The sequence below is a fragment of the Aeromonas sp. Prich7-2 genome, from assembly GCF_017939255.1.
Classification (GTDB): Bacteria; Pseudomonadota; Gammaproteobacteria; order Enterobacterales; family Aeromonadaceae; genus Aeromonas; species Aeromonas caviae.
Map to the genome: position 1 here is coordinate 1 of NZ_JAGKRI010000064.1, position 45,230 is coordinate 45,230.

Consider the following 45,230-nt stretch of genomic DNA (forward strand, 5'->3'; position numbering starts at 1 on the left):
TTTTCGCCAGCATCCAGAATGCGCTTTGTCTCTGCCAGCCCGTGATTCCAGACATAACGAGCACAACCGCCCAACTGGCGCAGGCGTTGCGCTTGTTGGGCGGTCGGTTCGAGTCGGAACTTGTAGGCTTTCAGAATTTGCATTTAGCGCTCAGTGTGTAGCATTATCGCCATATCTATTAAGCCCGATTGAGTGACAGAATGCAATTCACTAAAATTAATAAATCACGCCATGCGACCTACGTTTTGCACGTACATTTGGTGTTTATCACCAAGTATCGAAAGCCGATACTGGGGGATCTGCATCACGCTTCATTCGGTCAGTGTGCGGCAGAGGTTTGCAGAGATTTTGGTGCGGAACTGAAAGAGTGTGACGGAGAGGCTGATCATGTTCACATGCTGATAGAGTACGGCCCAACAGTGCAGCTATCGGTGCTGGTGAACTCGTTAAAGGCGGTCACATCAAGGCGACTGCGTAATGAATTTCTGGACTTGAGGGGTGCTTACAGCAAACCCGTACTCTGGTCACGCTCTTACTTTGTGGGCTCTTGCGGCGGTGCGCCGTTAGAGGTGATCAAGCAATACATTCAAAACCAGCGGGGCTGACGCCCCGGCGAAATTCCCCTCCCACCTACGTCGGAGGGAGTCCCCTTTCGCATTTAAGATGGGGTTGAAGGGGCGATCGATCACCCCGTGTTCAACGTTGAGATCGAGCGGCGAGACGTAGACCCGCTCCCAGGGCAGCGCCATGGCATCGCGAAAGTAGTAACGCTCCCCCTTGTTCTGCAACTGGTCGTCCGTCACACGCCACAGATGCTGGCCCTGGCGATCGATGCGCACCCGCTCCATGCCATCCGGGGCAAGCCAACGCACCTGGGCATAGTCGGGATTGCGGTTCAGCAGGATGGTGAACTGGACGGCCAGGGTGTCACGGTCATTGCGAGCCGCCGCTTCGAGCAGGATGGGTTCTTCCGACATGCTGCGCACATGGCGCAGCGGCACCGCCAGCTCGCCGTCAAGGCGGCCGCTGGCAAGCGCCAGGAAGGTGCTCTCATCACTGCGAACGCGATAGAGCTCGCGCTCGATCAGTGCATTGCCCAGCAGATAGCTACCTGCCAGGACAAGCAGCAGAATAGGTGAAAACAGCAGGATATTGCTGTAAAAACAAAGAGGCCACCCGATTGGGTGGCCTCTTCACAGGAAAGTTCGTTGTCGATTAGACGCGAACGAAATCCAGGTGAACCAGCTTGTAGCGAACCGGGTGACGCTGGATAGCCTTCACGTTCACTTTGACTTCTTCACCGTTGATGACCAGGGTCAGCTCGGAGGAGTAGAACTCCGGCTTCTCTTGGGCCAGGATCAGCTTCTTGTGGTCCAGGGTAACGGACACGGCTTCTTTGCCTGCACCGTAAACGATGGCAGGAACCAGGTCAGCATGACGCAGGCGGCGGCTCGCACCTTTCCCCAGGTCAGAACGGACTTCAGCTTGGAATACGAAAGACATAGTGATTATCTCTTTTAAGATGAATGTATGGTGTTGACTGCGACCGGTCAGCACCTCGCAAAACGAGCGCGAATACTAGCACGGGCCCGGAGGGGATACAAGGAAAGAACCCGCGTCACTCCTCTTTGGCCAAGAGGCACTCCACCACGCCTCTCGCCATCCCCTAGCGCCCCTGCTCCAGACGGGCAAACTGCTGCTGTCGCTGGGCCGGGCTCAGGGAATCGAATTGCGCCAGAGTCTGCGCTTTCGGGCAATAGAGGCGCTGCCCGGCCTGTACCTGGATCCCTTTGGCCATCCTGTCACGATTTTCCTGCACCAGCGCCAGCAGATAACTGTAAGTATCCGAGCCGCCGGCCTCCTTTGACTGAAGCTGGCTTGCAATGCGCCACAGGGTTTCTCCCGGCGCCACCTGATGACAAACCCGCGATGCCTCCCCTGCCGCCGTGGCGGAAAGAATCAGGGTCGCCTGCTCAGGGGCAGAATCTGCGGTGGCCATGGGCTGTGCATCTCCCTGTCTTGCCAAGGCCTGTGTGGGGACCAGCCCCCCAAGCCGTGCGAGCAAGGGCTCCCCCAGAGGCATCCGCATCTTCCTCTCCCGGGGCAGGGAGAACTCGGCGACAAAGGCGACAGCGCCCGGGACTTCGAACGAGGGGGCCGAGGAGGCGGCTTGCAGTACTGATTGGTGGGGAGCCATTCCATAGGCCATCTCATCGATGCGCTTCAGCCTGGCCAGGTAAGCCTTGGAGAGCTGGGCCTCCCCTTCGAACAGATCGAAGGGGGGCACCAGCCGGGCAGGAAAGAGGATCTGCCAGCGGCCATTCTTCTTTCTCTGTTCAAGTGGGGGAAACTGATTGCCCCGCCAGGCCGCAAAAATGGGCGGCACGGGGCGCTGCACCGGATAGAACTCCGGGTTGAGCTGCACCCAGGTTTGTTCCGCAATGGGTTGATACCCGCTGATGTTGACCAGTGCCACCCCCAACCAGATCCCCAGCATATGACGGCCTCCCTTCCCTTTGGCGTCTCGTTGCTTTCACACTATGGCTCAGAAAACAGATAGATAGCAGCTTAGCACTGGGCAATGGCGCTCTGCACCCGTTTATCCGAGATAGGGTATGGCGTCCCCAGTTGCTGGGCGAAGAAGGAAACTCGCAGCTCCTCGATCATCCAGCGGATATTGGCCACCTCGGCCGGGATCAGCTGGGATTTGGGGATCTTGGCGAGCAGTGCCTTGTACTCCGACTCCACGCTGTGCACCTTGAGCATGTAGACCCGATCCCGGTTGGGATCGATGGCGAGCTTCTCGAGCCGCCGCTCGATGGCCCGCAGGTAGCGCAGCAAGTCAGGCAGCCGCTGCCAGCCGGTCTCGGTGACAAAGCCCTTGTGAATGAGGTTACCCAACTGCTGCTGGATGTCCGACATGGCAAAGGCGGTGTCGAGCTGCATCTTGCCCTTGAGCCGTTTCTTGATCTCATGGGAGAGGGTCAGCACGGCTTCCACCTGTTTGGCCACCTCCACCACCGCATCGTTGAGCTCGGCGCGGACATACTCCTTGAGCGCCTCGAAACCGGCCTCGTCCCAAGCCATGCCGCCGTGCTGCTCAATCAGCTTGTCGCAGCCGCAGGCGATGCAGTCGTCAATCAGCTCGGCCACCTTGCCAAACGGGTTGAAATAGAGCCCGAGCTTGGCCTTGTTGGGCAACTTCTCCTGCAGATACTTGATGGGAGATGGCACGTTGAGCAGCACCAGCCGGCGTTGGCCTGCCCACATCAGCTGCTGCTGCACCACAGGGCTCTCCACCAGCTGGATGGCGACCGAATCTTTCTCGTCTACCAACGCCGGATAGGCCTTCACCTCGAACCCACCGCGCTTCTGACTGTACTCTTGCGGCAGTTCGCCAAAGCTCCACAGGGTGAGGCCAGACTGCTCGATATCATCGTCCGCCACTTGTGACAGAGTCTCCTGCACCTTGCCGCGCAGCGACTCTTTCAATGCCTCCAGATCCTTGCCTTCCGCCACCTTCTTGTGCTTGTCGTCCACCACACGGAAGGTGAGTTTCAGGTGATCGGGCACCGCAGCCCAATCCCAGGATTCACGGGGCACGGTCACGCCGGTCATGCGGCGCAGCTGACGCTCCATCTCGTCCAACAGCGGCCCCTGCTCGGGGTTGATACTGGCGAGCAACGCATCGGCATAATTGGGGGCCGGCACGAAGTTCTTGCGCATCGGCTTGGGCATCGACTTGATGAGGGCCACCAACAACTCGTGACGCAGCCCGGGGATCAGCCACTCGAACCCCTTCACCTCCACCTGATTCAGGAGCGGCAGCGGGATATGCAGGGTCACGCCATCCGCCGCCTCCCCCGGCTCGAACTGATAGGTCAGCTTGAGCTTGAGGCGCCCCTGCTGCCAGAAGTTGGGGTAGTCGAGATCGCTGATGTGGGCCGCATCCCCCTTCATCAACATCTCTTTCTCGAAGTTGAGCAGCTCGGGATCCTGCTTTTGCGCCTCCTTCCACCACTTGTCGAAGTGGCGGGCGGAAATCACATCTTCCGGCAAACGGGCATCGTAGAAGCGGAACAAGTCCTCATCATCCACCAGAATATCGCGCCGACGGGATTTGTGCTCCAGCGCCTCTACCTCGGCCAGGAGCTTGCGGTTATCGCTGAAGAAACGGTGGCGGGTCTCGAAATCCCCCTCCACCAGGGCGCGGCGGATAAACAGCTCGCGGCACAGCGCCGGATCGATGCGGCTGAAGTTGATGGTGCGCTCGTTGACCAGAGTCAGACCATAGAGGGTCACCTTCTCCTTGGCCATCACGGCACCGTTTTTCTTCGACCAGTGAGGGTCGCTGTGGTGCAGCTTGATGAGGTGACCTGCCAGCGGCTCCACCCACTCCGGTTCAATCTTGGCGTTGATGCGGGCGTAGAGGCGCGAGGTCTCCACCAGCTCGGCGGCCATCACCCACTTGGGCGGCTTTTTGAACAGACCGGAGGCCGGGAAGAGGTGGAAGCGGCCGTTGCGGGCCCCGAGAAACTCGGGCTTTTCCAGATCCTTGTTGCCGATATGGCTCAAAAGACCGGTAAGCAGCGCGCAGTGCACCGTCTTGAAGTCTGCCGGTTCTTGGTTGGCCTTGAAGCCCAGCTCCTTGACCGTCTGACGCAGCTGGAAGTGAATGTCCTGCCACTCGCGTACCCGCAGATAGGAGAGAAACTCCTTCTGGCACATGCGGCGAAACGGGTTGCTGCCAAGAGCATCCTGCTGCTCTTTAAGATAGTTCCAGAGGTTAACAAAAGCGAGGAAGTCGGAATCCTTGTCTTCAAAACGTCTGTGCTGCTCGTCGGCGGCCTGCTTTTTCTCCATGGGCCGCTCGCGGGGATCCTGAATGCTGAGGGCGGCGGAGATCACCATCACCTCGCTCAGGCAACCGGTCTGCGCCGCACTGATCACCATCTTCGCCAGACGCGGATCAAGGGGGATACGCGAGAGCTGGCGACCGGTCTCGGTCAGCTGCAGCTTGGCTTCGCGATCGCCCGTGGCGGGCAGCTCGCGCACCGCCTCCAGCTCTTTCAAGAGGGTCAGACCGTCCTTGATATGGCGCGACTCCGGCGGCTCGACGAACGGGAAAGCCTCCATATTACCAAGGCCGAGCGCCAGCATCTGCAGGATGACGGAGGCCAGGTTGGTGCGCAGGATCTCGGGGTCGGTAAAGGCCGGACGGCTATTGAAATCCTCCTCTGAGTAGAGGCGGATACAGATACCATCCGCCACCCGACCGCAACGCCCTTTACGCTGGTTGGCGCTGGCCTGGGAGACCGGCTCGATGGGCAGGCGCTGCACCTTGGTGCGCCAGGAGTAGCGACTGATGCGGGCCGTACCCGGATCGATGACGTAACGAATGCCCGGCACCGTCAGCGAGGTCTCCGCCACGTTGGTGGCCAGTACGATGCGCCGTCCGGCGTGTGGCTGGAACACCTTGTTCTGCTCGGCGTTGGAGAGGCGGGCGTAGAGCGGCAGCACCTCGGTATCGCGCAGGTTGAGCTTGCGCAGGGCATCGGCGGTATCGCGGATCTCCCGCTCGCCGTTCATGAAGATGAGGATGTCCCCGAGCCCCTCGCGGGCCAGCTCTTCCACCGCATCAAAGATCCCCTGCAGCTCGTCGCGCTCCTCCAGCCCTTCGCTCTTGTCATTGCTTTTTTTATCAACAAACAGTGGGCGGTAACGCACCTCCACCGGATAGGTGCGACCGGAGACCTCGATCACCGGCGCCTTGTTGAAATGACGAGAGAAACGCTGGGGGTCAATGGTGGCCGAGGTGATGATCACCTTGAGATCGGGGCGCTTTGGCAGCAGCTGTTTGAGATAGCCCAGGATGAAGTCGATGTTGAGGCTGCGCTCGTGGGCCTCATCGATGATGATGGTGTCGTACTGGGTCAGCATCCGGTCGTTCTGGATCTCGGCCAGCAGGATACCGTCGGTCATCAGCTTGATGTGGGTCTGCTCACTCACCTGATCGGTAAAGCGCACCTTGTAACCCACGTAGTGGCCAAGCTCGGACTCCATCTCCTCGGCAATACGGGCCGCGACGGTACGGGCCGCCAGACGGCGCGGCTGGGTGTGGCCGATGAAGCCCTTGACCCCACGCCCGAGCGCCAGACAGATCTTGGGGATCTGGGTGGTTTTGCCCGAACCGGTTTCGCCGGCGATGATCACCACTTGATGCTCTTCAATGGCTTTGGCGATCTCCCCTTGCTTCTGGCTGACTGGCAGATTGTCCGGATAGGTGACCTTAGGCACGCCCGCCAGACGGGACTGATAGCGCGTCTGTGCCACATCCAGGTCAGCGGCGATGGTTTCGAGCACGGCAGCCTGCTTGGCTTCCGGCAGCTTCTTGACCCCGTGCAGTCGACTGGAGAGACGGCGGGCGTCGAGATTCATGCAGGCGGTAAGACGGCGGCGCAGCGCCTCGATAGAGAGAGACAAGGTACGAATTCCTTAAAAGAGTGCCCATCAAGGGCCATATCGATAGCTGGGGGAGATCCTAAAGAGCGAGGCTGGGCGGTGCAAGCCTTAAAGCGCCGCGCCAGCACATCAAGCCGGAGGCGTCATGACCGTCACGGATGAAAAGAGCAGGCCGGAGCCTGCTCTTTGAAAACAACCAGACAACACCATTCAGACTCTGGCCTGATGCACGAAACAGGTGCCAAGCTGGGCGTGGATGGCCTGCATCACATTGTGGCGGTTGATGACCCCGAGCAGGCGCCCCTCCTCCACCACAGGATAGATCTTGGGCTTTTGACCCATCATCATCTCCGCCAGATCCAGGATGCTGGTGTCGGGGCCGACTGCCAGCACCTCCTTGCGCATCACATCCCTGACCTGGGCCACCTGTTCACAGTGGTAGGCCTCTTTCAACATGACGGCAATGCAATCCTGCTCGGAGACCCAGCCAATCAGATGTCCCTGGCTGTCCACTACGGGGCCGCCCAACTGATGACTGTTGAGAAATTTTTCCACCGCCGCCTGTACCATCATCTCTGCGCTGAAGATGATGGGCTTGGTCTGCATGTAGTCCTTTGCCTTGAGTGATTCCATGACGCTTTCCCCCAACGAGCCTCCCGAGGGGAGGCAAGAGCCGGGCACTATGTCCAGCTCACTCCAAGCATAGTCCGCGTGGATCAGGAGATGGATTGCAGCAAGAGCAAGAGCTCGTTCTGGCTGTGGCAGCCGGTCTTCTTGAACACCCCTTTCAGGGTGGAGCGCACGGTTTCCACCTTGACACCGCGCAGCTCCGCGATGTCGTTGCTGCTGTAACCCTTGCTCATCAGCACCAGCAGCTCCTTCTCGCCAATGGTGAGGGGATAGAGGCTGGCCAGCGCTTCGATGTCAGGATTGAAGGCGTGCTCGGGGTCACGCAGCACCACTTCCACATAGCGTTCAAAGCGGCTGAGTCCGCTCATCAGGGTGCATTGGACCAGCAGCGGGCGCAGGTTAGGCTGACGGGGAATGGACATATAGGCGCTGGCGCCGGGCAGCAAATAGGCAAAGCCATTGAGGATCTCCTTGAGCTGACGTTGCTGCTCCTTATTCTGCAAAGAGAAAATGCCATTGATGGCCCGCAATTCCACATTTTCATCGGCGATACGGTTGAAGGCCACATTGGAATAATGAATATGCCCCTTGTCGTCTATGATGGCGCTGGGCTTATTATGGTTTTTCACCAGCTGTTGCAACTGATAGTTCTGGGTTTCCAGGGCCAGCAAGTTCCAATAATGGTGGCTCCAGGCCGCCAGTCCGGAATAGATTTCCGAGAGCGAGGTGAGGTCGCGACTGCTGAAATCATCTTGCGCTGCACCACGGTAACTGCACAGGCTGCTCAGCCCACGCCCTTTGACCTGGCAGACGCCGCCGGCGGCGAATTGGGCGCCGAAACTTGCCAGCAGGCCCACCGAGCTTGAAATGCTGTTGGCGCTGACGATCCCCTTGCACCCTTTATCCAGATAATGGTTGAACCACACATCCTGGCGATGATGTTGCAGGTAAAACTGCTGCTGGGCCTCGGTCAGACCGCTGGAAAAAAGCTTTATTCCGTCGCTCTTGTCATCATCCCGCAATAAAAACAGGGATGAACTGCAGGAAACGTCGGCACGAAATTGGTCCACGACAAGCTTAATGTCAGAATCATTAATACCGCACTCGTATAACTGGCTGATATAGGGCGATATCCTTTCTTTCTCTAATGCCTTCACACCCGAACTCCTAAGGAAAGTGCGAACAAGTATCCCACGAACAAAAAATGAAAATTTTAGTCATTTAATATCAATGGGTTACCAGTAAATGCTCTCGTGCCATATGACTTATTCGCACCTTCCCTAATTCTTATTTTTATTGAAGAGGCATCTTACTCTGCAATGGGATAGTCGAAAAGTAGTCAAATGAACAAAGGGTTTATGATTTATTCATAAATAGTCATGAATATAGGCTCATGAATATGACCAGAAAGGGTAAATAGCCGCTCATGTTTTTCCTGGCGCTGGTCGCTTACCTTCCTGTTTTGCCTCTTGATGCCTCACCACCCACTCGCCATCCCGGCCCCTCTTTCCCCCCGAGATCACGCTTTTCAGTCTTGGGGTCATCTGCATCCACACCGATTCACATGTTGCATTTTAGTGACTTTGGTGTTTCCATTTTGAGCGCCGAACGATATTGTATATACAAATCATCCCCTCAACGGAATTGAACCATGCGGATCACAAGGAGAGAAAATGGAACCTGAACACACGCTCACTGCACCGGCAGGATCAGGGGCCGGCATCAAGCTGCTGCTGGCCAGCCTGCTTGGCATCGCCATCTTTTTCGTGCCCTTCGAGCTTGGCGGGCGCAGCACCATAGTGGTGGATCACCTGGCCGGCTTTCTGATTGCCCAGCGCCCCCTTGCCCTGACCCTCATTCTCTTGCTCATCGCCTATGGCGCCATCACCCCCTTGCTGGATGGCCGCTGGCGCGCCCGTCCCATCGACAGGGTATTGAGCCTGTTCAAGCTGCTCGGGCTGGCCCTGGCCATTTTGTATGTCACAGACTGGGGCCCTGCCTGGTTGATGACCCCGGATCGCCTCCCCTTCCTGTTCGATAAACTGGCCATGTCTGTGGGTCTCATCGTGCCTATCGGCGCCATGGCCCTGACCTTCCTGCTCGGTTTCGGCCTGCTGGAATTCATCGGGGTGCTGATGCAACCCGTGATGCGCCCCCTGTGGCGCACGCCGGGTCACTCCGCCATCGATGCGGTCGCCTCTTTCGTCGGCAGCTACTCGGTGGGCCTGCTCATCACCAACCGGGTCTTCCTCGCGGGCAAGTACACGGTGCGAGAAGCCGTCATCATCGCCACCGGCTTCTCCACCGTCTCGGCCGCCTTCATGATCATCGTGGCCAAGACCCTCAACCTGATGGGACACTGGAACTTCTACTTCTGGTCCACCCTGGTGATCACTTTCGTCATCACCGCCATCCTGGCGCGTGTTCCTCCCATCAGTCGCCTGGCTCACCAGGGCGAGACCGACGAGCCGCTACCGGCTGGCATGAGCCGCTGGCAGGCGGCCCTCACCTCCGGGCTCACCCAGTCCCACCAGGCAGATCCCCTGCTGCGGCAATTGAAGGACAACCTCAGGGACGGTCTTCACATGGCCGCTGCCGTGGTGCCCACCATACTGTCCGTCGGTCTGCTGGGCCTGCTGCTGGCAAAGCACACCCCCCTGTTCGATCTGCTGGGCTGGCTGCTCTGGCCACTGACCTGGCTGCTGGATCTCGGCGAGCCGCTCGCCACCGCCAAGGCCCTCTCTGCCGGTCTGGCCGAGATGTTCCTGCCCGCCATCCTGCTCAAGGATGCCGACCTGCTGGTGCGCTATGTCGCGGCCGTGGTTTCGGTCAGCTCGGTGCTCTTCTTCTCTGCCTCCATCCCCTGCATCCTGGCCACCCGGATCCCGGTGAGCGTGGGACAGCTGGTGGTGATCTGGCTGCTGCGCACCCTGCTTGGCATCCTGCTGGCCGCCTTGTGCGGTAGACTGGCGCTGGCCCTCGGCTGGCTCGGTTGACCAGGGCTCATAAAAAAACAAAGCGCCATCAGGCGCTTTGTTTTTATCAGGATTGTCTCAGGGGGCGATGACGGCGAACCGGCCGCTGTTGAAATCATCTATCGCCTGATGGATCTCTGCCTCGCTGTTCATGACAAAGGGGCCATAACCCACGATGGGTTCATCGATGGGCTCGCCACTCAGCAGCAACAAGCTGGCCTCGCCCTCCGCCTCCAGCATGAACTCCTCCCCGTTGGGATCGAGCAGCACCAGTTGTGCTTCGCCCGCGCGCTCCTGACCGTTGATAATGAGAGAGCCCTTGAGCACCACCAAGGCGCTGTTCCATCCCGCTACCGCCGGCAGCACCACGCTGGCCCCGCCCTTGAGCCGCAGATCCCAGATGTTCATGGGCGAGAAGGTTCGGGCTGGCCCCTCTACCTCGCCTTGTTGCAACCCGGCATCGTTCCCGGCGATGATGCGCACCCGCACATCGCCCTCCTTGAGGCTCAGTTGCGGGATGCTGTCGCTGGTGATGCCCTGATAACCGGGCGTCGACATCTTGTGTTTGGCGGGCAGGTTGACCCACAGCTGCACCATGTCGAGGGTGCCACCACGACGGGTGAACCCCTGGGAGTGGAACTCGTCGTGCATGATGCCGGCGGCGGCCGTCATCCACTGCACGTCTCCCGGACCGATGATCCCCCCCTGGCCGGTCGAGTCGCGATGGGCGACCTCCCCTTCATAGACGATGGTGACCGTCTCAAAACCACGGTGCGGGTGTTCCCCCACGCCCCTGGCATGATCGGCGGGCTCGAAATGTGCCGGGCCAGCCCTGTCCAGCATCAGGAAAGGGCTCAAGGCGCGGCCATGGGTCTGATACGAGAACAGCGAGCGAACCGGGAATCCGTCGCCGACCCAGTGTTGTCGAGGGGCGCTGTAAATACCGATGACTCTTTTCATGATGCTCTCCTGGGTGATCGTCACGGGATGTGCCGTTGCTCGCATTGTGAGTCTGGAACGCTGCGTCCGGTAGACGTAAAATTGGCCATCAGCGTCCTATTTTGTGAACGATAAACCCATGCAACAGGATCTCAACGACCTCTATTTCTATGTCCAGGTGGTGGATCACGGGGGCTTTGCCCAGGCCGGCAGGGCCCTCGGCATGCCAAAATCGCGGCTCAGCCGCCGCATCGTCATGCTGGAGGAGCGACTCGGAGTGCGCCTTATCCAGCGTTCCACCCGCAGCTTCACCGTCACCGAACTCGGGCAGGCTTATTACACCCGTTGCCGGGCCATGCTGGTGGAAGCCGATGCGGCGCAGGATCTCATCGCCGCGACCCAGAGCGAGCCTTGCGGTCTGGTTCGCATCGCCTGCCCCATCGATCTGCTGCACGCCCACGTAGGGAGGATGCTGGTCTCCTTCGCCCTGGCCCATCCCAGCGTCAAGGTGCAACTCGTCGGGGTCAACCGGGCGGTGGATTTGGTCGCGGAGGGGTTGGACATGGCGCTCAGGGTGCGACCACTGCCCCTGGAGGACAGCGATCTCGCCATGCGGGTGCTGGGTTATGCGACCCAGTGTCTGGTGGCAAGTCCGGCCCTTGTCGCGTCACTCGGCATGCCCCGGGCCCCCGCAGATCTGCTGTCATGGCCGAGCCTCGGTCACGGCGCCAGCCTGGAAGGCCATCACTGGACCCTGCTGGGCCCCGATGGTGCCCGAGTCAAACAGCACCACAGCCCCCGCTTTGCCACCACCGACATGCAGACATTGCGTCAGGGGGCGATCGACGGGCTCGGGGTCGTGCAACTGCCCACCATGATGATGAATGAGCCCCTGGCCGATGGCCGGCTGGTGCGTCTGCTCCCCGACTGGGCACCGCGCCAGGAGGTGATCCACGCGGTCTTCCCCTCACGCCGCGGTCTGCTGCCTGCCATCCGCGCCCTCATCGATCATCTGGTCGAGGGCTTCTCCCCCCTGGGGCAGGCAAGTACGCAGCTCCCGCCATGATCTGTGCATGGCCGTTCCCGGGGGTGCCAACATGCAAAAGGCCAGAGCTTGGCTCTGGCCTTTTCATTTTTCCCCTTCTCAGAGGAGGAGAAACGCATACGGGCAGGATCCTCAGAAGGGCATTTTGAAGCCCGGGGGCAATTGCATGCCGCCGGTCAGCTCGCCCATCTTGGCCTTGTTCTGCTCTTCCACGCGGCGCACGGCGTCATTGACGGCGGCGGCGACCAGATCTTCCAGCATCTCCTTGTCATCTTCCATCAGGCTGGGATCGATCTCGATACGACGCACGCTGTGGCTGCCGGCCATGGTCACCTTGACCATGCCTGCACCCGCCTCACCGACCACTTCCATCTGGGCCAGCTGCTCTTGCATCTTCTGCATGCGCTCTTGCATCTGTTGGGCCTGTTTCATCAGGTTACCCATTCCACCTTTACCAAACATAGATCGTCTCTCGTCTTGAAATCCGGCATCCAGCGCCGGGCTGTGGGTTCATCTGCCCTAAGTGGGGGCAGCCAAAGGTCTTTTCAACCGGGGACAAACCCCGGCACGGTTTTTTCACCGCAACTCAGCGACTCAGGGGTTCGATGCTCTCGGGATGGAGCACGGCGCCGAAACGCTGCAGCAAGAATTGTACGTTGGGATCCGCCGCCAGATCCCGGCTCACCTGTTCACGCACCCCGAGATAGAGACGATGCTCTATCTCGAGCGGCGTCTCCCGCGCGGGATCCGAGCCCAGGGTCACATCGATGTGAACCGGGCCGCCCAGCTCGGGACCGATGATCTCGGCCAGATCGGCGCGGGCCTTGTCGCTCACCAGATGGCGCTGCTCGGGTTTGAGCAGCAGGGAGACCCGATTGCCTTCCCGGGTCATCACCGCGTTGATGGCCAGTTGACGCAGCCGACCACCCACCCCGGTGCGGGCGATGAGCTCGGCCCAGGCGTCCCCGCAATTGACCAGCAAGGACGAGGGGATCAGACGGGCGACCTCCCCCTCCTCTTCGGGCTGGGCGTCGCTCTCCAGGGCATCCCAGTCGATAGTCTCCATCAACGCAATGGCGGGCTGAGGCTCGCTGGCGGCCACTGGAGGCGCGGCAGACACCATAGCGGCAACCGCAGGTGCCGCCGTATCCGCGCTGCCGACGTCAGCGCCCAGATCCCAGGGCGGCAGATCCTCCTGCGAAGGAGATGCCATGGTGGCGGGAGCTGGCTGGGCGGAAGTCACTGCCCGCGTGGGCAACGGGGCACTGGCAAACCCCTCGTCAAACCCCTGATTCAGATACTCTTCGTAGTCACTGGCCCCCTCTTCATAGGCATCCAGAGGGGGCAGGTCGTCATACCCCGTTTGCATGGCAGATCCCTGCCCCGGCATCTCGGGCCGCGCCGCTGGTTGCACCTCGGCCTGGGGCGAATTCGCGACGGCAGGCATCGGGGCCGGTTTGGTCGCGGCCACCGGTTTGACGGGAGTGACTCGGGGGGGCGCGGCGTTTGCACTCTGCTCGCCACGCAGGCGGCTTCGCAGCAGATTGCGCTTGCCAAGCAGGCTCTGCATGCTGGAGGTCGAAGAGATGGCGACGTCTTCCCCTTGGACCTCAACCTGCTGCGTCTGCCCGGCGTCATCCGCCGCCAACGGCGCAGAGGCTGGCTCTGCTGCAGGCGGACTGGCGGGCACCACGGCCTCGTAGCCCATCCGTTCGGCCTCACGCAGCAGCTCATCCTGCTCGGCAAAGAGCGGATCCAGCACTGCGCCCTCCTCCGCCTTGGGTGCGGGGGCGACGTGCTCGGCCTCAAGGACCGATGCTGGCGCGGCGGGAGCCTGTGGTGCTGCGCTGGCAGCCGGGGCCGGCTCAGCCCCCTGGGGCTTTCCCGGCAGGAGCGGCGCGCTTTCCCTCGCAGCCGCCATCACGCCGGAGTGCCCTGTCATGAGAGGTTGGGCCGCCAGGTTGGCGGGATGGACCACCTCGCGCCGGGGAGAGAAGGCCAGCATCCGCAGACAGGTCATCTCCAGTGCGGTGCGCCCGTCAGGGGCCCAGGGCAGATCCTTGCGCCCCCCCAGCACGATTTGATAGCAGAGCTGCACCTCTTCCGGGCTCATGGCTCCGGCGAGCTGCAGCAAGGCATCGGCATCCGCCCCCTGCTCCTGCACGCTCGCAGGCAGCAGTTGCGCCATGGCCACCCGGTGGAGCAAGGCTTCCAGCTCGGCGTGAAGCTGATCGAAATCCGGCCCCAGGGTAGCAATCTCGGTGATCTTGGCCATGGTAGCGGGTGCATCCTGGCGCAGCACTGCCTCCAGCAACTGGTGCAGGTGGTGATGATCGAGGGTCCCCAGCATGGCGAGCACGCTCTCCAGGCGCACGCTGCCGTTGCCGTGGGCCAATGCCTGATCGGTGAGGCTCAGGGCATCGCGCATGCTGCCATCGGCCGCCTTGGCCAGGGCCAGCAGGGCGCGAGGCTCGAAGGGTTGTCCCTCCTGATCCAGCACCCATTCGAGCTGCCTGGCAATCTGGGTCTGATCCAGACTCTTCAGATGAAACTGCAGGCAGCGCGAGAGGATGGTGATGGGGAGCTTCTGCGGATCCGTGGTGGCCAGCAGGAATTTCACATAGGGGGGCGGCTCTTCCAGGGTTTTGAGCAGCGCATTGAAGCTGTGGCGCGACAGCATATGCACTTCATCGATGAGGTACACCTTGAAACGACCACGGGCCGGACGGTACTGGACGTTGTCGAGCAGTTCGCGGGTGTCTTCCACCTTGGTGCGGGACGCCGCATCGATTTCCAGCAGATCGACGAAATTGCCCTGATCGATCTCGCGGCAGGTATCGCACACACCGCACGGATGGCTGCTGATCCCCTGCTCGCAGTTGAGGCTCTTGGCCAGAATGCGGGCGATGGTGGTCTTGCCCACCCCGCGGGTCCCGCTCAGCAGGTAGGCATGGTGAAGCCGTCCCTGATCCAGGGCATTGGTCAGGGCAGTCAGCACATGTTGCTGGCCGACCACTTGTTCAAACGTATGGGGGCGCCATTTGCGCGCCAAAACCTGATAGCTCATAGATCTCGATGCTGGGAAACGAGGCATTGAGGCTGGATGCTAACACAAATGGAGGGCTGGCTGTATGGGGGATGCGCCGCCTTGGGAGGGATCGCTTGAATTTCAAACCGGTGCCCGTTCAGGCACCGGTTTGCGGCAGAAAGCAGGGTGACGAGGCCTGCCGCGCGAAGGGGCGATTTACGCCCCCGCGAGTTCCACCAGAGAGACCACCTTGACGCCGGCGGCGGTCAGGCGGGCATCACCGCCCAGGGACGGCAGGGAGATGATGAAGGCGGCATCCGCTACCTCACCGCCGGCGCGGCGGATGAGCTTGACGGTGGCATCGACGGTGCCGCCGGTGGCCAGCAGATCGTCCACCACCAGCACCTTGTCACCGGGCACGATGGCATCGGTGTGCAGTTGCAGGGTGTCGGTGCCGTACTCCAGGGCGTAGGACTCCTCGATGACGGCGCGGGGCAGCTTGCCCGGCTTGCGCACCGGCACGAACCCCAGCCCCATGGCGTAGGCAACCGGGGCGCCGAAGATGAAGCCACGGGCCTCGGTGCCGACAATCTTGGTGATGCCTTGATCACGGTAATGATCGGCCAGCAGATCGATGGTGGCCTTGAAGGCCTCGGCATTCTCGATCAGGCTGGTGATGTCGCGAAACAGAATGCCCGGCTTCGGATAGTCGGGAATGGTCTTGATGCTCGCTTCGATAAACTTCAGGGTTTCCGGATTCATTATTTGACCGCTTATTTTTTGAGCCCTGCCATGGCGGCGCACGGGGTCTCCGCCTGGGGGCAATAAAAAGGCCCGTCACGCAAAAATGACGAGCCGACTCCATAGCATTATTGCCGCGATAGCTTAGGGATTTCACTTCTTCATTGCAACCGGCTCCAGCACCGGCAGACGCATCAACCAGGTGAGCAGGATCACCATTATGACAACCAGCAGCCACCTCACCCAGGGCAACGGCACCACCAGCAGCGATACCGAGAACGAGATCAGGATAAAGATGATGGCGCGGCGTCTCGCGTGACGGCGAATGCCGCGATACTGCTGCCAGTCGAGGATGGGGGGGCCAAACCAGGGATGCGCCAGCAACCAGCCATGAAAGCGGGGGGAGGAGCGCGCAAACAGCGCCGCCGCCAGCAACATGAAAGGGGTGGTCGGCAGCAGGGGCAGGACTATCCCGACTATCCCGGTGGCGAAGGCAAGCCAGCCCAGGGCCATCAGACACCAGCGTTTCATGGGTACTCCTCTGCATGTATCTCTGCCTTTAGCCTAACAGAGTTGGCCCGGAAGCTGACAGCCTGGCCCAGTCGGCGGCCGTCGATTGGGGTCATCGAGTGGGCAGACGGCTGACAATCCCGGCCATTGCCACTACAATCTGCGCTCTTTTTTCTCCCCTTGTCTTCGGAAGCAGCTATGCGCGTTATTTTGGCCCCCATGCAGGGGGTGCTGGATCACCTGATGCGGGAGGTCCTCACCTCCGTCAATGATTACGACCTCTGCGTCAGTGAATTCATCCGGGTGGTCGATCAACTGCTGCCCGCCAAGGTCTTCCATCGCCTCTGCCCCGAGCTGAAACAGGATGGCAAGACCCGTGCGGGGACCCCGGTACGGGTGCAACTGCTGGGACAACATCCGGAGTGGCTGGCAGAAAATGCCATACGGGCCATCGAGCTCGGCTCTCCCGGGGTCGATCTCAACTTCGGCTGCCCTGCCCCCACGGTCAACAAGAGCAAGGGGGGCGCCGTGCTGCTCAAGGAGCCCGAGACCATCTATCGCATCGTCAAGGCGGTGCGGGAGGCCGTGCCTGCCCACCTGCCGGTGAGCGCCAAGATCCGTCTGGGATACGATGACAAGGATCTCTATCTGGACAACGCCCAGGCCGTCTATCAGGGGGGGGCCAACGAGCTGGCGGTGCATGCCCGCACCAAGCGCGAAGGCTACAAGGCGCCGGCACACTGGGAGTACGTGGACGCCATCCGCCGCGCCCTGCCCATCCCCGTCACCGCCAACGGCGAGATCTGGAACCATGCCGATGCCCTGACCTGTGCCCGGGTGTCCGGTTGCGATGCCCTCATGGTGGGCCGGGGCGCCATCTCCCTGCCCAACCTGGCCAACGTGATGAAGACGGGGTGTGCCCACATGAGCTGGGCCGAGGTACTGCAACTGATGGTGACCTACACCGAGCAGGATCTGGCGAGCGACAAGGCCGACTACTACCCGAGCCGCATCAAGCAGTGGTTCTCCTACATAGTGCGGGAATACCCCCAGGCCGACGAGCTGTTTCGCCGTATCCGCACCATCAAGACCGCAGAGGAGATCCGCACCGCCCTCGAGCGCGAGTGCGCCTCACAGGCCTAGACTTGGCCGCCACCCCGCGGCGCCCTATGATGAAGGCTCATTGACAGGAGGTCAGGATGCAGGGAGTACCGGTCAACTTTACCCATCAGCACGACAGGGCCGATTTTCGCGCCCTGCCGGGGCAGCCTGCGACCGAGCTCTATCGCGCCCACATCCAGCACCACATCTTCGATCCCCATAGTCACGAGGGGTTTGGCCTCGGTGTCATCGAGTGCGGTGCCGAGCGCTTTCGCTATCGCGGCAGCCAGCTCCTGGCCGGTCCCGGCAGCCTGGTGCTGATGAACCCCGATGAGCTGCACACGGGCGAGTCAGCCTGCGAGCAAGGGTGGCGCTATCGCATGCTCTACCTGCCCGCCGATCGGCTCGAGGCCATCAGCGGCGAGCGCGACTGGCATTTCACCGATGCCGTGCGAAGCGATCCGCGCACTGCCCCCGTCCTGCAGGCGGCCCTGGATGCCCTCTGGCACTGTGACAGCGAGCTCGCCGCCGACGGCCTGCTGCTAAGGGTGTGCGAGACCCTGCGCCCCCATGCCCGGGCCCTGGCGGCCCCGCGCGAAGCGGCCCACCCTCTGGGCCGCGCCATCGACTATATGCAGGCCTGTTTCGCCCGCCCCATTACCCTGGCCGAGCTGGCCGGTGCAGTGAATCTCAGCCCCTACCACTTCCAGCGCAGCTTCAAGGCCCGCTTTCACGTCACCCCCCAGCAGATGTTGATGGCCATCCGCCTGCAGCGCGCCAAGGGGTGGCTGGCCGCAGGCCTGCCTGCTGCCGAGGTGGCCGCCACCTGTGGTCTGGCCGATCAATCCCACCTCAACCGTGCCTTCCTGCGCCGCTATGGCACCACCCCGGTCCGCTACCAGAAACAGGTGCAGGCTGGCCGCTAAAGCGCAATCTGGTTCAATACGCCCCCCTTCCCCCCTGCTAGGCTGGCCTCCTTCTTCTTTACCGGATATGAAACATGTTGATCGGAGTCCTGTTTGCCCTGCTGGCCGGCCTGATGTGGGGGCTCATCTTCGTCGCCCCCCTCTTGGTGGACGGCTACCCCCCCGCCCTGCTCGCGAGCGGCCGCTACCTCGCCTTCGGCCTCATCGTGCTGCCGCTCGCCTGGCAGGCCCGCAAACACCTGGCGGCCCTCTCGGCCAGCGACTGGCGAGAGGCCCTCGCCCTTACTCTGGTGGGGAACCTCCTCTACTACTTCTGCCTGTCGGGGGCCATCTTGCGCATCGGCTCGCCCCTGGCGGCCATGTTTATCGGCACCCTGCCGGTGGTGACGGCCCTGGCCGCCAACCGCCTCTATGGCGCACGGGACGGTCGCCTCTCCCGCACCCGGCTCTACCCGTCCCTGGTGCTGATGGGGGCCGGCCTCTATCTGGTCAACAGCGCCGAGCTGATCTGGCACACCGAGGCGCGCACCGAACAACTGCTTGGGCTCGCCCTGGCGGTGGGCGCCGTGCTGTGCTGGACCTGGTATCCCCTGCGCAACGCCCGCTGGCTGCGCGAGCACCCGGGCCGCAGTCCGGCCGTCTGGGCCACCGCCCAGGGGCTGGTGACCCTACCGGTAGCGCTCATTGCCTATCTCGGCAGCCTCGGCCATCTTGCCCTGAGCGCACCGGACTTTCCCCTGCCCTTCGGGCCGACGCCCCTGCGCTTCGTGCTGCTGATGGGGGCGGTGGGGCTCTTCTGCTCCTGGCTCGGCACCCTGTGCTGGAACGAAGCGAGCCAGCGCCTGCCGACCGTGCTGGTCGGGCCGCTCATTGTGTTCGAGACTCTTGCGGGACTCTTGTACGCCTTCATGCTGCGCGGGATCATGCCCCCCATGAGTACCCTGGTAGGTGTCGTCTGTCTGGTGGCGGGGGTGCTCTACGTCATCACCGGTAAGCCGCAGCACCTGCCGGAAAAACCCGTCAAAGCACGGTTAACTTGACTCATGTCATCTTGATAAACCGCGGGTTTCCCTATACTGGCCGAGTTTTATCACTCGTTTTTGGGGGCTGCTGTGTGTGAAGTGACGCAAGCCCGGTTGGCCGAATGGCATCAGCGCCTTCTGACCGACTGGGCGCAAACAAGAGAGGAGCTGATCCGTCAGCTCAAGGCCTGTCGACAAGATGACTGGGCACAGAAGGTGGAGCGCTGCGAGCGAGATCAACTGGTTGATCTGACCAGCCGTCTCGATCTGCCCGGGGTGGAACACAGCGTGGCACGTCTCAAGCGGCTCGACGCGGCGCTCTGCCAGATGGATCTGGGGCTCTATGGCTTCTGCTCCGATTGTGAGGAGCCGCTGCTCCCTGAACAGCTGGAACAGGATCCGACCCTGCAACGCTGCCCGCGCTGCGAGGCCCGCTACCGCAAGGGATTCCACGCTCACGAACTCTGATGGGGGCACCCTTTGTGCCCGCCATTTTCCTCCTCCACCCCTTCTCGCTTCCCATCATGACGAACCCCCTGGCGCGACGATCCCGGCAACCCCGGGGGCAGCCGCACAGGCATGAAAAAGGGGAGTCATGGACTCCCCTTCTCGTACTGCGTACTCGTCACTGTGCCAGCAGGTGGCCTACCAGCTCATGACGCCACCCTTGCAGCAGCATGGGCTTGTCCGCCCTGGCCCGCTCCTCGGCGCTCATGCGCCAGCTCCAGGTGAAGTACTGGTGGATGATCTTCTTGCTCGCCACCAGTTCCGGTGGAATGTTGCTGGCCTTGGCCTTCTCCTCCACCATGGCCTTGATGCGCTTGAGCTCGGCCTTGTACTGGGGGAAGTCCACCAGACGGCGGATGGGATCGGGCCAGCTCGCAGGGTCGCTCTGCTGGGCGGCGGCGACGATGTCCAGCATCCGCTTGCCGTGGATCTTGATCTCGATGGGCGAGAGGCCCAGTTCGTTGAGATCCCGAAGGGAAGCGGGACGACGCTCCGCCACCTTGAACAGGTGCAGCTCTTTGACCACGAAGTTGAGGGCGAGATCCCGGCGTACAGCTTCCTGCTGGCGCCAGGCGGCCAGCTCGCGCAGGATGGCCAGCTCACGGCGACCCAGTTGCCAGGCGTTGACGATCTCGAGGTAGGCCTGACGGGGATCGCTGCCCTGGGTCTTGCGGGCAGAGTGGTTCTGGCACTCCTGCTCGAACCAGGGGAACTTGCCGCTCTCGCGCAGTCTGGCCATCACCTTCTCGTAGAGGGGCATGAGGTAGAAGACATCCGCCGCGGCATATTCCAGCTGACGAGGGGTAAGGGGGCGCGCCAGCCAGTCGGTACGGGCCTGATCCTTCTCAAGCTCGACCCCGAGGAATTCGTTGACCAGGGCGCCAAACCCCACCGACACGCCATGGCCCAGGAAGGCTGCCGCCAGCTGGGTATCGTGCATCTGGTTGGGCAGGTGACCCGCCTGATGCTGGATAAGTTCCAGATCCTCACCGGAGGCGTGCAGGATGGCAATCTGTCCGGCCCGACCGAGGCGCTGCCACAAACCGGAGAGATCCAGGGTCAGGGGATCGAGCAGGGCAAGCTGCTTGCCATCGTAGATCTGGAACAGACCGAGCTGGGGATAGTAGGTACGGGTGCGAACGAATTCGGTATCGATGGCCAGGGGAACGTCGGCCAGAGAAGCGAGATACTGATCCAGTTCGGCTTGCTGTGAAATGAGTTGATATTGCATCGTTGCCTGCACGTTGGTCGGATCCAGAAAGAAAAAACCGTGGATGTCCCACGGTTTTGCATAACGACAGCGCTGGACTGCAAAGCAGTGCATGCCGGTTACTGCTTGGCAATCTCCTCGTCGCGCAACACGCGGCGCAGGATCTTGCCCACGTTGGTCTTGGGAAGTTCGTCGCGAAATTCTACCAGTTTCGGCACCTTATAGGCAGTCAGATGTTTGCGGCAGTGGGCAATTATCTCCTCTTCCGCCAGCTTTGCATCTTTCTTGACCACGAAGATCTTCACCTGCTCGCCGGACACCGGGTTGGGTACGCCGACGGCGGCCACCTCCAGCACCTTGGGATGCAGGGCCACCACGTCTTCTATCTCGTTCGGGTAGACGTTGAAGCCGGAGACCAGGATCATGTCCTTCTTGCGATCGACGATCTTGAAGAAACCCTGCTCGTCGCATACCGCAATGTCGCCGGTGCAGAGCCAGCCATCCTGCATCACCTCGGCGGTCGCCTCCGGGCGCTGCCAGTAGCCGGTCATCACCTGAGGACCGCGCACCTGCATCTCGCCGGGGGCACCCCGTTCGGTGACCTGGTTCCCCTCGTCATCCACCAGACGGATCTCGGTGGAACAGACCGGCAGACCGATGGAGCCGTTGTAATCCACCAGATCATAGGGGCAGACGCTCACCAGGGGCGAGCACTCGGTCAGGCCATAGCCCTCCAGCAGCGGGGTGCCGGTCAGCCCCTTCCACTGCTCGGCCACCGCCCGTTGCACCGCCATGCCGCCACCGATGGTGAGCTTGAGCTTGGCAAAATCCATGCCCTTGAACTCGTCGTTGTTGACCAGGGCGTTGAACAGGGTATTGACCCCGGTGATGCAGGTGAAAGGATACTTCTTGATCTCTTTGACAAAGCCCGGGATGTCGCGGGGGTTGCTGATGAGCAGGTTGTAGCCCCCCAGACGCATGAACAGCAGGCAGTTCACTGTCAGGGCGAAGACGTGATAGAGCGGCAGCGCCGTGACCACGAACTCCTTGCCGCGCTCCAGCACAGGGCCATAGACACCGAGGCACTGCTCAACGTTGGCGATCATGTTGCGATGAGTCAGCATGGCCCCCTTGGAGAGGCCGGTGGTCCCGCCGGTGTATTGCAGGAAGGCGATGTCCTGGTTGCTGATCTCGGGTTTGATGTACTGCAGGTAGCGCCCCTTGGCGAGGGCCTGGCGCATGGTGCTGGCATGGGGCAAGTTGTACTTGGGCACCAGCTTCTTGACGTATTTGACCACGAAGTTGACCAGGGTCCCCTTGGCCAGCCCCAGGTTGTCCCCCATCCGGGTCAGGATCACATGCTTGACCGGGGTGTCATACACCACTTTTTCCAGGGTGTGGGCAAAGTTGGAGACGATGACGATGGCCTTGGCGCCGGAGTCTTTCAACTGATGCTCCAGCTCGCGCGGGGTATAGAGGGGGTTGACGTTCACCACCGTCATGCCGGCCCGCAGGATGCCGAATACCGCGATGGGGTATTGCAGCAGGTTCGGCATCATCACGGCCACCCTGTCCCCCTTGCCGAGCTTCAGCTCGTTTTGCAGGTAGGCGGCGAAGGCTCGGGACTGCTCCTCCAGCCGGCGGTAGGTAATGGTCTGCCCCATGTTGACGAAGGCGGGTTGATCGGCGAACTGGTTCACCGACTCTTCAAACATCTCGACCAGAGAGCCGTATTGGTCTGGATTGATCTCGGCGGGCACCCCTTCTGGATAACGCTTCAGCCAGACTCTTTCCACGAACTTCTCCTGCATAACTCGCACCTGTGCGCTCACTGTGTTGCCTCCGTCCCTGTCACATCCATTTCAATCAATTGTTTTAAGTTCATGCTCTAATGCCGCACATATTTACATAAGGCAACATCAATTAACAGTGAATTAACAACGGGAAGTGTGAGGGAGAAAGCAAACCTGACATGATTCAAAGCCGCCGATCCTACCGGATTTCAGCGAAGTTTTCGATATAAACGGCGGTTTCTGATGAATTTTCCATATGAAAATGATGGCCTCCTGCCACTGTCACCCGTTCAATGTGGCCAAAGACCGCCTCCCGCAACTGCCACTGTGCCAGGAGCCCGGGGAAGCCCTGCTCTCCCCGGATAAAGAGCACCGGACAGACGATGGCCCGGATCAGGGCCTGGGCCTGCCCCTCGCTCATGCGCAGGGGCGAGAGATCGCGAAGACGGGGATCACTGCGCCAATACCAGCGCCCTGCCCGCGCCTCCAGTTGTCGCTCGCAGATAAGGCGTGCCGCACTCGGGGGGATGTCCGCCACCTTGCAGCGGGCAGCCACCGCCTCCTCGAGGGTGGCAAATCCACTGGTTGCACGCTCACGGGTACGAGTGCGGTTGAGGATGGCGCGGCGCAGCTGCCCCGGTACCTCCTCGTCGGGCTGGCTCAAGGGGCCGAGCCCCTCCAGCAGAATGAGCCGCTCGATTTGCTCGGGAAAAACGCCAGCATAGGCAGAGGCAATCAGCGCCCCCAGGGAGTGACCAAGCAGGATGAAACGCTGCCAGCCCGCGGCCTGGGTGATCTGGTAGAGATCATCCAGCCAGTCCACGAAGACATAGGGAGTCGACTTGTGATCGGAGTGACCATGGCCCGGCAGATCGACGCAGACCAGATGAAACGCCCCCAGCCAGGGGGCCAGAGGCAAAAAGCTGGCACCGTTGTCGAGCCAGCCATGGAGGGCCACCAGCAGCGGTCTGCCCTCCTGACCATTGTCCAGCAGGGCGATGTGCCGCCCGTCCGCCAGGCGCAGCCTGCGCTCCTGCAATGTCGCCGTCATCCGGGCTCCTCAGCGGCGCAGGGGCCGTCTGGGCCAGAAGGGATCATAGAAAGGATCGTAAAAGTAGGGATCCATGTAGCGGATCTCCACCTCCTTCACCGGTGGCCACAGCTTGCTCCCCGTCACCTTGAGTACCGAGAAGCGATACTTGTGCTCGCCAATCTGGCTGTCCACCGGCTTGTCGAGGGTGCCGAGCACCGTCAGGCTGCGACCCTTGGCATAGAGGGTCGGGTCGACAAACCCCTGCATGATGGCGAGAAAACGACCGGGGCTCTGCTCGGTCTGCTCCGGCACCCCGTTGGACTTGAGGGGCAGATAGACCACCTCGATGACACTCTGATCCGCCTTGTTGTGGACCGCCGAGATGACACCGCTCCAGCGGGCCGGCTTGCCTTCCATCCCCTGCAGAGCGGGTTGATAGGCCACCAGCTGATCCGCAGGCTCATAGGCAAGCTCTTTGGGCACCGTGCTGCAACCGCCCAGCAGCAGCCCCACCAATCCCAGCATGAACACGGATTTTCTCATTCGTCTCTCCTTCATCATCCGACAAAGCAGCCCGGGGCAGCCGTTGCCGCCTATTCGCGACCCGGCAGTTTCTTCCAGGTCACCTTGTCACGCAGATAGACAGGGGTGGCTTGCTCAACCGGCACCGCCTCACCCGCAAACCAGGCCTGGCGTGCCAGAGGCAGCATGTCGGCGGCCGCCGGGAAACGCACCTGGCTTGGCATCAGCACATCTGCCAGGCCGCACAGGGTCTCGCCATAGGTTTCAAAACCGGTGCCAACGCAGCTCACCGCGCCAGTAAGCTTGTCACGGGACTGCACCAGTGCGGCTGGTTCGCTCACCACCTCCTCGCCCACCAGCGTCATCACTCCGTCCACCAAGGCGTAGTGGCCGAAATAGACCTCGTCCATGCGCGCATCGATGGCGGCAAGCACCTGCTCGGCCCCTTCCAGCTTATGGGCCCCCTGGGCCATGGCTGCCAGGGTGGAGACACCGATCATCGGCACGCCGGCACCAAAGGCGAGCCCCTGGGCCACGCTGATCCCGATCCGTACCCCGGTGAAGGAGCCAGGCCCACGGCCGAAGGCGATGGCGTCGAGCTCATCCAACGATAGACCTGCTTCATCCAACAGAGCCTGAACCATGGGCAGGATCTTGCGGGTATGGTCACGGGGCGCCTCTTCCCAGCGGGAGTAGAGGGTATCGCCCACCATGAGGGCTGCGGAGCAGGCTTCGGTGGCGGTATCCACGGCCAGGATCTTCAACTCATCCATTCTTTTTATTCTCTTCACATCAGTCAGTTAAATCGTCAGCATGGCCAAGGCCTGCCGTCATGCATGGCCGGGTGCAATCAGCCCCGGCGCGGCGGACTCACTCCCGTGGTCCGAAAAATTCTCCCAGGGTCGCCAGCTCCCGGGTCCGTGGGATGGCAGGCAGACTCTTGATGAAGGTGGCGCCATAGGGCTTGTTGACCACCCGGGGATCACAAATAACCAGTACGCCGTGATCACTGCGATCACGGATGAGCCGCCCCACCCCCTGCTTGAGGGCAATCACCGCCTTGGGCAACTGCAGCTCGGCAAAGGGATCTCCCCCCTTGAGCTTGCAATCCTCCACCCGAGCCTTGAGCTGGGGATCGTCCGGGCTCGCAAAGGGCAGCTTGTCGATGATAACACAGGACAATGCCGCCCCCCGCACGTCTATCCCTTCCCAGAAACTGCTGGTGGCCACCAGCACGGCCCGACCGTTCTCCACGAAGCTCTTGAGCAGCCGCTGCTTGTTGTCTTCCCCTTGCAGCAGGACGGTGCGGCCGATTTCCCGGCGCAGCACCTCGGCCACCTGGCGCATCACCTGATGGCTGGTGCAGAGGAAGAAGCACCCCCCCGGCGTCTTGTTGATGAGGGGGATCATCAGGGTCGCTAGCTGCTCCCCGCGCCCGAAGGCATTGGGCTCTGGCAGGAAACGGGGTACGCACAGGCGCGCCTGCTCGGCGTAATCGAACGGACTGTCGAGAATGAGTTCGGCGCTGCCGGCCAGCCCCATCTCGGCGACGAAGTGGGCGAAGCGATTGTCCACCGTCAAGGTGGCCGAGGTGAAGACCCAGGCCACCTCGGGGCGCTGCACCTCGGCACCGAAGCGCTCGGCGACCGACAGCGGCGTCAGATTGAGGGTAAAGTGCAGACGCGAACAGTCATACCAGTAGGAGAAACCGGTCTGGTTGACCGCCAGCACCTCCCCAAGGCGAGTGCGCAGCTCACTGATGCGCTCGAAGCAGTGATCCAGCTGCTCCCCTCGCCCGAGCGCCAGTTTCAGCACTTCATAACAGAGCCCGATGGCATCGTTGAGGCGGGCCAGCGCCTGGGCCCAGAGGGATTGTCTCAGCAGATCCCGGGTGTTGCCGCGCCCCCCCTCCACGCCGAAGGCAAGGCGCAGATCCTGACTGGCAATGGCGAGCCTGTCCGCCGCCTTGCCAAGCTGGGCCATGTCATGAGCCTCTGCCCGGTAGGCGAGCTGGATATCCTGCGCCAAATCCAGGATGGTGCGGCTGCCCACGGACTTGCCGAAGTAGTGGCTGGCGATCTCGGGCAGCTGGTGCGCCTCGTCGAAGACATAGACCTGCGCCTCGGGCACCAGCTCGCCAAAACCGGTGTCTTTGACCGCCATGTCGGCGAAAAAGAGGTGGTGGTTGATCACCACTACCTGGGCGTCCATGGCACGGCGCCGGGCGATGACCAGGTGACAATCATCGTAATAGGGGCAGTCGCGACCCAGGCAGTTGTCGTTGGTGCTGGTGACGTGGGCAAGGATCTCGGCGTTCTCCTGTAGCCCCGGGATATCCCCCACATCGCCGTTGTCGGTGGCGGTCGACCAGGATTTGACCTTCACGAGATCGCTCAGGATCTCGGGCTTTTGCAGATGGGATTCACTCAACAGCCGGTTCATCCGCTCGATGCAGAGGTAATTGCTGCGCCCCTTGAGCAGTGCCACCGGCGGGGTGTAGTGAAGCGCCCCCGTGATGGTGGGCAGATCCCGATAGAAGAGCTGCTCCTGCAGATTCTTGGACCCGGTACTGATCACCACCCGCTTGCCGGATTCCAGCGCAGGCACCAGATAGGCATAGGTTTTGCCAGTGCCCGTTCCAGCCTCCACCAGCAAGCGGCCACCTTGCTTGATGGCGCGCGACACCGCCTCGGCCATCTCCAGTTGCGGGGCACGGGCCTTGAAGCCGTCAATATGGCGGGCCAGGGGGCCGTCTGGCTTGAACAGGGTCTGGATGATGGTCAAAGGCATGTCCCGCTGCAAAAGCGGGCATTATGCCAAAAGCGCGGAAAAAGCGGGACTGATAATGCGTTCAGACGAAGAGATCAATCCGGTGGTCCGGATCCGGTTTGTGATCATCATCCTGCACCGCTGGTTGATCAGGCTTTGGCGGCTGCTCTCTCTGCTGGTGATGCTGGCCACCTCCGCCATTGTCGGTGCCTATCTTGCGCAGCTGATGTTTCTGGCTGATCTGGGTCACCTCCCGCTTGATGTCATCCGGGCTCGGTGTCGAGGGTGCGCGGGGCAGGATGGGAAATAGCAGGTCCTGGCTGGGCATGATGTCGCCTCCTTTGGCATCTCATTGTCTAGTTATCGACCGGAAAACCGTTTTCTCAACTTTAATCGTCCGGATCACATTTTTCGGTTGCATTTTCTGTCAAGGCAGGTAGTTTAAACCGGGCGTCAACAACGGCATCTGATTTGTAAAGGATTGATTACATCATGAAGTTCACCACCCTGAAGACTCATCATCACCATCATCATCCCGAATAGTCTTTCAGGAGGTTGACTGCTGGAAGACACTTAACTGGTGACTTCCAAAAGGACCGCAAGATTCATAAACCCTCGGAAGCACATACTTCCGAGGGTTTTTTCGTTTTTGACTAGAAGGAAATCGAGCAATGGAAACACAACGTCTGCGCATCGCCATGCAAAAATCCGGTCGTCTGAGCCAGGATTCCCAGGCCCTCTTCAAGAGCTGCGGCCTCAAGATCAACCTGCGGGAACAGCGCCTCATCGCCCATGTCGAGAACATGCCCATCGACATTCTGCGAGTGCGTGATGACGACATCCCGGGTCTGGTGATGGAAGGGGTGGTCGATCTTGGCATCATCGGCGAGAACGTTCTCGAAGAGGTGCAGCTCATCCGCGCAGCCCAGGGGCAGCCCTTTGCGGTGAAGACCCTCAAACAGCTCGACTTCGGCGGCTGCCGCCTCTCTCTGGCGGTGCCGGACGATGTCAACTACACAGGACCCGAGAGCCTGGCCGGCAAGCGCATCGCCACCTCCTACCCCGGTCTGCTCAAGCGCTTCTTCGACGAGAAGGGCCTGGGCTTCAAGAGCGTGATGCTGGGCGGCTCGGTGGAAGTGGCCCCCCGCGCGGGTCTGGCCGATGCCATCTGCGATCTGGTCTCCACCGGCGCAACCCTGGAAGCCAACGGCCTGAAAGAGGTCGAGGTGATCTACCGCTCCAAGGCCGTGCTGGTGCAGGCCCCCAACCCCCTGAACGATGCCAAGCAGAAGCTCATTGACAAGCTGCTGCCCCGCATCCAGGGGATGCAACAGGCGCGCGAAAGCAAATACATCATGCTGCACGCCCCCAAAGACAAGCTCGATGCCATCACCGATCTGCTGCCGGGGGCGGAGCGTCCCACCATCATGCAGCTCGCCGGTGACACCAACCAGGTGGCCCTGCACGTCGTCTCCAGCGAAACCCTGTTCTGGGAGACCATGGAACAGCTCAAGGCCCTGGGTGCCAGCTCCATCCTGGTGCTGCCCATTGAAAAGATGATGGAATAAGCCGAGAGAGATGGAATAAGGAAGACACATCATGCAGACCCTGATCTGGAAGACCCTCTCCCCCGCCCGGCAAGCCGAGGTCCTGACCCGGCCCGCCCTTGGCGACGAAGCCGACATCGGTACCGTGGTGCGAGACATCATTGCCGCGGTACGCAGCCGGGGCGATGAGGCCCTGCGCGAGCTGAGCCAGCGTTTCGAACGCGCGCCCCGCGAACAGCTTCGGGTGAGCGACGCGGAGGTGGATGCCGCCTGCACTCGACTCGGTGATGACATCAAGGGCGCCATCGAGGCCGCCATCGCCAATATCCGTACCTTCCACGCCGCCCAGGTGCAGCCCGTCGTGCGCGTCGAGACCCAGCCCGGGGTGCTGTGCGAGCTGCGCACCCAACCCATCAGCCGGGTCGGTCTCTATGTCCCGGGAGGCAGCGCGCCGCTCCCCTCCACCGTGATGATGCTGGCCATTCCGGCAAGCCTGGCCGGTTGCCGTGAGGTGGTGCTCTGCACCCCGTCTCCGGCGAGCGACGAGATCCTGTTTGCCGCCCGCGCCTGTGGCGTTCGCCAGGTGTTCGCCATCGGCGGCGCCCAGGCCATCGCGGCCATGGCCTATGGCACGCAGACCATCCCCAAGGTGGACAAGATCTTCGGCCCGGGCAACGCCTATGTGACCGAAGCCAAGGGCCAGGTTTCCCGTGACTGGCGGGGCGCCGCCATCGACATGCCAGCCGGCCCCTCCGAGGTGCTGGTGATCGCAGACGAGAGCGCCAACCCGGCCTTCGTGGCATCGGATCTGCTCTCCCAGGCCGAGCACGGCCCCGACAGCCAGGTGGTGCTGGTCACCACCTCCGCTTCCCTGGCCGATGCCATCGGCAGCGAGATCCAGGCGCAACTCGCCGACCTCAGCCGCCGCGACATCGCCGAGCAAGCCCTGAAGGCAAGCCTGGTGATCCTCTGCGACAACCTGGAGGAGGCCTGCGCCATCTCCAACGCCTATGCACCGGAACACCTCATCGTGCAGACCCGGGCCCCCCGGGATCTGCTGGACAAGCTCGAGAACGCGGGCTCCATCTTCCTCGGGGCATGGACACCGGAGTCGGTCGGTGATTACGCCAGCGGCACCAACCACACCCTGCCCACCTACGGCTATGCCCGCACCTGCTCGAGCTTGGGGCTTGCCGACTATCAGCGCCGCTACACGGTTCAAGAGCTCACTGCAGACGGCATTCGCGGCCTTGGCCCCATCGTCCAGCGCATCGCCCAGGCCGAGGGGCTCGATGCCCACAAGCATGCCGTCACCCTCAGGTTGAACGCCCTGGCCGCCGAGCCCCAACAAACAGCACAGCAGAAGGATTTGTCATGAGCATCGTCAATCTGGCCCGTCGCGTTGTGCGGGCTCTCACTCCCTACCAGTCCGCTCGCCGCATCGGCGGCCAGGGCCACGTCTGGCTCAATGCCAACGAGGCCCCCCTGGCCTATCCCTTCACCGTCGAGGGGAGCCGCCTCAACCGCTATCCCGAGTGCCAGCCGGCCGAGGTGGTGAATGGCTATGCCGCCTACGCCGGGGTCAATCCGGATCAGGTGCTGGTAAGCCGCGGTGCCGACGAGGCCATCGAGCTCTTGATCCGCACCTTCTGCGAGGCAGGGGAAGATCAAATCCTCATCTGCCCCCCCACCTACGGCATGTACGCCATCAGCGCCGAGACCTGTGGCGTGGGGATTGTCGAGCAGCCATTGACCGCCAGCCGTCAGCCGGACTGGCCCGCCATCGCCGATCGCCTCTCTGACGTGAAGCTGGTGTTCCTCTGCTCCCCCAACAATCCCACCGGGGATCTGGTGGGCCGCAAGGGACTCGTCGCCCTGCTGGAGAAGGCCCGGGACCGCGCCATCATCGTCGTGGACGAGGCCTACATCGAGTTCTGCCCGGAGGCCTCCGTGGTGGACCTGCTCGCCCAATACCCGAACCTGGTGGTGACCCGCACCCTCTCCAAGGCCTTCGCCCTGGCAGGGATCCGCTGCGGCTTTACTTTGGGGGATCCCGAGGTGATTGCCATGCTGGCCAAGGTGATCGCGCCCTACCCCATTCCCGACCCCATCGCCCAGATTGCCGCCCAGGCGCTCTCTCCCATGGGGCTGGAACTGATGCAGGAGCGGGTGCTGGAACTCAACAAGCAAAAGGCGCTCATCAAGGCGGAGCTGCTTCGTCTGCCCTGCGTCAAGGAAGTGTTCGAGGACAAGGGCAACTTCGTGCTGGTGCGCTTCAAAGATGGCGCCGCCGTGTTCGCCGCCATGAAGGCCGCCGGCATCATCTTGCGTGATTTCTCCAGCAAGCCTGGCCTTGACAACAGCATCCGCATCACCATCGGCTATCAGGGCGAAATGGACGCCGTGCTGGCCGTGCTGCGTGACCTGCCCCCACCCTCTCTGTAAGACAAGCAAGGATGTAGCGATGAAAACCCCGTTTTTGTTTATCGACCGTGACGGCACCCTGATCGAGGAGCCGGTCACCGACAAGCAGGTGGACAGCCTTGCGAAGCTGCGCTTCGAGCCCATGGTGATACCTGTGCTGCGTGAGCTCCAGGCCGCCGGCTACGTGCTGGTGATGGTGACCAACCAGGATGGGCTCGGCACCGCCAGCCTGCCCCTTGAACACTTCCAGCCGCCCCACGACCTGATGATGCACCTCTTCGAATCCCAGGGTGTTACCTGGGAGCAAGTGCTGATCTGTCCACACTTCCCTACCGACGGTTGCAGCTGCCGCAAGCCTCACCTTGGGCTGGTGAAGGAGTATCTCGCCTCGGGCCGCATCGACTTTGCCAACTCCTTCGTGATTGGCGACAGACAGACCGACATCCAGCTTGCCGAGAACATGGGCATCCGCAGCATACGTTACCACCCGCAAGATCACGGCTGGACTGTCATTCGTGATCAGCTGCTCTCCAAGGGGCGCGTGGCCGAGGTGGAGCGCTACACCAAGGAGACCCGCATCCAGGTGGCGGTGGATCTCGACAAGAGCGGTGGCAACCAGATCGCCACCGGCATCGGCTTCTTCGATCACATGCTGGATCAGATAGCGACCCACGCGGGCTTTCGCCTCAAGCTCAAAGTGAGCGGCGATCTGCACATCGACGATCACCACACGGTGGAAGATGTGGGATTGGCGCTGGGTCAAGCCCTGCGCCAGGCCCTTGGCAACAAGCGCGGCATCGGCCGCTTCGGCTTCGTGCTGGCGATGGACGAGGTGCAGGCGGTGATCGACGGGCGTCCCCGCCAGGAGGCTGACAACACCTCGCTGACCGAGCTGGACGTGGCCACGGCGCTGGATCTGAGCGGCCGTCCCTACTTCGTGTTCGACTGCCCGAGCGGCTTTGGTCGCGACAGCGTGGGAGAGATGGCCACCGAGATGGTGCCCCACTTCTTCCGCTCCCTCTCTGACGCCATGGCCATCACCTTGCAGATGAAGGTGGGCAGCGGCAACACCCACCACCAGGTGGAAGCGCTGTTCAAAGGCTTTGGCCGCGCCCTGCGCCAGGCCATTCGCGTGGAAGGGAGCGAGCTTCCCTCCAGCAAGGGGGTGCTGTGATGGGGAAACAGAACCTGGTCATCATCGACACCGGCTGCGCCAATCTCGCCTCGGTGCGCATGGCGTTCGAGCGCCTCGGCGTGCAGCCCAGGGTGAGCTGCAAGGCCGCCGACATCGAGCAGGCCGACAAGCTGATCCTGCCCGGCGTCGGCACTGCCATCGCCGCCATGAAGAACCTCAATGAGCGGGAACTGGTGCCCCTCATTCGCGCCGCCAAGCAGCCGCTGCTCGGTTTTTGCCTCGGCATGCAGATGCTGGCACAGGCCTCGGAAGAGAACATGAGCGCCGATGGCAGCGAAGGAGCGCTCATCGACTGCCTCGGCATCGTGCCTGGCAGGATCCGCCTGATGGAGGTGGGCAACCTGCGCCTGCCCCACATGGGCTGGAACCAGATTGAACACGACGAGACCCACCCGCTACTCAAAGGCATCCCCAGCGGCAGCTACTTCTACTTTGTCCACTCCTATGCGCTGGAGGTGACCGACGCGACCCTGGCGACCTGCGACTACGGCCTGCCCTTTACCGCCATCGTCGGGCGGGACAACTTCTTTGGCGCCCAATTCCACCCGGAGCGATCCGGCCCGGCCGGTGCCCGCCTACTGCAAAACTTTCTGGAGCTATGACAGGCATGATTATTCCCGCAATCGACCTTATCAACGGTCAGGTCGTGCGCCTCTACCAGGGCGACTACGGCCAGAAAACCGCCTACAGCGACAACCCGCAGGCCCGCTTCGATGGCTATGTCAGCCAGGGGGCGGCGCAGCTGCACCTGGTGGATCTGGACGGCGCCAAGGATGCCAAGGCCCGCCAGTTGGCCCTCATCGCCCAGCTGCTGTCCGCCACCGAGGCACCGGTGCAGGTCGGCGGCGGCGTGCGCAGCGAACAGGATGTGGCCGACTTGCTGGCGGCCGGCGCCAGCCGGGTGGTGATCGGTTCCACCGCCGTCAAATCCCCGGATCTGGTGGCCAGCTGGATGGAGAAATATGGTCCCGAGCGCATCGTGCTGGCCCTGGATGTCAACATCGATGAACAGGGCAACCGCCACATCGCAGTGGCTGGCTGGCAGGAGAACAGCGGCATCTCCATCGAGGCGCTGATCGAGCGCTTCCTCCCCGCCGGACTCAGGCATGTGCTCTGCACCGACATCAGCCGGGACGGTACCCTGGCGGGCACCAACGTCGAACTCTACCGGGATCTCTGCGCCCGCTACCCGAGCGTCGGCTTCCAGGCGTCCGGCGGTATCGGCGGTCTGGCGGATATCGAGGCGCTCAAGGGAACCGGCGTCAAGGGGATCATCCTCGGCCGTGCCCTGCTGGAGGGCAAGTTTGACGTGGCAGAAGCCATTCACTGCTGGGGTGACGGCCGCGCTGCGTGACGCGCCCCTTTCCGGCATCAGACAGCCTGCCCATCCGGGCAGGCCTCTTTCTCCCCGATGGGGGCGAACCTTATGATTTGGCAGCAATTGGCTCTATACTCGACCTCACAGGGATAGCGTCATGGAAGACATATGTTGACACCTCACAACGCCACCATCCTGATCGTCGACGACTCACCCGAAAATCTGATGGTACTGACCGAATTGCTTTCGCCTCATTACCGCGTGCTGGCTGCACAGAGCGGGGAAAAATGCCTGCGCATCGTCAGCGCGGATCCAAAGCCTGACCTCATCCTGCTGGATGTGATGATGCCCGGCATGGATGGTTATGAAGTGCTCAGGCAATTACGTCAGTCCCCGATCAGCAGCCGTATTCCCGTCGTTCTGCTCACCGCCCTCGCCGACCCCCAAAGCGAGGAGTTCGGCCTCTCCCTCGGCGCCGCCGACTACATCACCAAGCCCATCAAGCCGGTGGTCGTTCAGGCCCGGGTGCGTACCCAGCTGGAGGCAAAGCAGGCCCGTGACGGCCTGCAAAACCAGAATGCGGCGCTGGAAGCCGAGGTCGCGCGGCGAATGGCGGAAAACGACCTGATCCAGCAGGTCTCCATCCGCGCCCTCGCCCATCTGGCGGAGATCCGCGACCCCGAAACCGGCAACCATATCCTGCGCACCCAGGGCTATGTGCGTCTGCTGGCGAGCGCCCTGGCTGATCACCCCCGTTTCGCCGATACCCTGACCCCGGGTTACATCGACCTGCTGAGCCGCTCCGCACCGCTTCATGATATCGGCAAGGTGGGCATTCCCGACCACATCCTGCTCAAACCGGGCAAGCTGACCCCGGAGGAGTGGCAGATCATGCGCACCCACGCCAAGCTCGGCAGCGATGCCATCGAGGAGGCCGAACAGGACATGGAGCAGCCCCTGGCCTTCCTCACCCTGGCCAAGGAGATCGCCCACTGGCACCACGAGAAGTGGGATGGCAGCGGCTACCCGGACGGCTTGCAAGGGGACGCCATCCCCCTCTCGGCTCGCCTGATGGCGCTGGCAGACGTGTTTGACGCCCTCATCTGCGCCAGGGTCTACAAGCCGGCCATGAGCTACGACGAGGCTCGCGCCCTCATCCTCTCCGGCAGCGGCCACCATTTCGATCCCGATGTCGTGACCGCCTTCGATCGCCATTTCGACGCGTTCGTCACCATTGCCGAACGCTACCAGGATGGCAGCGAGGCCGTGGATGGCTGAGGCTCCTCTGACCCGGGCACATGTGCTCAACGTCGTGCTCACCTATGCCGCCGTGGCAAGCCTGTGGATCCTGCTCTCCGACAAGGCGGTGGAGTGGCTGTTCAGCACCCCTGCCCAGTTCGCCATGGCAAGCACCATCAAGGGCTGGCTCTTCATCCTCATCACGGCCCTCATGCTTTATGCCATGCTGCGTCGTCGCATCAGCCAGCCAGCGGTGACGCCCGCCCTCTCCCGGCGTCAGTGGATCCCCTTCCTGCTGCTCAACGGGCTCATCCTGGCCCTGACCGCCATGGCCATCGCCCGCAACATCGAACTGACCCGGGACACGGAAGTGGCCCGTCTCGAAGCCATCGCCGATCTCAAAAGCCGGCGCATCACCGAATGGCTCGACAACCGCGATCAGGATGTCCGCCAGATCATCGAGAGCCCGCGTTATGGTGCCCTGCCTCCTGATGGGCTGACGGCAAAGACACAGTGGCTGACACAACTGCAGGACGTCCTCTCGCTGCGTGGATTCCAGGGGGCGACCCTGCTTGATCCTGCCGGCCATATCCTGTGGCAGACCCCGGGGGCTGGCCCCGTGAATAGTCCCCTGCAGGCCGCCCTTTCCCGGGTTGAGGCAGGCAAGGTGCTCAGAGTGGCCCCCTATGTCGATGGAAAGGGATACGCCAGACTGGATTTTCTGGCTCCCCTCGGCCCGTCAGGCCACGGGACCACCGTCCTCGCGCTGCACATCATCGGTACTGACTGGGCCGATCGCATCCTTCGTACCTGGCCCATCCCAGACAGCAGCGGAGAAGCCATTCTGTTTCGCCAGCAGGGGGATCAGGTCCACTATCTGAGTAGCCTGCGCTATCGCCCGGAACCGGCTCTCACCCTGCACTATCCCGTCACCCACCCCACCCTGCTGGCAGCCCAGTATTTGCGGCTCGCCGAACGCGGCACGCCCCAGGTGCTTTATGGCCAGGATTACCGGGGCAGCGAGGTCTTCGGGGTTGTCTATCCGGTCATGAACACGGACTGGTACCTGCTGGCCAAGATCGACAAGGCGGAACTCTACCAGGCCACCTTCAAGGAGAGCGTCTGGATCGGTCTCATCGGCCTGCTGGTGCTCTTTGTCACCAACGCCGGCATCATCCTGCTGCGCCAGCACACCCGGCTGCAGATGGCCGAGCAGCTTCAGCACTCCCAGTCCCAGCGGCTGGAGGCGTTGCAACTGCTCTCCGCCATCGCCGACAGCTCGGAAGACGCCATCTTCGCCAAGAACAAGGAGGGCAGATACATCCTCTTCAACCGGGCCGCCAGCCAGTTTGTCGGCAAGCCGGTTGACGAGGTGCTGGGCCAGGATGATCTGACGCTCTTCCCGCCGCAGCAGGCGCAGATGCTGATGGCATCCGGGCGCCAGGTCATAGAGCGCAACCGGGTGCAGACCGAGGAGGAGTACCTGACCCTGCCCGATGGCGAGCATGTGTTTCTCGCAACCAAAGGCCCCTTGCAAGACAGCGAGGGGCAGGTGATCGGGATCTTCGGCATCTCTCGGGACATCACGGACTTCAAACGGGCCGAGGCCGACTTGCGAGAGCGCGAGGGGCTGTTCCGTGCCCTGGTGGAGCAATCCCTTGCCGGGATCTACATCATCCAGCAGGGTCGGCTCTGCTACATCAACCCCTGTTTTGCCCGACTGTTTGGCTATGACACCCCGGGGGCGCTGATCGCCGTTGGCCAGTTACACGCCCTTGCCGCTCCCAAGGACAGCACCAGGGTCGCCGAGCTGGTGCACGCGTGCGAGCAGGACGCGCGCGATATCCACACCCGCTTCAGTGCCCTGCATCAGCACGGGGAATCCCTGGAGGTCGAGCTGTACGGGCGGCGCGTCGACTACCTCGGCCAGCCCGCCATCATCGGCATTCTGCTCGATGTCACCGAACGGGAGCAGGTTGAACAGGCCCTGACCCGCCAGGCCAGCGAGCTGCGCCAGCAGAACCATGAGCTGGAGCGGTTCAACAAGGTGATGGTGGACAGGGAGCTCGCCATGCTGGCCCTCAAGCACCAGATCAACGGGCTCTCCCGTCAGCTCGGAGTGCCGCCCCCCTATCCCCAGGCCCCCATGCCACCGGAGGATCTCCCATGATGAGCTGGTCACCCCTGTGGCATGTGCGCCCCTCTACCCAGCGCTGGGGGATCTCCCTGCTGGCCGTGCTGCTGCCCGTTCTGATGTTGCAAATCCGTGTCCAGCTGCCCATCGCCTTTGGTGAGCGACCGCTGCTGGTTCTCTTCATGCTGCCCATCATCGTCTGCGCCCTGTTGGGGGGCTTGTTGCCTGGTCTGCTCTGCACCCTGATCACCGCCCTGGTCACCAGCTATTTCATGCTCCCCCCCATCTATTCACTGAGTGTCGAGGCTGGCCAGGATCTGGTGCAATGGTGCCTGCTCATCGCCAACGGTCTGCTCATCAGCGTGCTCAGTGCCGCCTTTCATCGCGCCCGGGCCAGAGAGGTCCTGCGCTGGCAGGAGCTGATGAACACCCAGAACCAGTTGCAGCAGAGCGAGAACCGCTTCCAGGTCACCTTCGAACAGGCAGCGGTCGGCATCGCCCTGGTCTCCCCCGATGGACACTGGCTGCGTGTCAATCAGCGGCTGTGCCACATCCTGGGCTACCGGGCCGACGAGCTCACCGGGATGACGTTCCAGCAGTTGACCCACCCGGACGATCTCTACCTCGATGAGGCCCATGTGGCCCGGGTACTGGCGGGAACTATCCCCCACTACACCCTGGAGAAGCGCTACCTGCACAAGGGGGGCGAGATCATCTGGACCACTCTGACAGTGGCCCTGGTGCGCGACGCCGAAGGTAATCCCGACTACTTCATTTCCATCATCGAGGACAACCGGCAGAACAAGGAGACCGAGGAGGCGCTGCGCCGCAACGAAGCCATACTGCGCGAGTCCCAGCGTCTCGCCAAGATAGGGAACTGGCGCTGGCGCGTGGCCGATGACAGCCACTTCTGGTCACCGGAGATCTATCGCATCTATGGCCGGGATCCGGCCCTCCCCCCCGCCGTCTATCCCGAGGTCAGAAAATACTTCACTCAGGAGGGGTGGCACACGGTGGCCCAGGCCGTCGAGCGCTGCAGGCTGGACGGGCAGCCCTACGAGTGCGATGCCGAAGTGATCACGGAGCAGGGGGAGACCGCCTGGGTCATTGCCCGCGGGGCGGCGCTCAGGGACAGGGATGGCACCATACTCGAGCTCTACGGCACCGTGCAGGACATCACAGAGCGCAAGCTCGCGGAGCAGCGCCTGCAACACAATCAGCAGATGGCGCTCGATACCCAGCGTCGTGCTCGCCTCGCAGCCCTGAACCTGATGGACGACGCCATCAGTGCACGGGTGCGCGCCGAAACCGTCAGCAGCGCCCTGCGCGAGAGCGAGCAGCGCCTGCTGATGGCCCAGGAAGGGGCCCATGTCGGCATCTGGGAATGGGACATGGTCAGCAACCGTCTCTTCTTCTCGCCGGAATGCGCCCGCCTCTATGGCCGCAGTGCCGAGGTGCTCGGCGAGCTGGCAGCCTGGCAGGCCTGCCTGCATCCGGATGACAGGCCCCGCATCGAGCAGTTGCTGGCGGAGCGGGCGGTCAGCGGCGCCCCCGTCGAGCTGGAGTTCAGGATCCTGCTGCCAGATGGCGGCATCCGCTGGCTGGTGAGCAAAGGGAGCGTCTATCGGGACGCCCAGCAGCGACCCGTGCGCCTCCTTGGCATCCATCTGGACATCACCCAGAGCAAGCTGGCCGAGCAGCAGTTGCGCCAGTTGTCCCTGGCCCTCGAACAGAGCCCTGACGGCGTCTTCATCACCGACACCCGGGCGCGCATCGAGTACGTCAACCCCGCCTTCCTCGCCGCCAGCGGTTACCAGCAGCACGAAGTGATAGGCCGGACCCCGTCCCTGCTGCGCTCGGGCCTCACCCCGGATGCCAGCTATGTCGCCCTGTGGGATGCCATCAACCACGGCCAGCGCTGGCATGGCGAATTCATCAACCAGCGCAAGGATGGCTCCCACTACCAGGTGCTGGCCACGGTGTCGCCGATCCGCCAGGAGAGCGGCGAAATCATCCACTACGTCACGGTCCAGGCCGACATCACCGAGAAGAAGCAGCTCGGCGAGGAGCTGGACCAGTATCGTTACCACCTGGAGGAGATGGTCAACGAGCGCACCCGGCAGCTGGCCCAGGCCCACCAGCGGGCCGAAAGCGCCAACCACGCCAAGAGCGCCTTCCTTGCCAACATGAGCCACGAGATCCGCACCCCCATGAACGCCATCCTGGGGCTCACCTATCTGCTCAAGCGCGACACCCGGGATCCCACCGACCTCGAACGGCTGACCAAGATAGACACTGCCGCCCAGCACCTGCTCAGCATCCTCAACGACATCCTGGATCTCTCCAAGATCGATGCGGGCAAGATGACGCTGGAGCTGACCGATTTCTCCCTCACCGCCATGCTGGACAACGTCCGCGCCCTGATGAACGACCAGGCCAGGGCCAAGGGGCTCACCATAGTGACGGACATCGGCGATACCCCCGCCTGGGTGCACGGCGACATCACCCGCCTGCGCCAGGCCCTGCTCAACTATGCGACCAACGCCATCAAGTTCACCGAGCAGGGAACCGTCACCCTGCGCGTCAGGCTGGCCCGCCCCCTCACCACCGGCTACCTGCTGCGCTTCGAGGTGGAAGACACCGGCATCGGCATCACCCCTGCGCAGCGCGAGAAGCTGTTCCAGGCGTTCGAACAGGCGGATGTCTCCACCACACGCAGATATGGCGGCACTGGCCTTGGCCTTGCAATCACCAACCGGATCGCCGCCCTGATGGGGGGTGAGGTCGGAGTCACCAGCGAGCCAGGCCAGGGAAGCTGCTTCTGGTTTACCGCCAGGCTGTTCAAGGCAAAGGAGGACGCTCCTTCCCGGACCCCGTCCGAGCAGGGGAACCAACAGTCCTTCAGCTTCCCTCGCCACGCCCGAGTCCTGCTGGTGGAAGACAACGCCATCAACCGGGAAGTGGTGCTCGAGCTCCTGTGCCACAGCGGCCTCGTCATCGAGACGGCCGTCAACGGCCAGGAGGCCCTGGCCCGCGTCCGCCAGCATCCCTTCGACCTCATCTTGATGGACATACAGATGCCGGTGATGGATGGCTACAGCGCCACCCGCGCCATCCGGGCCCTGCCCGGCATGGACAGGCTGCCCATCCTGGCGCTCACCGCCAGCGCCTTCGAGGAGGACAGAAAGGCGAGCGAGTCGGCCGGCATGAACGATTTCATTGCCAAGCCCGTCACCCCCGCCAAGCTGTTTGAAGCCCTGCAGCGCTGGTTGCCCCAGGGCAAGGTCCCCGAGCTTGCCCCGGACGACAGCACTCGCCATCCCGTGACAGGCCCCCTTGCCCGCTTGCAGGCACACCCGGGACTGGATCTCGACCAGGGGCTGGCGGCCCTCAACGGCAATCAGGAGAAATACCTGGCCCTGCTTCGCTACTTCATCCATGAGCATGGCCAGGACATGGCCCGGCTGCACCGCCACTTGCAGGCCGGGGAGCACAGCGATGCAACTCGCATGGCCCACAGCCTGCGCGGCGTGGCGAGCACCCTGGGGGCACATGAGCTGTCGCGCCACTGCCTGGCCCTGGAGCAGGCCATCGCGGGCGGCGACACTGAGCCCACCGGACTCATGTCATCCATCGATGAGGAGATCGCCACCCTTTGCGCTCTGCTCGGGGACGATCTCGCCGCCCCGACCACCGATCTGGTGCCCCTGGGAGATCAGTGGCGCCAGCAACTGCTGGGCCAGATGGAAGCCCTGCTGGTGCAAAGCGACACCGCCGTGATCCCCCTCTACGAGCAGTATTCCGGTCCCCTTCGCCTCATGCTGGGGTCTCGCAGCGACACCCTGACCAGGCAACTGAAGGCGTTTGATTTTGATGCCGCCCTGCTCACCCTGCGCCAGCATATGGCAACGGACGAGACCCACCCGGACGATCGGGCTCCCCTCCCCGAGGCGCCAGCCTGCCATCCGGGGCAGGTCAAGGGCGACAAAGGGTTGAATCACTGAATGAAGTCATGCATATAGTGGGGTGCCCAGAGGCGACGAGACGGCCTGCCGGGCCTGTCGTTTCTCCCTTCATGGGCCCCCGTTCAAGGCATGCCAACCCTGTTCCCGTCCGCCGCCCGGGCCAACGCCGGCGGCAGAACGACGTTTCTTTAACCGTGCTTTACATGGAGCAATGAGCATGTTGTCAAAGCGTATTATCCCCTGCCTCGACGTCAAAGATGGCGTGGTGGTCAAGGGCGTGCAGTTTCGCAACCACGAGGTGATGGGCGGCATTGTCGACCTCGCCCGCCGCTACGCCGCCGAGGGCGCCGATGAGCTGGTCTTCTATGACATCACCGCCTCGAGCGACGAACGGGTAGTAGACAAGAGCTGGGTAAGCCGGGTGGCGGAAGTCATCGACATCCCCTTCTGCGTCGCCGGCGGCATCAAAAGCGTGGAGGATGCCCGCCAGATCCTGGAATTCGGTGCCGACAAGGTCTCCATCAACTCCCCCGCCCTGGCCGATCCCACCCTGATCACCCGGCTCGCCGAGCGCTTCGGCGTGCAGTGCGTGGTGGTGGGTATCGACTCCTACTTCGATGCCGCCCTCGGTCAATATCAGGTCAAACAGTTTACCGGCGACGAGAGCCGCACCCGCACCACCACCTGGACCACCCTGGAGTGGGTACAGGAAGTGCAGCGCCGGGGCGCGGGGGAGATAGTGCTCAACGTGATGAACCAGGACGGCATGCGTCAGGGATACGACCTTGAGCAGCTCAAGCTGGTGCGCGCCGTGTGCAAGGTGCCCCTCATCGCCTCCGGCGGCGCCGGGGCCATGGCGCACTTTCGCGATGCCTTTACCCTGGCCGACGTGGACGGGGCGCTGGCCGCCTCCGTGTTCCACAAGGGCCTCATTCCCATTCCCGAATTGAAACGCTGGCTGAAAAACGAAGGAGTCGCCATCCGTGAATAATCAAGCAGTAGACAATGCATTGCCGCTGGCCGAGCGCCTGGACTGGGCCAAGTGTGAGGGCATGATCCCCGCCATCGTCCAGCATTCCCTCAGCGGCGAAGTGCTGATGCAGGGCTTCATGACCCGCGAGGCGCTGGAAAAGACCCAGACCACCGGCCAGGTCACCTTCTTCAGCCGCAGCAAGCAGCGCCTGTGGACCAAGGGCGAGAGCTCGGGCCATGTGCTCAAGCTCGTCGCCATCACCACCGACTGTGATCAGGACTCCCTGCTCATTGCCGCCGACCCGGTCGGCCCCACCTGCCATCTGGGCAACCCCTCCTGCTTCGACGGCCACCCCGTGCCGCCGCTCGGCTTCCTGGCCGAGCTCGAACAGATCCTGGCATCACGCAAAGGGGCAGATCCCGCCACCAGCTACACCGCCAGCCTCTATGGCAAAGGCACCAAGCGCATCGCCCAGAAGGTGGGTGAAGAGGGGGTGGAAGTGGCCCTGGCCGCCATGGCGAAAGACAGAGAAGAGCTCATCAACGAATCCGCTGACCTGCTCTACCACCTGACCGTCTTGCTGCAAAACGAAGGCTTGGGTTTGAAGGATGTGGTGCAGCGCCTGCATGAGCGCCACACCAAGTAATTATTGAATTCTGTTCAACAAAACGGGCCCTGTGGGCCCGTTTCATTTCATGATTGTCCCCTCGCCGGGGGATGGCAGGCCCCGCGCCGCCCTCAGCCGATACGGGTCCAGAAGCTCATGTTGACCGAGTGATGGTCAAGCAGGGTCAGGTACTCCCCTGCCACGTCGTTGTGCAGCCACTGCTGGCAGTAGGCTTCCACCAGCGACTGGCTGGGGGCCATCACCACGTCCGCATAGAGGCCGTCGGCGCCGCGCAGCAGGCAGTGCATGATGAGCCCGGATTGCTGGACAAGAAACTCGGACTCGACCCGCCGTGACAGGGCGAGCAAATCAGCCTCCGTCACCCCTTCCCTGAGCCTGAAGGTGGCAAATTCGACGCCCCCTGCCTCTTGCATGTCACCCTTGATGATCATCTCGTTTTCTCCGTTGTGGATGGTCTGGAGAACCCAGCATAACGAAGGGCTACTGACAGCCTTGTGTCAGTCCTGAATGACCTTTTCGGCGCCACTGCGCCCAGGGGGAAACGCGTCCGACTGGCGCAGGGCAAGGTAATCGGCCAGGGTCGCGCCAGGTGGTGCCCCTTCTCCCGGTCGGCACGGCGCCAGGGTGTCGATGCGATCCACCCTGAAATCCCGGTAGGCCCGGCGCAGCGCACACCAGGCGCCGAGCGTCCAGCATCCGCCCCAGTAGAAGAGCCCGAGGGGAAAGAGCTGGCGTTCCGTCCTGCTGGCGCTGGCATCCCGGTAACCAATGTGCAGCCAGTGACCGGCCGTGATGGCGTCGTGCAACCTGTCCCAGCGAGCGTATGCAGGGTGCGCCGTGGAATAGTCCGGCACCCGCACCACGGGGACGCGAGGTGCCCGAGCCTCCTTGGCGGGCAGCGCCGCCTCAATCTTGGCGAGCAGGGCGCGGGCCGGATCGGCCATCCCCTTGCCCGTCAGCACCGCCACCAGGTTCACCCCGGTGATGAGGGCCTCCAGCTCGGCCGCACTCAGTTGCAACGGGGCCATTTCGAACCCCTCGCTCAGCCGATAGCCCAGCCCGGCTTCCCCGTAAACCGGAATGCCCGCCAAAGAGAGATCGTCGATATAGCGGTAGATGGTGCGCTCCGACACGCACAGGCGCGTCGCCAGATCCCGGGCGGTCAGGGGTTGATGCGCCCGCAGCAGGTTGGTCAGTTGAAACAGTCGATCCGATTTTCTCACAGGCATCCTCAGGCTCGCGGGACATGTCAGGCATGGTAAGCCGGAACGGGCTCGAAAGGCACGTCTTGTTGGCTGGCGACCGCTACCGGCGAGGCCCTGCTTCTTTACATCGCGCAACACAAAACGGGCCCGCAGGCCCGTTGATGGCGCGGCGCCTTTGTCGTCACGCCAACTGCTTGCGCAGCATGAATTTTTGCACCTTGCCGGTAGAGGTCTTGGGCAGCGGGGTGAAGATGATGCGCTTGGGGGCCTTGAAGTGGGCCATCTGCTCGCGGCAGAACGCAATGAGCTCGGCCTGGGTGAGCTCGCGCCCCTCCTTGAGCTTGACGAAGGCGCAGGGCACCTCCCCCCAGGTCTCGTCCGGCATGGCGATCACCGCGGCTTCTTCCACATCGGGGTGGCGATAGAGCACGTCCTCCACCTCCAGGCTGGAGATGTTCTCCCCGCCGGAAATGATGATGTCCTTGGATCTGTCCTTGATCTCCACATAGCCGTCCGGGTGCCAGACCGAGAGATCCCCGCTTCTAAACCATCCCTGTGCCATCGCCTCCTCGCTCGCCGCCGAGTTCTTGAGGTAGCCCTTCATGACGATGTTGCCCCGCAGCACTATCTCTCCCAGGGTTTTGCCATCCATGGGGACCGGCTCGCCGCTGACGGGGTTGATGACCCGCATCTCCCCTTGCAGGGGGGAGGCCACCCCCTGACGCGCCTTGAGACGGGAGAGCGTGGTGGCATCCTGCCCCTGCCAGCGTCTTTGCGGCTCGCACACCACGCAGGGGCCATAGGTTTCGGTGAGGCCATAGACATGGGTCACGGCGATCCCCATGGCCTCCATGCCGGCGATCACGGTGGCGGGCGGCGCTGCCCCCGCCGTCATCGCCTTGACGGGGTGTTCGAGTCCCTGTTTGAGGGCCGGATCGGCATTGTTGAGCATATTGAGCACGATGGGGGCGGCGCAGAAATGGCTCACCTTGTGTTCGCGCAGCGCCCCGTAGATGGCCGCCGCCTGCACGTGGCGCAGACAGACGCTCACCCCGGCGGTGGCCGCCAGGGTCCAGGGGAAGCACCAGCCGTTGCAGTGGAACATCGGCAGGGTCCAGAGGTAGACCGGGTGCTTGGGCAGCTCCCAGGAGAGGGCATTGTTGACCGCATTGAGGTGGGCGCCGCGATGGTGATAGACCACCCCCTTGGGGTTCCCCGTGGTGCCGGAGGTGTAGTTGAGGGAATTGACATCCTCCCCCACCTTAGCGCTTCGCGTCACAGGAGGGGGATTCCCATTACTGGGTGATAGCTGCTCGCGCAGTACCGGGTTCCTGCTTCATCGGGCGGCCTGATTGCACCACGCCTCCACAGGCTAAAACGGCGTGTCCC

Annotated in this window: 38 protein-coding genes, 1 pseudogene and 1 other annotated feature; of the genes and pseudogenes, 18 read left to right on the forward strand and 21 right to left on the reverse strand. The window is 62.5% G+C overall.

The features are described 5' to 3' along the window. The first annotated feature begins 200 nt into the window (after positions 1–200). On the forward strand, positions 201–605 hold the full coding sequence (gene tnpA, locus J9892_RS12720) for an IS200/IS605 family transposase (RefSeq protein ID WP_119197662.1): 405 nt from the start codon (positions 201–203) through the stop codon (positions 603–605). Positions 606–659: 54 nt separating this feature from the next. Here tnpA and J9892_RS25185 read toward each other — a convergent pair. From J9892_RS25185 to J9892_RS12750, 6 genes and pseudogenes are all read right to left on the reverse strand, one after another. After that, positions 660–1,151 (reverse strand): annotated as a pseudogene (locus J9892_RS25185) (sensor histidine kinase); the annotation flags it as partial. A 64-nt stretch (positions 1,152–1,215) separates the two neighbouring features. Then, positions 1,216–1,503: a 50S ribosomal protein L25 gene (gene rplY / locus J9892_RS12730; protein ID WP_010674717.1), complete on the reverse strand. Its 288-nt coding sequence runs from the start codon at positions 1,501–1,503 to the stop codon at positions 1,216–1,218. Positions 1,504–1,666: 163 nt separating this feature from the next. Continuing rightward, positions 1,667–2,497, reverse strand: a complete 831-nt coding sequence (locus J9892_RS12735; protein ID WP_052815105.1) for a LysM peptidoglycan-binding domain-containing protein — start codon at positions 2,495–2,497, stop codon at positions 1,667–1,669. A gap of 71 nt (positions 2,498–2,568) precedes the next feature. Beyond that, complete coding sequence (gene hrpA / locus J9892_RS12740; RefSeq protein WP_103859259.1) at positions 2,569–6,483, reverse strand: ATP-dependent RNA helicase HrpA; 3,915 nt, start codon at positions 6,481–6,483, stop codon at positions 2,569–2,571. A gap of 189 nt (positions 6,484–6,672) precedes the next feature. Next, on the reverse strand, positions 6,673–7,095 hold the full coding sequence (locus tag J9892_RS12745; protein ID WP_043152696.1) for a CBS domain-containing protein: 423 nt from the start codon (positions 7,093–7,095) through the stop codon (positions 6,673–6,675). An 83-nt stretch (positions 7,096–7,178) separates the two neighbouring features. Next, positions 7,179–8,249 carry a transcriptional regulator gene (locus tag J9892_RS12750; RefSeq protein WP_043152694.1) on the reverse strand — a complete coding sequence of 357 codons (1,071 nt, stop codon included), beginning with the start codon at positions 8,247–8,249 and terminating at the stop codon, positions 7,179–7,181. Positions 8,250–8,765: 516 nt separating this feature from the next. Here J9892_RS12750 and J9892_RS12755 point away from each other — a divergent pair. Beyond that, positions 8,766–10,088: a YjiH family protein gene (locus tag J9892_RS12755; protein WP_210538449.1), complete on the forward strand. Its 1,323-nt coding sequence runs from the start codon at positions 8,766–8,768 to the stop codon at positions 10,086–10,088. A 57-nt stretch (positions 10,089–10,145) separates the two neighbouring features. On the opposite strand, the gene J9892_RS12760 is transcribed toward J9892_RS12755, so the two are convergent. Beyond that, positions 10,146–11,027: a pirin family protein gene (locus J9892_RS12760; protein WP_113978438.1), complete on the reverse strand. Its 882-nt coding sequence runs from the start codon at positions 11,025–11,027 to the stop codon at positions 10,146–10,148. Positions 11,028–11,145: 118 nt separating this feature from the next. Here J9892_RS12760 and J9892_RS12765 point away from each other — a divergent pair, with 118 nt between their 5' ends. Further along, entirely contained in the window at positions 11,146–12,072 is a 927-nt protein-coding gene (locus J9892_RS12765; protein WP_113978440.1) for a LysR family transcriptional regulator, read from the forward strand. Between the two features lie 111 nt (positions 12,073–12,183). On the opposite strand, the gene J9892_RS12770 is transcribed toward J9892_RS12765, so the two are convergent. The 4 genes from J9892_RS12770 to J9892_RS12785 form a co-directional block, all read right to left on the reverse strand. Next, entirely contained in the window at positions 12,184–12,513 is a 330-nt protein-coding gene (locus J9892_RS12770) for a YbaB/EbfC family nucleoid-associated protein (RefSeq protein WP_005301028.1), read from the reverse strand. A gap of 124 nt (positions 12,514–12,637) precedes the next feature. Next, positions 12,638–15,118: a DNA polymerase III subunit gamma/tau gene (dnaX, locus tag J9892_RS12775; RefSeq protein WP_113978441.1), complete on the reverse strand. Its 2,481-nt coding sequence runs from the start codon at positions 15,116–15,118 to the stop codon at positions 12,638–12,640. A 177-nt stretch (positions 15,119–15,295) separates the two neighbouring features. Then, positions 15,296–15,841, reverse strand: coding sequence for an adenine phosphoribosyltransferase (gene apt / locus J9892_RS12780; protein WP_010674707.1), 546 nt, complete (start codon positions 15,839–15,841; stop codon positions 15,296–15,298). Positions 15,842–15,973: 132 nt separating this feature from the next. Next, entirely contained in the window at positions 15,974–16,351 is a 378-nt protein-coding gene (locus J9892_RS12785; protein WP_039039141.1) for a YbaN family protein, read from the reverse strand. A gap of 177 nt (positions 16,352–16,528) precedes the next feature. On the opposite strand from J9892_RS12785, the gene dusC reads away from it, so the two are divergent. From dusC to J9892_RS12805, 4 genes are all read left to right on the forward strand, one after another. After that, complete coding sequence (gene dusC / locus J9892_RS12790; protein ID WP_113978443.1) at positions 16,529–17,473, forward strand: tRNA dihydrouridine(16) synthase DusC; 945 nt, start codon at positions 16,529–16,531, stop codon at positions 17,471–17,473. 56 nt (positions 17,474–17,529) lie between these two features. Continuing rightward, positions 17,530–18,357 (forward strand): AraC family transcriptional regulator, encoded by an 828-nt coding sequence (locus J9892_RS12795; protein WP_113978445.1) that lies wholly within the window; start codon positions 17,530–17,532, stop codon positions 18,355–18,357. A gap of 74 nt (positions 18,358–18,431) precedes the next feature. Continuing rightward, positions 18,432–19,397: a DMT family transporter gene (locus J9892_RS12800; protein ID WP_210538450.1), complete on the forward strand. Its 966-nt coding sequence runs from the start codon at positions 18,432–18,434 to the stop codon at positions 19,395–19,397. Positions 19,398–19,478: 81 nt separating this feature from the next. Continuing rightward, positions 19,479–19,847 (forward strand): TraR/DksA C4-type zinc finger protein, encoded by a 369-nt coding sequence (locus tag J9892_RS12805; RefSeq protein ID WP_039039175.1) that lies wholly within the window; start codon positions 19,479–19,481, stop codon positions 19,845–19,847. Between the two features lie 157 nt (positions 19,848–20,004). On the opposite strand, the gene rnd is transcribed toward J9892_RS12805, so the two are convergent. The 7 genes from rnd to J9892_RS12840 all read right to left on the reverse strand — a co-directional run bounded on the left by rnd (position 20,005) and on the right by J9892_RS12840 (position 27,541). Beyond that, a complete protein-coding gene (gene rnd / locus J9892_RS12810) occupies positions 20,005–21,117 on the reverse strand; it encodes a ribonuclease D (RefSeq protein WP_039039174.1) in 1,113 nt (370 codons plus the stop codon). A 98-nt stretch (positions 21,118–21,215) separates the two neighbouring features. Then, entirely contained in the window at positions 21,216–22,892 is a 1,677-nt protein-coding gene (gene fadD, locus J9892_RS12815) for a long-chain-fatty-acid--CoA ligase FadD (protein WP_010674700.1), read from the reverse strand. A gap of 196 nt (positions 22,893–23,088) precedes the next feature. Next, positions 23,089–23,940 carry an alpha/beta hydrolase gene (locus tag J9892_RS12820; RefSeq protein ID WP_200164853.1) on the reverse strand — a complete coding sequence of 284 codons (852 nt, stop codon included), beginning with the start codon at positions 23,938–23,940 and terminating at the stop codon, positions 23,089–23,091. Positions 23,941–23,949: 9 nt separating this feature from the next. Beyond that, positions 23,950–24,465 (reverse strand): Slp family lipoprotein, encoded by a 516-nt coding sequence (locus tag J9892_RS12825; RefSeq protein ID WP_171865382.1) that lies wholly within the window; start codon positions 24,463–24,465, stop codon positions 23,950–23,952. A gap of 50 nt (positions 24,466–24,515) precedes the next feature. Continuing rightward, positions 24,516–25,217: a tRNA (adenosine(37)-N6)-threonylcarbamoyltransferase complex dimerization subunit type 1 TsaB gene (gene tsaB / locus J9892_RS12830; protein WP_171865383.1), complete on the reverse strand. Its 702-nt coding sequence runs from the start codon at positions 25,215–25,217 to the stop codon at positions 24,516–24,518. A gap of 97 nt (positions 25,218–25,314) precedes the next feature. Continuing rightward, positions 25,315–27,234 (reverse strand): ATP-dependent DNA helicase, encoded by a 1,920-nt coding sequence (locus tag J9892_RS12835; protein WP_200164852.1) that lies wholly within the window; start codon positions 27,232–27,234, stop codon positions 25,315–25,317. Between the two features lie 61 nt (positions 27,235–27,295). Further along, positions 27,296–27,541, reverse strand: a complete 246-nt coding sequence (locus J9892_RS12840) for a hypothetical protein (RefSeq protein ID WP_010674695.1) — start codon at positions 27,539–27,541, stop codon at positions 27,296–27,298. Between the two features lie 190 nt (positions 27,542–27,731). Beyond that, positions 27,732–27,856, forward strand: a sequence feature (His leader region). Between the two features lie 28 nt (positions 27,857–27,884). Between J9892_RS12840 and hisG the strand changes: the two genes are divergently transcribed. The 11 genes from hisG to hisIE all read left to right on the forward strand — a co-directional run bounded on the left by hisG (position 27,885) and on the right by hisIE (position 42,654). After that, on the forward strand, positions 27,885–28,781 hold the full coding sequence (gene hisG, locus J9892_RS12845) for an ATP phosphoribosyltransferase (protein WP_010674694.1): 897 nt from the start codon (positions 27,885–27,887) through the stop codon (positions 28,779–28,781). 31 nt (positions 28,782–28,812) lie between these two features. After that, on the forward strand, positions 28,813–30,138 hold the full coding sequence (gene hisD, locus J9892_RS12850; RefSeq protein WP_114522875.1) for a histidinol dehydrogenase: 1,326 nt from the start codon (positions 28,813–28,815) through the stop codon (positions 30,136–30,138). After that, a complete protein-coding gene (hisC, locus tag J9892_RS12855) occupies positions 30,135–31,205 on the forward strand; it encodes a histidinol-phosphate transaminase (protein ID WP_052815011.1) in 1,071 nt (356 codons plus the stop codon). The genes hisD and hisC overlap by 4 nt, the downstream gene beginning before the upstream one ends. A 19-nt stretch (positions 31,206–31,224) precedes the next feature. Continuing rightward, on the forward strand, positions 31,225–32,358 hold the full coding sequence (gene hisB, locus J9892_RS12860; RefSeq protein WP_052815012.1) for a bifunctional histidinol-phosphatase/imidazoleglycerol-phosphate dehydratase HisB: 1,134 nt from the start codon (positions 31,225–31,227) through the stop codon (positions 32,356–32,358). Continuing rightward, positions 32,358–32,981, forward strand: coding sequence for an imidazole glycerol phosphate synthase subunit HisH (gene hisH, locus J9892_RS12865; RefSeq protein ID WP_039039129.1), 624 nt, complete (start codon positions 32,358–32,360; stop codon positions 32,979–32,981). The genes hisB and hisH overlap by 1 nt, the downstream gene beginning before the upstream one ends. Before the next feature lie 5 nt (positions 32,982–32,986). After that, entirely contained in the window at positions 32,987–33,733 is a 747-nt protein-coding gene (gene hisA / locus J9892_RS12870) for a 1-(5-phosphoribosyl)-5-[(5-phosphoribosylamino)methylideneamino]imidazole-4-carboxamide isomerase (protein WP_052815013.1), read from the forward strand. Positions 33,734–33,865: 132 nt separating this feature from the next. Then, a complete protein-coding gene (locus tag J9892_RS12875; protein WP_010674688.1) occupies positions 33,866–34,975 on the forward strand; it encodes a two-component system response regulator in 1,110 nt (369 codons plus the stop codon). Continuing rightward, positions 34,968–37,106: a PAS domain S-box protein gene (locus J9892_RS12880; protein ID WP_113978458.1), complete on the forward strand. Its 2,139-nt coding sequence runs from the start codon at positions 34,968–34,970 to the stop codon at positions 37,104–37,106. Before J9892_RS12875 ends, J9892_RS12880 begins: the two co-directional genes overlap by 8 nt. Continuing rightward, positions 37,103–41,074 carry a PAS domain S-box protein gene (locus tag J9892_RS12885; RefSeq protein WP_210538451.1) on the forward strand — a complete coding sequence of 1,324 codons (3,972 nt, stop codon included), beginning with the start codon at positions 37,103–37,105 and terminating at the stop codon, positions 41,072–41,074. Before J9892_RS12880 ends, J9892_RS12885 begins: the two co-directional genes overlap by 4 nt. 178 nt (positions 41,075–41,252) lie before the next feature. Beyond that, a complete protein-coding gene (gene hisF / locus J9892_RS12890; RefSeq protein ID WP_010674684.1) occupies positions 41,253–42,026 on the forward strand; it encodes an imidazole glycerol phosphate synthase subunit HisF in 774 nt (257 codons plus the stop codon). Beyond that, complete coding sequence (hisIE, locus tag J9892_RS12895; RefSeq protein ID WP_029314506.1) at positions 42,019–42,654, forward strand: bifunctional phosphoribosyl-AMP cyclohydrolase/phosphoribosyl-ATP diphosphatase HisIE; 636 nt, start codon at positions 42,019–42,021, stop codon at positions 42,652–42,654. The genes hisF and hisIE overlap by 8 nt, the downstream gene beginning before the upstream one ends. Before the next feature lie 92 nt (positions 42,655–42,746). Here hisIE and J9892_RS12900 read toward each other — a convergent pair whose 3' ends face one another. The 3 genes from J9892_RS12900 to J9892_RS12910 form a co-directional block, all read right to left on the reverse strand. Next, positions 42,747–43,067 carry a hypothetical protein gene (locus J9892_RS12900; protein ID WP_042881380.1) on the reverse strand — a complete coding sequence of 107 codons (321 nt, stop codon included), beginning with the start codon at positions 43,065–43,067 and terminating at the stop codon, positions 42,747–42,749. A gap of 66 nt (positions 43,068–43,133) precedes the next feature. After that, positions 43,134–43,832, reverse strand: coding sequence for a YafY family protein (locus J9892_RS12905; protein ID WP_193550731.1), 699 nt, complete (start codon positions 43,830–43,832; stop codon positions 43,134–43,136). Positions 43,833–44,022: 190 nt separating this feature from the next. Further along, complete coding sequence (locus tag J9892_RS12910; protein WP_280520808.1) at positions 44,023–45,162, reverse strand: AMP-binding protein; 1,140 nt, start codon at positions 45,160–45,162, stop codon at positions 44,023–44,025. Between the last annotated feature and the right edge of the window lie 68 nt (positions 45,163–45,230).

Bases quoted from the DNA above. Each gene is read 5' to 3' on its own strand.
- J9892_RS12755 (WP_210538449.1), top strand. From the start codon at position 8,766: ATGGAACCTGAACACACGCTCACTGCACCGGCAGGATCAGGGGCCGGC.
- J9892_RS12825 (WP_171865382.1), bottom strand. From the start codon at position 24,465: ATGAGAAAATCCGTGTTCATGCTGGGATTGGTGGGGCTGCTGCTGGGC.
- dnaX (WP_113978441.1), bottom strand. From the start codon at position 15,118: ATGAGCTATCAGGTTTTGGCGCGCAAATGGCGCCCCCATACGTTTGAA.
- tnpA (WP_119197662.1), top strand. From the start codon at position 201: ATGCAATTCACTAAAATTAATAAATCACGCCATGCGACCTACGTTTTG.
- rnd (WP_039039174.1), bottom strand. From the start codon at position 21,117: ATGCAATATCAACTCATTTCACAGCAAGCCGAACTGGATCAGTATCTC.
- J9892_RS12765 (WP_113978440.1), top strand. From the start codon at position 11,146: ATGCAACAGGATCTCAACGACCTCTATTTCTATGTCCAGGTGGTGGAT.
- hisG (WP_010674694.1), top strand. From the start codon at position 27,885: ATGGAAACACAACGTCTGCGCATCGCCATGCAAAAATCCGGTCGTCTG.
- J9892_RS12875 (WP_010674688.1), top strand. From the start codon at position 33,866: ATGTTGACACCTCACAACGCCACCATCCTGATCGTCGACGACTCACCC.
- J9892_RS12800 (WP_210538450.1), top strand. From the start codon at position 18,432: ATGTTGATCGGAGTCCTGTTTGCCCTGCTGGCCGGCCTGATGTGGGGG.
- J9892_RS12900 (WP_042881380.1), bottom strand. From the start codon at position 43,067: ATGATCATCAAGGGTGACATGCAAGAGGCAGGGGGCGTCGAATTTGCC.
- hisF (WP_010674684.1), top strand. From the start codon at position 41,253: ATGTTGTCAAAGCGTATTATCCCCTGCCTCGACGTCAAAGATGGCGTG.
- J9892_RS12770 (WP_005301028.1), bottom strand. From the start codon at position 12,513: ATGTTTGGTAAAGGTGGAATGGGTAACCTGATGAAACAGGCCCAACAG.
- dusC (WP_113978443.1), top strand. From the start codon at position 16,529: ATGCGCGTTATTTTGGCCCCCATGCAGGGGGTGCTGGATCACCTGATG.
- tsaB (WP_171865383.1), bottom strand. From the start codon at position 25,217: ATGGATGAGTTGAAGATCCTGGCCGTGGATACCGCCACCGAAGCCTGC.
- hisA (WP_052815013.1), top strand. From the start codon at position 32,987: ATGATTATTCCCGCAATCGACCTTATCAACGGTCAGGTCGTGCGCCTC.
- hisB (WP_052815012.1), top strand. From the start codon at position 31,225: ATGAAAACCCCGTTTTTGTTTATCGACCGTGACGGCACCCTGATCGAG.
- J9892_RS12745 (WP_043152696.1), bottom strand. From the start codon at position 7,095: ATGGAATCACTCAAGGCAAAGGACTACATGCAGACCAAGCCCATCATC.
- J9892_RS12885 (WP_210538451.1), top strand. From the start codon at position 37,103: ATGATGAGCTGGTCACCCCTGTGGCATGTGCGCCCCTCTACCCAGCGC.
- apt (WP_010674707.1), bottom strand. From the start codon at position 15,841: ATGAATCCGGAAACCCTGAAGTTTATCGAAGCGAGCATCAAGACCATT.
- J9892_RS12835 (WP_200164852.1), bottom strand. From the start codon at position 27,234: ATGCCTTTGACCATCATCCAGACCCTGTTCAAGCCAGACGGCCCCCTG.
- hisD (WP_114522875.1), top strand. From the start codon at position 28,813: ATGCAGACCCTGATCTGGAAGACCCTCTCCCCCGCCCGGCAAGCCGAG.
- J9892_RS12760 (WP_113978438.1), bottom strand. From the start codon at position 11,027: ATGAAAAGAGTCATCGGTATTTACAGCGCCCCTCGACAACACTGGGTC.
- hisH (WP_039039129.1), top strand. From the start codon at position 32,358: ATGGGGAAACAGAACCTGGTCATCATCGACACCGGCTGCGCCAATCTC.
- hisC (WP_052815011.1), top strand. From the start codon at position 30,135: ATGAGCATCGTCAATCTGGCCCGTCGCGTTGTGCGGGCTCTCACTCCC.
- J9892_RS12735 (WP_052815105.1), bottom strand. From the start codon at position 2,497: ATGCTGGGGATCTGGTTGGGGGTGGCACTGGTCAACATCAGCGGGTAT.
- rplY (WP_010674717.1), bottom strand. From the start codon at position 1,503: ATGTCTTTCGTATTCCAAGCTGAAGTCCGTTCTGACCTGGGGAAAGGT.
- J9892_RS12880 (WP_113978458.1), top strand. From the start codon at position 34,968: ATGGCTGAGGCTCCTCTGACCCGGGCACATGTGCTCAACGTCGTGCTC.
- J9892_RS12820 (WP_200164853.1), bottom strand. From the start codon at position 23,940: ATGACGGCGACATTGCAGGAGCGCAGGCTGCGCCTGGCGGACGGGCGG.
- J9892_RS12785 (WP_039039141.1), bottom strand. From the start codon at position 16,351: ATGAAACGCTGGTGTCTGATGGCCCTGGGCTGGCTTGCCTTCGCCACC.
- J9892_RS12795 (WP_113978445.1), top strand. From the start codon at position 17,530: ATGCAGGGAGTACCGGTCAACTTTACCCATCAGCACGACAGGGCCGAT.
- J9892_RS12840 (WP_010674695.1), bottom strand. From the start codon at position 27,541: ATGCCCAGCCAGGACCTGCTATTTCCCATCCTGCCCCGCGCACCCTCG.